At 61.5% G+C, this 56,829-nt stretch carries 56 protein-coding genes (2 of these 56 cut by a window edge); 12 read left to right on the top strand and 44 right to left on the bottom strand.

Translation table 11 applies throughout. The annotated features are described in order from the left end of the window. A protein-coding gene (locus tag J7302_RS19265; RefSeq protein ID WP_251702153.1) for a transporter substrate-binding domain-containing protein crosses the window boundary here: on the top strand, positions 1–2,433 show its 3' portion. 1,227 nt of this gene lie to the left of the window's left edge; only the last 2,433 of its 3,660 coding nucleotides appear in the window; its start codon lies beyond the left edge, outside the window; it ends in the stop codon at positions 2,431–2,433. A gap of 49 nt (positions 2,434–2,482) precedes the next feature. Here the strand turns inward: J7302_RS19265 and rplS are convergent, their stop codons facing one another. From rplS to ffh, 5 genes are all read right to left on the bottom strand, one after another. Continuing rightward, on the bottom strand, positions 2,483–2,833 hold the full coding sequence (gene rplS, locus J7302_RS19260) for a 50S ribosomal protein L19 (RefSeq protein WP_215378378.1): 351 nt from the start codon (positions 2,831–2,833) through the stop codon (positions 2,483–2,485). Between the two features lie 42 nt (positions 2,834–2,875). Continuing rightward, positions 2,876–3,619, bottom strand: a complete 744-nt coding sequence (gene trmD, locus J7302_RS19255; protein WP_215378440.1) for a tRNA (guanosine(37)-N1)-methyltransferase TrmD — start codon at positions 3,617–3,619, stop codon at positions 2,876–2,878. 18 nt (positions 3,620–3,637) lie between these two features. Then, positions 3,638–4,174, bottom strand: a complete 537-nt coding sequence (gene rimM, locus J7302_RS19250) for a ribosome maturation factor RimM (protein ID WP_215378376.1) — start codon at positions 4,172–4,174, stop codon at positions 3,638–3,640. A gap of 8 nt (positions 4,175–4,182) precedes the next feature. Beyond that, positions 4,183–4,434, bottom strand: a complete 252-nt coding sequence (gene rpsP / locus J7302_RS19245; protein ID WP_215378374.1) for a 30S ribosomal protein S16 — start codon at positions 4,432–4,434, stop codon at positions 4,183–4,185. Between the two features lie 136 nt (positions 4,435–4,570). Continuing rightward, positions 4,571–5,944: a signal recognition particle protein gene (gene ffh, locus J7302_RS19240; RefSeq protein WP_215378372.1), complete on the bottom strand. Its 1,374-nt coding sequence runs from the start codon at positions 5,942–5,944 to the stop codon at positions 4,571–4,573. 156 nt (positions 5,945–6,100) lie between these two features. Here ffh and J7302_RS19235 point away from each other — a divergent pair, with 156 nt between their 5' ends. Together J7302_RS19235 and J7302_RS19230 are read left to right on the top strand one after the other, a co-directional pair. Next, positions 6,101–6,901: a cytochrome C assembly family protein gene (locus tag J7302_RS19235; RefSeq protein WP_215378370.1), complete on the top strand. Its 801-nt coding sequence runs from the start codon at positions 6,101–6,103 to the stop codon at positions 6,899–6,901. A gap of 9 nt (positions 6,902–6,910) precedes the next feature. Beyond that, positions 6,911–7,735, top strand: coding sequence for a transporter associated domain-containing protein (locus J7302_RS19230; RefSeq protein WP_215378368.1), 825 nt, complete (start codon positions 6,911–6,913; stop codon positions 7,733–7,735). Here the strand turns inward: J7302_RS19230 and J7302_RS19225 are convergent. The 5 genes from J7302_RS19225 to J7302_RS19205 are packed head-to-tail and all read right to left on the bottom strand — an operon-like array spanning position 7,725 to position 11,069. After that, positions 7,725–8,516, bottom strand: a complete 792-nt coding sequence (locus J7302_RS19225; protein WP_215378364.1) for an SGNH/GDSL hydrolase family protein — start codon at positions 8,514–8,516, stop codon at positions 7,725–7,727. The genes J7302_RS19230 and J7302_RS19225 overlap by 11 nt on opposite strands. Next, complete coding sequence (purT, locus tag J7302_RS19220) at positions 8,513–9,694, bottom strand: formate-dependent phosphoribosylglycinamide formyltransferase (protein ID WP_215378362.1); 1,182 nt, start codon at positions 9,692–9,694, stop codon at positions 8,513–8,515. The genes J7302_RS19225 and purT overlap by 4 nt, the downstream gene beginning before the upstream one ends. A 17-nt stretch (positions 9,695–9,711) precedes the next feature. Further along, positions 9,712–9,921: a DUF1289 domain-containing protein gene (locus J7302_RS19215; protein WP_215378360.1), complete on the bottom strand. Its 210-nt coding sequence runs from the start codon at positions 9,919–9,921 to the stop codon at positions 9,712–9,714. Continuing rightward, positions 9,921–10,445 carry a gamma carbonic anhydrase family protein gene (locus J7302_RS19210; protein ID WP_215378358.1) on the bottom strand — a complete coding sequence of 175 codons (525 nt, stop codon included), beginning with the start codon at positions 10,443–10,445 and terminating at the stop codon, positions 9,921–9,923. The genes J7302_RS19215 and J7302_RS19210 overlap by 1 nt, the downstream gene beginning before the upstream one ends. Positions 10,446–10,466: 21 nt before the next feature. Beyond that, positions 10,467–11,069 carry a CoA pyrophosphatase gene (locus J7302_RS19205; protein ID WP_215378438.1) on the bottom strand — a complete coding sequence of 201 codons (603 nt, stop codon included), beginning with the start codon at positions 11,067–11,069 and terminating at the stop codon, positions 10,467–10,469. Positions 11,070–11,238: 169 nt separating this feature from the next. On the opposite strand from J7302_RS19205, the gene J7302_RS19200 reads away from it, so the two are divergent. Next, entirely contained in the window at positions 11,239–11,793 is a 555-nt protein-coding gene (locus tag J7302_RS19200; RefSeq protein ID WP_215378355.1) for an NUDIX hydrolase, read from the top strand. Between the two features lie 43 nt (positions 11,794–11,836). After that, entirely contained in the window at positions 11,837–12,340 is a 504-nt protein-coding gene (locus tag J7302_RS19195; protein ID WP_215378353.1) for a L,D-transpeptidase family protein, read from the top strand. 72 nt (positions 12,341–12,412) lie between these two features. On the opposite strand, the gene J7302_RS19190 is transcribed toward J7302_RS19195, so the two are convergent. From J7302_RS19190 to purL, 3 genes are all read right to left on the bottom strand, one after another. Continuing rightward, the gene (locus J7302_RS19190) at positions 12,413–12,730 is read right to left on the bottom strand and encodes a Nif3-like dinuclear metal center hexameric protein (RefSeq protein WP_215378351.1); all 318 of its coding nucleotides are present in this window, start codon (positions 12,728–12,730) and stop codon (positions 12,413–12,415) included. 169 nt (positions 12,731–12,899) lie between these two features. Then, positions 12,900–13,070, bottom strand: a complete 171-nt coding sequence (locus tag J7302_RS19185; protein WP_251702151.1) for a CDGSH iron-sulfur domain-containing protein — start codon at positions 13,068–13,070, stop codon at positions 12,900–12,902. Between the two features lie 187 nt (positions 13,071–13,257). After that, complete coding sequence (purL, locus tag J7302_RS19180) at positions 13,258–17,154, bottom strand: phosphoribosylformylglycinamidine synthase (protein WP_215378349.1); 3,897 nt, start codon at positions 17,152–17,154, stop codon at positions 13,258–13,260. 167 nt (positions 17,155–17,321) lie between these two features. Here purL and mltF point away from each other — a divergent pair, with 167 nt between their 5' ends. Next, positions 17,322–18,782 (top strand): membrane-bound lytic murein transglycosylase MltF, encoded by a 1,461-nt coding sequence (gene mltF / locus J7302_RS19175; RefSeq protein ID WP_215378346.1) that lies wholly within the window; start codon positions 17,322–17,324, stop codon positions 18,780–18,782. Between the two features lie 59 nt (positions 18,783–18,841). Here the strand turns inward: mltF and J7302_RS19170 are convergent, their stop codons facing one another. From J7302_RS19170 to J7302_RS19160, 3 genes are all read right to left on the bottom strand, one after another. Continuing rightward, complete coding sequence (locus J7302_RS19170) at positions 18,842–20,098, bottom strand: aromatic amino acid transport family protein (protein WP_215378343.1); 1,257 nt, start codon at positions 20,096–20,098, stop codon at positions 18,842–18,844. A gap of 286 nt (positions 20,099–20,384) precedes the next feature. Further along, a complete protein-coding gene (tadA, locus tag J7302_RS19165; protein ID WP_215378341.1) occupies positions 20,385–20,876 on the bottom strand; it encodes a tRNA adenosine(34) deaminase TadA in 492 nt (163 codons plus the stop codon). A gap of 7 nt (positions 20,877–20,883) precedes the next feature. After that, complete coding sequence (locus J7302_RS19160; RefSeq protein ID WP_215378339.1) at positions 20,884–22,254, bottom strand: multicopper oxidase family protein; 1,371 nt, start codon at positions 22,252–22,254, stop codon at positions 20,884–20,886. A 268-nt stretch (positions 22,255–22,522) separates the two neighbouring features. Between J7302_RS19160 and J7302_RS19155 the strand changes: the two genes are divergently transcribed. After that, positions 22,523–23,212, top strand: a complete 690-nt coding sequence (locus J7302_RS19155; RefSeq protein ID WP_215378337.1) for an intradiol ring-cleavage dioxygenase — start codon at positions 22,523–22,525, stop codon at positions 23,210–23,212. 159 nt (positions 23,213–23,371) lie between these two features. Here the strand turns inward: J7302_RS19155 and guaA are convergent, their stop codons facing one another. From guaA to J7302_RS19140, 3 genes are all read right to left on the bottom strand, one after another. Next, a complete protein-coding gene (gene guaA, locus J7302_RS19150; RefSeq protein WP_215378334.1) occupies positions 23,372–24,952 on the bottom strand; it encodes a glutamine-hydrolyzing GMP synthase in 1,581 nt (526 codons plus the stop codon). Between the two features lie 114 nt (positions 24,953–25,066). Further along, a complete protein-coding gene (gene guaB, locus J7302_RS19145; RefSeq protein ID WP_215378332.1) occupies positions 25,067–26,536 on the bottom strand; it encodes an IMP dehydrogenase in 1,470 nt (489 codons plus the stop codon). A gap of 199 nt (positions 26,537–26,735) precedes the next feature. Further along, positions 26,736–27,287, bottom strand: a complete 552-nt coding sequence (locus J7302_RS19140; protein ID WP_215378329.1) for a sugar ABC transporter ATPase — start codon at positions 27,285–27,287, stop codon at positions 26,736–26,738. A gap of 102 nt (positions 27,288–27,389) precedes the next feature. Between J7302_RS19140 and xseA the strand changes: the two genes are divergently transcribed. The 4 genes from xseA (at position 27,390) to leuA (ending at position 32,995) form a co-directional block, all read left to right on the top strand. Continuing rightward, entirely contained in the window at positions 27,390–28,769 is a 1,380-nt protein-coding gene (gene xseA / locus J7302_RS19135) for an exodeoxyribonuclease VII large subunit (RefSeq protein WP_215378327.1), read from the top strand. 2 nt (positions 28,770–28,771) lie between these two features. Beyond that, positions 28,772–29,602, top strand: coding sequence for a peptidoglycan DD-metalloendopeptidase family protein (locus tag J7302_RS19130; RefSeq protein WP_215378325.1), 831 nt, complete (start codon positions 28,772–28,774; stop codon positions 29,600–29,602). Between the two features lie 111 nt (positions 29,603–29,713). Further along, the gene (locus J7302_RS19125; RefSeq protein WP_215378323.1) at positions 29,714–30,970 is read left to right on the top strand and encodes a mechanosensitive ion channel family protein; all 1,257 of its coding nucleotides are present in this window, start codon (positions 29,714–29,716) and stop codon (positions 30,968–30,970) included. Between the two features lie 354 nt (positions 30,971–31,324). Beyond that, a complete protein-coding gene (gene leuA, locus J7302_RS19120; RefSeq protein WP_215378321.1) occupies positions 31,325–32,995 on the top strand; it encodes a 2-isopropylmalate synthase in 1,671 nt (556 codons plus the stop codon). Positions 32,996–33,407: 412 nt separating this feature from the next. Here leuA and J7302_RS19115 read toward each other — a convergent pair whose 3' ends face one another. The 22 genes from J7302_RS19115 to trmJ form a co-directional block, all read right to left on the bottom strand. After that, the gene (locus tag J7302_RS19115) at positions 33,408–33,569 is read right to left on the bottom strand and encodes a hypothetical protein (RefSeq protein ID WP_215378319.1); all 162 of its coding nucleotides are present in this window, start codon (positions 33,567–33,569) and stop codon (positions 33,408–33,410) included. Positions 33,570–33,711: 142 nt separating this feature from the next. Beyond that, positions 33,712–34,506, bottom strand: a complete 795-nt coding sequence (locus tag J7302_RS19110; RefSeq protein WP_215378317.1) for an amidohydrolase — start codon at positions 34,504–34,506, stop codon at positions 33,712–33,714. Then, positions 34,494–35,642, bottom strand: a complete 1,149-nt coding sequence (locus J7302_RS19105; protein WP_215378315.1) for a pyridoxal phosphate-dependent aminotransferase — start codon at positions 35,640–35,642, stop codon at positions 34,494–34,496. The genes J7302_RS19110 and J7302_RS19105 overlap by 13 nt, the downstream gene beginning before the upstream one ends. 191 nt (positions 35,643–35,833) lie before the next feature. Continuing rightward, positions 35,834–37,312, bottom strand: a complete 1,479-nt coding sequence (gene der / locus J7302_RS19100) for a ribosome biogenesis GTPase Der (RefSeq protein WP_215378313.1) — start codon at positions 37,310–37,312, stop codon at positions 35,834–35,836. A 78-nt stretch (positions 37,313–37,390) separates the two neighbouring features. Next, positions 37,391–38,530 carry an outer membrane protein assembly factor BamB gene (bamB, locus tag J7302_RS19095; protein WP_215378311.1) on the bottom strand — a complete coding sequence of 380 codons (1,140 nt, stop codon included), beginning with the start codon at positions 38,528–38,530 and terminating at the stop codon, positions 37,391–37,393. Between the two features lie 4 nt (positions 38,531–38,534). After that, the gene (locus tag J7302_RS19090) at positions 38,535–39,173 is read right to left on the bottom strand and encodes a YfgM family protein (protein ID WP_251702150.1); all 639 of its coding nucleotides are present in this window, start codon (positions 39,171–39,173) and stop codon (positions 38,535–38,537) included. Between the two features lie 30 nt (positions 39,174–39,203). Next, a complete protein-coding gene (gene hisS / locus J7302_RS19085; protein ID WP_215378308.1) occupies positions 39,204–40,493 on the bottom strand; it encodes a histidine--tRNA ligase in 1,290 nt (429 codons plus the stop codon). 15 nt (positions 40,494–40,508) lie between these two features. Beyond that, a complete protein-coding gene (gene ispG / locus J7302_RS19080; RefSeq protein ID WP_215378306.1) occupies positions 40,509–41,621 on the bottom strand; it encodes a flavodoxin-dependent (E)-4-hydroxy-3-methylbut-2-enyl-diphosphate synthase in 1,113 nt (370 codons plus the stop codon). A 3-nt stretch (positions 41,622–41,624) separates the two neighbouring features. Further along, positions 41,625–42,698 (bottom strand): RodZ domain-containing protein, encoded by a 1,074-nt coding sequence (locus J7302_RS19075; RefSeq protein WP_215378304.1) that lies wholly within the window; start codon positions 42,696–42,698, stop codon positions 41,625–41,627. Continuing rightward, complete coding sequence (gene pilW / locus J7302_RS19070; protein ID WP_215378302.1) at positions 42,698–43,453, bottom strand: type IV pilus biogenesis/stability protein PilW; 756 nt, start codon at positions 43,451–43,453, stop codon at positions 42,698–42,700. Before pilW ends, J7302_RS19075 begins: the two co-directional genes overlap by 1 nt. A gap of 13 nt (positions 43,454–43,466) precedes the next feature. Then, on the bottom strand, positions 43,467–44,615 hold the full coding sequence (rlmN, locus tag J7302_RS19065; RefSeq protein WP_215378299.1) for a 23S rRNA (adenine(2503)-C(2))-methyltransferase RlmN: 1,149 nt from the start codon (positions 44,613–44,615) through the stop codon (positions 43,467–43,469). Between the two features lie 24 nt (positions 44,616–44,639). Beyond that, on the bottom strand, positions 44,640–45,071 hold the full coding sequence (gene ndk, locus J7302_RS19060) for a nucleoside-diphosphate kinase (protein ID WP_215378295.1): 432 nt from the start codon (positions 45,069–45,071) through the stop codon (positions 44,640–44,642). 92 nt (positions 45,072–45,163) lie between these two features. Next, a complete protein-coding gene (gene iscX / locus J7302_RS19055) occupies positions 45,164–45,364 on the bottom strand; it encodes a Fe-S cluster assembly protein IscX (RefSeq protein ID WP_215378292.1) in 201 nt (66 codons plus the stop codon). Positions 45,365–45,374: 10 nt separating this feature from the next. Then, positions 45,375–45,713, bottom strand: a complete 339-nt coding sequence (gene fdx / locus J7302_RS19050) for an ISC system 2Fe-2S type ferredoxin (protein ID WP_215378289.1) — start codon at positions 45,711–45,713, stop codon at positions 45,375–45,377. 7 nt (positions 45,714–45,720) lie between these two features. After that, positions 45,721–47,580: a Fe-S protein assembly chaperone HscA gene (gene hscA / locus J7302_RS19045; RefSeq protein WP_215378286.1), complete on the bottom strand. Its 1,860-nt coding sequence runs from the start codon at positions 47,578–47,580 to the stop codon at positions 45,721–45,723. A 47-nt stretch (positions 47,581–47,627) separates the two neighbouring features. Continuing rightward, positions 47,628–48,149 carry a co-chaperone HscB gene (gene hscB, locus J7302_RS19040; protein ID WP_215378434.1) on the bottom strand — a complete coding sequence of 174 codons (522 nt, stop codon included), beginning with the start codon at positions 48,147–48,149 and terminating at the stop codon, positions 47,628–47,630. Between the two features lie 7 nt (positions 48,150–48,156). After that, positions 48,157–48,480, bottom strand: coding sequence for an iron-sulfur cluster assembly protein IscA (gene iscA / locus J7302_RS19035; RefSeq protein ID WP_215378282.1), 324 nt, complete (start codon positions 48,478–48,480; stop codon positions 48,157–48,159). A 25-nt stretch (positions 48,481–48,505) separates the two neighbouring features. Next, positions 48,506–48,892 carry a Fe-S cluster assembly scaffold IscU gene (gene iscU, locus J7302_RS19030; RefSeq protein ID WP_215378279.1) on the bottom strand — a complete coding sequence of 129 codons (387 nt, stop codon included), beginning with the start codon at positions 48,890–48,892 and terminating at the stop codon, positions 48,506–48,508. Between the two features lie 30 nt (positions 48,893–48,922). Further along, a complete protein-coding gene (locus tag J7302_RS19025; protein WP_215378276.1) occupies positions 48,923–50,137 on the bottom strand; it encodes an IscS subfamily cysteine desulfurase in 1,215 nt (404 codons plus the stop codon). A gap of 47 nt (positions 50,138–50,184) precedes the next feature. Continuing rightward, positions 50,185–50,682, bottom strand: a complete 498-nt coding sequence (gene iscR / locus J7302_RS19020; RefSeq protein WP_215378273.1) for a Fe-S cluster assembly transcriptional regulator IscR — start codon at positions 50,680–50,682, stop codon at positions 50,185–50,187. A gap of 141 nt (positions 50,683–50,823) precedes the next feature. After that, a complete protein-coding gene (gene cysE / locus J7302_RS19015; protein WP_215378270.1) occupies positions 50,824–51,600 on the bottom strand; it encodes a serine O-acetyltransferase in 777 nt (258 codons plus the stop codon). Beyond that, complete coding sequence (trmJ, locus tag J7302_RS19010) at positions 51,600–52,373, bottom strand: tRNA (cytosine(32)/uridine(32)-2'-O)-methyltransferase TrmJ (RefSeq protein ID WP_215378266.1); 774 nt, start codon at positions 52,371–52,373, stop codon at positions 51,600–51,602. Before trmJ ends, cysE begins: the two co-directional genes overlap by 1 nt. 149 nt (positions 52,374–52,522) lie before the next feature. Between trmJ and suhB the strand changes: the two genes are divergently transcribed. Continuing rightward, positions 52,523–53,338 (top strand): type III secretion system regulator SuhB, encoded by an 816-nt coding sequence (gene suhB / locus J7302_RS19005; protein WP_215378263.1) that lies wholly within the window; start codon positions 52,523–52,525, stop codon positions 53,336–53,338. Positions 53,339–53,398: 60 nt separating this feature from the next. Here the strand turns inward: suhB and J7302_RS19000 are convergent, their stop codons facing one another. The 3 genes from J7302_RS19000 to secD all read right to left on the bottom strand — a co-directional run. Continuing rightward, positions 53,399–53,956, bottom strand: a complete 558-nt coding sequence (locus tag J7302_RS19000) for a glycine zipper 2TM domain-containing protein (RefSeq protein WP_215378260.1) — start codon at positions 53,954–53,956, stop codon at positions 53,399–53,401. A 199-nt stretch (positions 53,957–54,155) separates the two neighbouring features. Then, positions 54,156–55,067, bottom strand: a complete 912-nt coding sequence (secF, locus tag J7302_RS18995) for a protein translocase subunit SecF (RefSeq protein ID WP_215378432.1) — start codon at positions 55,065–55,067, stop codon at positions 54,156–54,158. Between the two features lie 12 nt (positions 55,068–55,079). Beyond that, positions 55,080–56,829, bottom strand: partial view of a protein translocase subunit SecD gene (gene secD, locus J7302_RS18990; protein ID WP_215378257.1) — the 3' portion only. The gene runs 113 nt beyond the window's last position; 1,750 of the gene's 1,863 nt are visible here — the last part of the coding sequence; its start codon lies off the right edge, out of view — the gene reads right to left on this strand; its stop codon occupies positions 55,080–55,082.

Raw genomic sequence — 56,829 nt, 5'->3', positions numbered from 1 at the left:
CGACAGCCGGAAGCAGCCGCCAGACTGGAGGCTCTGGCAGGCAAGCGCGTGGCCGTTACGCGCGGCTACATCCTGCTCGACTTCCTGCGTCGCACCTATCCGCAGGTGCAATTGGTCGAAGTCGACTCACTGCTCGACGCCCTCGCCCTCACCGCACGAGGTGGGGCGGATGGCGCCGTCATGTCTGGAAATGTCGCCGAGTACTACGTCCACCGAATGTTTTCGGACAAGCTCCGCATTTCGGAACTCATCGATGTGCCGGAGGAGTTCATCGGCTTTGCGGTGCGGCGGGAGAACCACGAGCTGGTCTCGATTCTGGACAAGGCGCTGGTCGGCATTCCGCCTGACGAACTGGCAGTCCTGGTCAACCAGCGTTGGCGCTCCAACGTTGAAGTCAGCGGTCAGTCATGGCGGGACTACCTGCAGATCATCTACCAAGTAGTCATGATCTCCAGTCTGTTGCTGCTCGTATCTCTCTTGTGGAACGCCTACCTTCGCCGTCAGATCAAGCTTCGGATACAGGCCCAGCACGCTCTCAATGATCAGTTGCAGTTCATGGAGGCATTGATCAACGGCACGCCGCATCCTATTTACGTAAGGGATCTGAAGGGCAACCTCCTTCTCTGCAATGAAAACTATCTGCAAACCCTGGGCCTCGAACGGCAGCCTCTGATCGGACAGGCCCTTCCTGAACAGATCCTGGACAACCCGGCGGACGCCGAACAGCTGCGCAAGGACTATCGCCAGGTAATCGAAGAAGGTCTCTCGTTACAGAACGATCGGCAACTCAACGTCCGCGGCCAGCAGCTGACCCTCTACCATTGGCTGCTGCCCTACAGGGACTTCCGCGGCAAAGTTAAGGGCGTCATCGGTGGCTGGATCGATATCAGCGAACGCCGCAGGCTGGTCGACGCGCTGCAAGAGGCGAAGGAACGGGCCGACGAGGCAAGCAGGGCCAAAAGTACCTTCCTCACCACCATGAGCCATGAAATCCGTACGCCAATGAATGCGGTGATCGGCATGTTGGAGCTCGCCCTCAAGCGCGCGGAGCAGGGCCAGTTAGACACCCCTGCGATCCAGTTGGCCTATGGCTCGGCAAAGAATCTTTTGGAGCTGATCGGAGACATCCTGGACATTGCGCGGATCGAGTCCGGCCGCTTGAGCCTGACTCCGGTCCAGGCCAACCTGCGCGATCTGGTGGAATCGGTGGTGCGCGTGTTCGACGGCGTCGCACACCAGAAGGGCCTGGAACTTCTACTGGCATTCGACGACCGGATCGACTGCGACGTCCAGATCGACCCAATGCGTTTCAAGCAGATCCTCTCCAATCTGGTGAGCAATGCCATCAAGTTCACAGAATCAGGAAGCGTGAGCATTCGGGTAACGGGATCATCAGGCCAGGAGCGACGCCTTGCGCTGAGGCTGGAGGTAGAGGACAGCGGCATAGGCATTGGCGAGGCCGACCTGCAACGACTCTTTCAGCCCTTCGTACAAGCCAGCAACAACGATCCGAACATCAACCGGGGCGCCGGCCTGGGTCTGGTGATCAGCCGCACCCTTTGCGAAATGATGGGGGGTACCCTGAGCATGCACAGCAAGCTTGGCCATGGGACTCAAGTGACGCTGACCCTGGACCTCGTGCAGTTGGATGAAGGCCTGCCCATTGCGCCTCCAACGCCTGGAATTACCAGACTACGCCAACGCCCCTTGGACGTGCTGGTCGTAGACGATCACGCGGCCAATCGCGAACTTCTCAGGCAGCAACTGAGCTTCTTGGGACATCGGATCACCAGTGCTCAGCACGGCGCCGAAGGCCTGGAAATCTGGAGGAGAGAACGCTTCGACGTGGTCATCAGCGACTGTCACATGCCAGTGATGGGCGGTTACGCACTGACGCGCCGCATCCGCGAACAGGAACAAGCCGAGGGACGCCACCGCTGTCGGGTGCTCGGGTACACCGCAAACGCGCAAAGCGAAGAGTTCCAACGGTGCCTTGAAGCAGGGATGGATGCCTGCCTGTTCAAACCTGCCAGCCTCAAGGCGCTGGAAGTACAGCTGGCAGAGGCTACAGGATTGCCCCCTGCTGAACCTGGGTTGCTTAGGTGCGACCTGGGAGAATTGGACCTGCTTACTGGAGGGAATCCAGTTCTCAATTCACGCTTGATCAATGAGATTTTGCAAGCAAACCGAGAGGATCTCGACCAATTGCGCGCACTCACTGGACAGCAGGACTGGCAAGGCATCGCAGGGCTGGCGCACAAGATCAAGGGCGCCGCCAAAATCATCAAGGCGAGGCACCTGATCGACAGTTGTCAGCGCCTCGAGTCGCTGTGCCAAACACCTGCCCCGCTGGCCTCATTGCGCGAAGGTGTGGAACGCGTCGAAGACGCGTTCGAACAACTCGAGCAAACCTTGAGACCCAACCAGGCATGAAAAAACCCGCCGAGGCGAACCAGGGCGGGTTTTCTTCGAAACCGGTCGGTTAGACCAGCTTTTCCTTGATGCGAGCAGCCTTGCCGGACAGGTCGCGGAGGTAGTACAGCTTGGCCTTGCGCACGTCACCGCGGCGCTTGACGGACAGGCTGTCAACCAGCGGGGAGTAGGTCTGGAAAGTACGCTCTACGCCCACGCCGTTGGAAATCTTGCGCACGGTGAACGCGCTGTTCAGGCCGCGGTTGCGCTTGGCGATGACCACACCTTCGAAAGCCTGCAGACGCTGACGGTCGCCTTCCTTTACTTTAACTTGAACGATTACGGTGTCGCCCGGGGCGAAAGCCGGAATCTCTTTGCTCATTTGCTCGGCTTCGAGCTGCTGAATAATCTTGTTGGTCATCGCTATGCTCCTAAGACAGGTTTCTGGCCTGCCATCGATACGTTAACTATCGTCCCGCTGGCGGATGTATTCCTCCAGCAGCTTTTTCTCTTCTCCAGAAAGCGAGCGGCAATCCAGAAGATCAGCCCGACGTTCCCAGGTGCGCCCTAAGGCCTGCTGCAAACGCCATCGCCGGATGTGTTCGTGGTTGCCGCTGAGCAGCACCTCAGGAACACGCTTGTCTGCGTACACCTCGGGTCGAGTGTAGTGCGGACAATCGAGCAGGCCGTCCGTAAAGGAGTCCTCCTCGGCGGAGTCCGCGTGGCCCAGCGCGCCAGGCAACAACCGCGTCACCGCATCGATCAGCACCATGGCCGGCAGCTCACCGCCGGACAGGACGTAGTCGCCAATCGACCATTCCTCATCGACGTGCTCCTCAATGAAGCGCTCGTCGATGCCTTCGTAGCGACCAGCAATGAGGATCAAAGCATCCTCGTTCGCCAGCTCGCGCACGGCCGCCTGTTTCAATTGGCGTCCTTGCGGCGAAAGGTAAATCACCTTCGCTCGCTCCCCTGCCGCTGCCTTGGCTGCTGCCAGGGCCCGTTCCAGGGGCTGGATCTTCATGACCATGCCTGGGCCACCACCGAAGGGGCGATCGTCCACCGTCTGGTGACGATCTTCGGTGAAACTCCGCGGATTCCAGCAGTTCAGCTTCAAGAGCCCCTGCTTCACCGCACGGCTGGTAATGCCGTATTCACTGATGGCGGCGAACATCTCGGGAAAGATGCTGATGACTTCGACCTGCATGCTTTTCAAGTCAGGCCCTTAGAAATCGGCGTCCCAATCCACCCGCATTTCACCGGCATCCAGATCGACCGATTGCACACACTGCTCCGTATAGGGCAGAAGGCGTTCACGGTCATCCAGGCTGCCAGCGCAGGGCTTGACCACCATCACGTCGTTGGCACCGGTCTCGAGCAGATGATCGATACGGCCGAGCAATTGCCCGTCCTGGTTGATCACATTGAGACCTTCCAACTGGTACCAGTAGAACTCGTCATCGCTGAGTTCGGGCAGCTCACTGCGAGGCACGCAAATTTCAAAACCTGCGTAAGTGCGGGCGACATCACGGTCGTCCAACCCTTTCAGCTTTGCCACCAGGACCTTGCCATGCACACGTCCACTGATGACCTCGACCTGCTTTACCTCGTTGTCACGCTTAAGCGTCCAACGGCGGTAATCGAGCACGTTATCCAGCGGATCGGTGAAGGAATAGACCTTCACCTCGCCACGTACGCCATGCACCGAGAATATCTTGCCGAGAACGATCAGATCCTCGGCGGGGGCCGGCGTCGTGCTCATAAAGATGCTTAGGCAGCAGCCTTGGCAGCTTCCTTCAGCAGCTGAGCAACACGCTCAGACGGCTGGGCGCCCTGGCTCAGCCAGTAGCTGGCACGCTCCTGGTTCACGGAGAGCTTCACTTCTGCACCCTGAGCAACCGGGTTGAAGAAGCCGATGCGCTCAACGAAGCGACCATCGCGCGCATTGCGGCTGTTGGTCACGGTCAGGTGGTAGAAGGGGCGCTTCTTGGAGCCGCCACGGGCAAGACGGATGGTTACCATTGAACTTCGTTCCTGTAGTCGGTGCTTTTCAAGCTGTATGCACACATGGGCCATGGGCCCGAAAGGCCGCATATTCTAAAGATTATCCGGCCGATTGCAAATCTCTTTTTACTGGCCACCGGTCGGCGACCAGATCTCACACCTTCGGCATCCCGCCAGGGAACATCCCACCCATGCCACGCATCATCCTGGCCATGCCACCCTTGGCAGTGACCTTCTTCATCATTTTCTGCATCTGCTTGTGCTGCTTGATCAGACGCCCGACATCCTGCACCTGGGTGCCGGAGCCCAGGGCAATGCGGCGCTTGCGCGAACCACTGATCACGTCTGGGTCGCGGCGTTCGGCCGGCGTCATGGAGTTGATGATTGCCTCCATCTGCTTGAACTGCTTCTCCGCCGCGTTCTGGGCATTGCCCATCTGGGACAGGTTCACGCCTCCCAGCATCGGCAGTTTGTCCATCAGGCTGCCGAGACCGCCCATGCTCTTCATCTGCTGCAACTGGTCACGGAAGTCTTCGAGGTCGAAGCCCTTGCCCTTCTTGATCTTTTTCGCGAGTTTCTCGGCCTTCTCGCGATCCATGCTCTGCTCAGCCTGCTCGATCAGGCTGAGGACGTCACCCATGCCGAGGATGCGCGAGGCGATACGATCCGGGTGGAACGGGTCGAGGGCTTCGCTCTTCTCGCCCATGCCGAGGAACTTGATCGGCTTGCCGGTGATGGCACGCACTGACAGGGCGGCACCACCGCGGGCGTCACCGTCCACCTTGGTCAGCACCACGCCGGTGAGCGGCAGGGCATCATTGAAGGCCTTGGCGGTATTGGCAGCGTCCTGACCGGTCATCGCATCGACCACGAACAACGTCTCTACCGGCTTGATCGCGGCATGGACCTGCTGGATTTCGCTCATCATTTCCGCGTCGACGTGCAGTCGGCCGGCGGTGTCAACGATGACCACATCGATGAACTTGAGCTTGGCCTCACGGATCGCCGCCTGGGCGATATCCACCGGCTTCTGGCTGGTGTCCGACGGGAAGAACGTCACGTCGAGATCGTTGGCCAGGGTTTCCAGCTGCTTGATCGCCGCCGGACGGTAGACGTCCGCCGACACGACCAGTACCGACTTCTTCTTGCGCTCCTTGAGGAAGCGCGCCAGTTTGCCAACGGTGGTGGTCTTGCCCGCGCCCTGCAGGCCGGCCATGAGGATGACCGCCGGTGGCGCAGCATTGAGCGACAGATCTTCATTGGCGGCGCCCATCAGCTCCACCAGCTCGGCCTGGACGATCTTCACGAAAGCCTGGCCCGGCGTCAGGCTCTTCGACACCTCGGTACCGACTGCGCGTTCCTTGATCTTGCCCACGAAGTCCTTGACCACTGGCAAGGCAACGTCGGCCTCGAGCAGGGCCATGCGCACTTCACGCAGGGTGTCCTTGATGTTGTCCTCGGTCAGCTTGGCCTTGCCGGTGACATGGCGCAGCGTCTGCGAGAGGCGATCGGTTAGGTTTTCAAACATGCGCGTTCCTTTCGGGCTCTCAGGAGCCCCGGCTGAGCTAGCGGCAGGCGGCGGATTATAGCGAAGTGTCGGCGGCACCGACACCGCCAGCGGTCTTTCACCCGCCGGCCTTGTATGCCACACTCACGGCCTTTCGGGCTTGCCTTACAAGGACTTATGCACCCTCTGCTGCCCAGCCTCCTGGCTGCTTTCCTCTATGCGGGCGCCTCTGGCTATCAAGGCCTGCGCCTGAGCCAGCGCGCAACACCGAACAAGCGGCTGCTGATCCTCTGCGGCGCGGCGGCCCTGCTCGCCCATGGCGTCAGCCTGTTCTTCCAGCTGGTCACCCCGGCAGGACTGAACCTGGATTTCTTCAATGCGGCCAGCCTCATCGCCGCTGCGGTGATCCTGCTGATTCTGGTGGCCTGCGCTCGAATTCCAGTCGAGAACCTGCTGATGCTCCTGCTGCCACTGGGTGCACTGACCGTGTTGCTGGCGGCGTTCATGCCCGGCGGCACGGCGCAGCCAATCGACGAGCACATAGGCATCCTCGCGCACATCCTCCTGTCCATCCTGGCCTACGGCCTACTGACAATCGCCGTGTTCCAGGCGCTGCTGCTGCTCTTGCAGGACTACCAACTCAAGCACAAGCACCCATCCGGGCTGATCAAGAACTTCCCCGCGCTACAGACCATGGAGAGCCTGCTGTTCGGCTTCCTGTGGGCTGGCTGGAGCCTGCTGTCTCTGTCGCTACTGTCGGGCTGGCTGTTCGTCGACAACCTGTTCGCCCAGCACCTGGCGCACAAGACCATCCTGTCCTGCATCGCCTGGATCGTGTTTGGCGTGCTGCTGTGGGGTCGCCACCAGCTGGGCTGGCGTGGACATAAAGCCGTACGCTGGACCCTGGCAGGCTTCTGCCTGCTGATGCTGGCCTACTTCGGCAGCAAGCTCGTCCGCGAATTCATCCTGCACATCTGACTACAGGCCATGCACGGACTACTCGTCGGTTTCCTGCTTGGCCTGACCCTCGCCCTACTGGCAGCCGCGCTAGTAGCCTGGATCCTATCTCGGCGCCGACGAGGCGTTAAGATCCAGCCGCAATCCCGCCTCCCGGTTGCAATGATCGGCGTGCTGCAGAAGGTGACCGTCAGCGCCATCATGATTCCACGGAGCGAGATCCAAGGCATCGACCTGGCCACACCGCCAGAGACGCTGCAGGAGCAATTGCGCAACGCTACCCATACCCGCCTCCCGCTATTCCGTGAAGATATCAACCAGATAGAGGGAATCCTGCACCTGCGCCAAGTGCCGCGCCTGTTGGCAGAAGGCCTGCCCAGCGCCGAAACGCTGCTCACCGCCAGCCGAGAGACCTATTTCATTCCGGAAAGCACGCCACTGCTTACGCAGCTGGTGAACTTCCAGAAGAACCAGCGGCGCCTGGGGATTGTGGTCGACGAGTACGGCGACGTGGTGGGACTGGTCAGCCTGGAAGATATCTTCCAGGAGCTGGTAGGCGAGTTCGGCAGCCTGGAGGACTTCAGCCCAAACCCTGGCATCAAGCCCCTGGAGAATGGCCGCTACGAACTCGATGGCGCTCTTCATCTGCGCGAGCTGAACCGGGTATTGGGCTGGCACTTGCCCTGCGATGGCCCCAAGACCCTCAATGGGCTGGTCACCGAGGCCCTGGAGCAGATTCCAGATTGCAGCGTGTGCCTGAAGGTCGGACCTTATCGACTGGAAATCCTGCAGTCCGGGGAAAACCGCGTGCAGCGCGTTCTGGCCTGGCGCGCGGACCTTTCAGTCAGGCCATAGCCTTCACGTTGCCATCAGCCGAGCCACTCAGCGACTGGGCCGGGGACAGCTCCGACGCCGATGCAATAAACCAGTCTGCCATCGCCTCCGCCCAGACCTCATAACCTCGCTGCGACGGATGATAGCCATCAAGCGCCAGGTACTCGGCGCGCATCTCCAGCGTGGTCGCGCAATAGCCCAGTCCCTCGCGCGCAGCCAACTCCCTGAGCCGTCGATCAAGCAGTCGAGCACGCCATCCCAGCAATAGCCGGAGCAGCCAGGGCAACGCTGAGAAGTACTGAAGGGGCGGCACGCCGGCCAGGACAACGCGAGAGCCGCGTTCCGAGAAGGGACGGGCCAACGCCTGGAGTGATTCACCCCAGGTGCGAGCTGAACTGAAATGAGTAGTGTCGTTGACTCCGAAAACCAGTATCAGCAGGTCGACTGCCTCGCCCTGAACATGCGGCAGCAGCCTCTCGACAGCGCCTGCTGCCGTAATGCCGTTTTCGCCGCAAGCCCGCCAGGCCACCTGACGCTCCAGCCTCTTGGCCAACGCACTGGCCAGCCGCCCGATTAGCGCGTGATCAAGGCAGGACGCCCCGACACCCACGACAGTCGACTCACCAATCAGCAACAACCGCAGCGGTTCGCCGGGGTATGCATCGCCCACCAATCCCTGTTGCGGCCCGGCAGCAGGCGCCAGACGCAAAGCGGATCGACGGGTAAGTACCGCCATTGGCAGGACCAGTGGCAGTAACGGCATTGCCGTCGCCCACCACAAGAACCCCGCCAGGCGACTCACAGCTCGACTTGGACGGCCTGGGCCGAACGGGTGGCCTTCTGCCTCGCGGCTTCGACCGACTCATCCCGAGCCAAGGCCACCCCCATGCGGCGCTGGCCATCCACTTCCGGCTTGCCGAACAGGCGCAACGCCGTATCCGGCTCACTCAATGCCGCGCCCAGATTGCCGAAGCTGACTTGGCTGGAGCGCCCCTCCGCCAGGATTACCGCCGAGGCCGAAGGCCCTTGCTGGCGAATGACCGGAATCGGCAGACCAAGGATGGCCCGGGCATGCAGGGCAAACTCGGAGAGCTCCTGGGAGATCAGGGTGACCAGGCCGGTGTCGTGGGGGCGCGGTGAAACCTCACTGAACCACACCTGGTCGCCCTTGACGAACAGTTCGACGCCAAACAGGCCGCGGCCGCCGAGGGCCTCGGTGACCGCTCTGGCAATTCGCTCGGATTCGGCCAGTGCATCAGGGCTCATCGCCTGGGGCTGCCAGGATTCATGGTAGTCGCCCTTTACCTGACGGTGACCAATGGGGGCGCAGAAGCTGGTGCCACCGACATGACGGACAGTGAGCAGGGTGATTTCGTAGTCGAAGTCGATGAAGCCTTCAACGATGACCCGCCCCTTGCCCGCACGACCACCCTCTTGGGCATAGTCCCAGGCTGCCTGCAGGTCAGCGTCGCTCTTGAGGACTGACTGCCCCTTGCCGGACGAGCTCATGATCGGCTTCACCACGCAGGGATAGCCGACACTGGCGACGGCTGCGCGGTAGTCCTCGAAGGAGTCAGCAAAATGATAAGGGGAGGTAGGCAGGCCCAACTCCTCGGCAGCCAGGCGGCGAATACCTTCGCGGTTCATGGTCAGCTGCGCAGCTCGCGCAGTCGGGACCACGGTATAGCCTTCGGCCTCCAATTCCACCAGTGTCGATGTGGCAATGGCCTCGATCTCGGGAACGATGTAATGCGGATGCTCTGCTTCGATTACAGCCCTGAGCGCGGCACCGTCGAGCATGCTGATCACATGACTGCGATGGGCGACCTGCATGGCAGGGGCGTTGGCATAACGATCCACGGCGATCACTTCGCAGCCCAGGCGCTGCAGTTCGATCACCACCTCCTTGCCGAGCTCGCCAGAGCCACACAGCAGTACGCGGGTCGCACAGGGCGACAAGGGGGTTCCAATACGGGGCATGTCACTTCCTCGGAGGGTCAAGATACGTGGCTGGGAGGCGTCAGGTAAAAACCGCCAGCGCGGGCGCGCTTTACGCAGCGCGCCAGCACCTCGCGGCGCTCGGCATTATCCATGCGCCCCCAGCGGGTGATTTCATCAGCGCTGCGCTGGCAGCCGCTGCAGATGTCGTAATCGTCGAGCACACAAATCTGGACACAGGGCGAGCGGACCGGGCGTTCGTTTTCCATCAGTCGCCCTGCTCAACCAGGTCGCGCGCATAGCGCTGCGCGTTGTGTACGTAATGGGCGGCACTCGCCTCGAGCATTTTCTTCTGCTGCTCGGTCAATTCCCGCACCACCTTGCCAGGCGAGCCCATGACCAGTGAGCCATCGGGGATTTCCTTGCCCTCGGGAATCAGCGCATTGGCGCCAATGATGCAGTACTTGCCGATCTTCGCTCCGTTGAGCACGACCGCGTTGATGCCGATCAGGCTGAAGTCACCGACGGAGCAACCATGCAGCATGACGTTGTGACCGATGGTGACCGACTTGCCAATACTAAGTGGATAGCCCATGTCGGTGTGCATGACGGTGCCGTCCTGGACGTTGCTGTTTTCACCGATGTGGATCAGCTCATTGTCACCGCGCAGCACGGCACCGAACCAGACACTTGCGCCCGGCTCCAGTCGGACATTGCCGATGACCGTCGCGTTGGGCGCGATCCAACTGTCTGGGTGGGCATCGACTCGGGCATTGCCCAGACGGTATTTCATCAGGCACTCCTCAACAGGGGCTTATTTGAGATTGATAAAGGTCGCTGGCGGATTGCGCATCTCGATTTTGGCATCGAACACCAGGTTGACCAGCTCCACCACCATGATCGCGGTAAGGCCCCAAATCTTGTAGGGGCCGTACTGATAGCAGGGCACATACCAGCTCCTGCCGAGGTAGTCGATGCGGTGGGTCATTTCCCGCGGATCATCGCGGAAGAATGCCAAGGGCACGCTGAACACCGATTCGATCTCACCATGGTTGGCCTTGTACTCCACAAAATCGGGAACCATTCCAACGAAAGGCGTGACCTTGATGCCATGCCGGGACACCAGCGTACTCAGTGGGCCAATCACCTCCACAAGGCCTGGCGGGAGCCCGACCTCCTCCTCCGCCTCACGCAGCGCCGTGCGGACGAGGTCAGAATCTTCCGGGTCTCGCCGCCCTCCAGGGAATGCCACTTCACCACCATGGGTGGACAAGCCGCTGGCACGCAACGTCAGCACCAACTCAGGCTCATCACTGCGGGTGATCGGCACCAGCACCGCTGCTTCAGGGAAGTCGCGATCCGTCTCAAGGGTTCGTGGGGAGTAGCTCTGCACGCGTCGGAGCAGGTCATCCAGCATGGACATTCTCATTCTCTACTTCTGTTCGGCATGATGGCATGAACCAAAGGGCCACCCAAGCCCCGGACCGACAGGACGCATCATTCATCACCTTTGGTTTGCCCTGCTGAACGCTTGCCGTGCGACACTGCGCCGCGCCAAGATGAAGGCCTGCACCCGAGGAACGACGATGAAATTCTGCAGCCAGTGCGGCGGCTCCCTGGTCCAGCGCATTCCCGATGGCGACAATCGGCTGCGCCATGTCTGCACCAGTTGCCACGCCATCCATTACCAGAATCCACGCATAGTCGCCGGATGCCTCCCGACTTGGGGTGAACAGGTGCTGCTCTGCCGCCGAGCCATCCATCCACGCCGAGGCTATTGGACCCTCCCCGCCGGCTTCATGGAGAACGGCGAAACCATGGAACAGGCGGCCAGTCGGGAGACCCTGGAAGAAGCCTGCGCTCGCGTCCGCGATCTCCGCCTCTATACGCTTTTCGACCTACCCCACATCAGCCAGGTCTACACCTTCTTCCTCGCCGAACTGGTCGACCTGGATTTTTCCGCGGGCGATGAGAGCCTGGAAGTCCGACTGTTCCACGAACAGGAGATCCCATGGGCGGAGCTGGCTTTCCCGACAGTAGGCCGTACCTTAGAATGTTACTTTGCCGACCGCGTCGGGCAGGTCTTCCCGGTGCGCAACGAGCCGATTGCGCCGTTGCTGGCCCACTACAAGAAAACCTGACCGCCTGACTGCTTACCGAGAATAGTGTGGGGAAGTTGTGCCAATGCGCTGGTTGCTAGTTGTTCTGTCATTGAGCCTTGCGGCTCTCGCCCAAGCCAGCACTGCGCCGACGCTGGCCGGGAAGCCTATCGACAAGGTATTGGTGGTGAAATCCGAGCGAAAATTGCTGCTGCTCAATCGCGGGGACATCCTCAAGTCCTACCGCATCTCCTTGGGCAAGCAACCCAGCGGTCCCAAGCTGCGCGAAGGCGACCAGCGCACTCCAGAAGGTTTTTATTGGATCGACTGGCGCAAGACCAGCGACAAATTCAATCTCGCCCTGCACATTTCCTACCCCAACGCCCGTGATTCGGCACGTGCGCGGGAAAAGGGTTTCCCTCCCGGCGGGATGATCATGATCCACGGCACCCCGCTGGATGAGGAATACCCCGAGTGGTACTTCCATTCGCTCGACTGGACCGAAGGTTGCATCGCGATGAAGAATGCCGACATGCGCGAAATCTGGAGCCTCGTGAAAGATGGCACCCTGATCGAAATCAGGCCATGACCCCACTCAAAAATACTGGAAAGGCGCCTTCAGGCGCCTTTTCCGCACCCCATTGAGCTACCGCTCACCATCTCAGAACACCAGATCAGAAAGCCGCCATACCTCGAAGGCCGGAGTCTCGTACGGGTGAGCCTGTTTCAAGGCTTTGACTGCGGCATGGATCAGCTCATCGGCTACCACCATCTCCACCTTCCATTCAGCCACCTGCTCCAGTGTCCCCGCCTGCCCCAGATAGGGATGACTGCCCTCCAGTGGCCGGAACTGGCCTTGGCCCAGCGCCTGCCAGCAACAACTGTCATAAGCGCCGATCCGGCCACCCCCCACAGCGAAAACGGCTTTTTTCACAGGCTCCAGATGGCTCTCTGGAACGTAGAAGCACAGCTTGTACATCAAGGTCTCCACGTGGTCGGCTAGACGGAGTTGAGAATGGAATGATGGCACTTGGCCTTCAATCATGCCGCGGCATTGTTCACATACAGGGAGTTCGACCGCTCAAGCGGGCAAGGGTTCTTTCCCGAACAGCAACAAGTGCATCTCAGAGCCCCCTCCAGAATCGCCGCTAGCGCTGGCCGAGTGAGGACGTCGGCAGGTTGTGACTGCCGTCGCAGCAAGGCAAACGAGCCGAATGACCACAGCAACAGAGCAACAGGAACTGCTCACGGTCAGGGGCAGTGGGAAGGGCAATCAGGTCGCCCGGAGGAACGGTCGCAGCGACAGAGCCGACAAACATTGCCGGGTTGCGGGCGGCAGACTTCGGGAAGAATGGGGAGATTGCTGTTCGACACGGGGGACTCTGCGGACGAAAGCAGATGAGCAGAAAGAGGCGAGGTCGGAGCGTGCAAACAGCCGCCCTCCCCACCCTTCAAGCACCCTCTCCCATTCGGGAGAGGGCCATCAGAGCCTGCTCTGGCCGGTTTTTAATCGACCCAAACGCGTGCGTTACGGAACATGCGCATCCAGCCTGCATCTTCCTGCCACTCGTCCGGGCGCCAGGAGTTCTGCACGGCACGGAACACACGTTCCGGGTGCGGCATCATGATCGTGACACGGCCGTCACGGCTGGTCAGGCCCGTGATGCCACGCGGAGAGCCGTTGGGGTTGGCCGGGTAGCTCTCGGTGACCTTGCCGTGGTTATCGACGAAACGCATGGAGACGCAGCCGGACAGATCCGCTTCCAGCAGGGCTTCTTCGCTTTCGAACTCCGCATGACCTTCGCCGTGAGCGATGGCGATCGGCAAACGCGAGCCAGCCATGCCACGCAGGAAGATCGAAGCCGAATCCTGCACCTGGACCATGGCCACGCGGGCTTCGAACTGCTCAGAGCGGTTACGCACGAAGTGCGGCCAGAACTCGGTACCGGGGATCAGCTCGTGCAGGTTGGACATCATCTGGCAACCGTTGCACACGCCCAGGGCGAAGCTGTCCTTACGCTCGAAGAAGGCCTGGAAGCCGTCACGGGCACGGGCGTTGAACAGGATGGACTTGGCCCAACCCTCTCCGGCACCGAGCACGTCGCCGTAGGAGAAACCGCCGCAGGCCACCAAGCCCTTGAAGTCATCGAGGCTGACGCGTCCACCCAGGATGTCGCTCATGTGCACGTCAATGGCGGCAAAGCCAGCGCGATCGAAGGCCGCAGCCATCTCGACCTGACCGTTGACGCCCTGCTCACGCAGGATCGCCACTTGTGGGCGCACGCCCTTCTTGATGTAAGGAGCAGCGATGTCCTGGTTGACGTCGTAGCTCAGCTTCACCGAGAGACCTGGGTTGTCTTCGTCCAGCAGGCCGTCGAATTCCTGATCGGCGCAATAGGCGTTATCGCGCAGGCGCTGGATCTGGTAGCTGGTTTCCGACCAATGGCGCTGCAGCATGCGGCGCTCACCGTGGAAAACGGATTCGCCATTGAAGCTGATGGCAACGTCGGCGCCATTGACCGGCTGACCGATGACCGCCACGCAATCGCCGAGGCCGGCAGCGCTGAACTGCGCCAGCACTTCCGGAGTGGCTTCCTGGCGCACCTGGATAACCGCACCCAGCTCTTCGTTGAACAGCACTCCTGCCAGGCCTTCACGGCCATCTGCCAAGGCATCGAGATAAAGGTTCAGGCCGCAGTGGCCAGCGAAGGCCATTTCCAGCGTGGTCGCCAGCAGGCCACCGTCCGAGCGATCGTGGTAGGCCAGCAGGTGGCCATCGTCATTCAATCCCTGGATGACGGCAAAGAAGGCCTTCAGGTCTTCGGCGTCGTCGACATCCGGAACGCTCTGGCCGAGCTTGCTGTAGACCTGGGTGAGAATTGAACCACCCAGGCGGTTCTGGCCACGGCCGAGGTCGATCAGGATCAAGTCGGTCTCGCCCTTGTCCAGGCGCAGCTGCGGCGTCAGGGTCTTGCGGATGTCACTGACGGGGGCGAAACCGGTGACGATCAGCGACAGCGGCGAGGTGACGGACTTATCCACACCCTCATCCTGCCAACGGGTCTTCATGGACATGGAGTCCTTGCCCACCGGAATGGTGATGCCCAGCGCCGGGCACAGTTCCATGCCCACCGCCTTCACAGCCTCATACAGGCGTGCATCTTCGCCCGGGTGGCCAGCGGCGGCCATCCAGTTGGCGGACAGCTTGATATCACCCAGCTTTTCGATCTTGGCCGCAGACAGGTTGGTGATGGTTTCACCAATGGCCATGCGCCCCGATGCAGCGGCGTTCAGCAGGGCCAGCGGGGTACGCTCGCCCATGGCCATGGCTTCGCCGGTGTAGACGTCGAAACTGGCCGCGGTGACGGCGCAGTCGGCTACCGGAACCTGCCAGGGGCCAACCATCTGGTCACGAGCCACCAGGCCAGTGATGGTGCGGTCGCCAATGGTGATCAGGAAGTTCTTGCTGGCGACCGCTGGGTGACGCAGTACGCGATCAACAGCCTCGCCGACATCCAGTTCTGCTGCGGCGAAATCATCGCCCAGCTCAGCCTCACGGCTCACCGAACGGTGCATGCGCGGCGGCTTGCCGAGCAGCACGTTCAGCGGCATATCCACCGGTTTGTTGCCGAAGTGGCTGTCAGCCACGGTCAGGTGCGGCTCTTCAATGGCCTCACCGACGACCGCAAACGGGCAGCGCTCTCGCTCGCAAATGGCCTTGAAGCGCTCGAAGTCAGCAGCATCCACGGAGAGCACATAACGCTCCTGGGATTCGTTGCACCAGATTTCCAGGGGGCTCATGCCCGGCTCGTCGTTGGGCACCGCGCGCAACTCGAAGCGACCGCCGCGGCCGCCGTCGTTGATCAGCTCAGGCAGGGCGTTGGAGATGCCACCGGCGCCGACGTCATGGATGAACTTGATCGGGTTGTCCGCCCCCAGCTGCCAGCAGCGGTCGATGACTTCCTGGCAACGGCGTTCCATTTCCGGGTTATCCCGCTGTACCGAGGCGAAGTCCAGGTCAGCTGAGCTGGTGCCGGTGGCCATGGAGGAGGCTGCACCGCCCCCCAGGCCGATGAGCATGGCCGGTCCGCCGAGCACGATCAGCTTGGCGCCAACGGAAATCTCGCCCTTCTGCACGTGCTCTGCACGGATGTTGCCCATGCCGCCAGCGAGCATGATCGGCTTGTGATAACCGCGCACTTCTTCACCGCGCGGCGTGTTCACCGCCTGCTCGAACGTACGGAAATAGCCGGTCAGGGCCGGACGGCCGAATTCGTTGTTGAATGCAGCACCGCCCAACGGCCCCTCGATCATGATATCCAGGGCTGTAACGATGCGATCGGGCTTGCCGTAGGGCTTTTCCCAAGGCTGTTCGAAGCCGGGGATCTGCAGGTTGGAGACGGTGAAACCCGTAAGGCCGGCCTTCGGCTTGGCGCCGCGACCGGTTGCACCTTCGTCGCGGATCTCGCCGCCGGAGCCCGTGGAGGCCCCCGGGAATGGAGCGATGGCGGTCGGGTGGTTGTGGGTTTCTACCTTCATCAGGATGTGCACGGGCTCCTGAGTCGCACCGTACTGACGGCTCTGCGGATCGGGGAAGAAACGCCCGGCCGTGGAGCCTTCGATCACCGAGGCGTTGTCCTTGTAGGCGGACAGCACACCTTCACGGTGCATCTCGTAGGTGTTCTTGATCATGCCGAACAGGCTCTTCTCCTGGGCCTGGCCGTCGATATCCCAACTGGCGTTGAAGATCTTGTGACGGCAATGTTCGGAGTTGGCCTGGGCGAACATCATCAGCTCGACGTCGTGGGGGTTACGCCCCATTTCGTTGAAGCTCTTCACCAGGTAGTCGATCTCGTCCTCGGCAAGCGCCAAACCCAGTTCCAGGTTGGCTTTTTCCAGGGCAGCGCGACCGCCGCCCAGCACATCGACGACGGTCAGCGGCTTCGGCTGAGCACGACTGAACAGGCCGGCGGCCTGCTCCAGGCCATCCAGCACCAACTGGGTCATGCGGTCATGAAGGACACTGGCGACCAGTTGAACCTCGGCGTCGGAGAGCTCCCCGGCGACGTAGTAGGCAATGCCTCGCTCGATGCGCTCGATCTTCGCCAGGCCGCAGTTATGGGCGATATCGGTGGCCTTGCTCGACCAGGGCGAGATGGTGCCGAAGCGCGGCACCACCAGCAACAGGCGACCACTGGGCTCTTGCACCGGCACGCTGGGGCCGTACTTGAGCAGGCGCGCCAGAACCTGTTCCTCGTCACCGCTGAGAGCGCCAGTCACTTCGGCAAAATGGGCGAACTCGGCGTAGAGTCCGCTTACGGCGGGGACCTTCTGGGTCAGTTGCTCGAGCAATTTGCCGTGGCGAAAAGCGGAAAGGGCGGGAGCACCGCGCAGGATCAACATCTTCGGGACAGCCTCTGGGGAAGGGGTGTGCTTGGAGGCCGTGCATTCTAGCGCAAAGCACCGCTTTCCGGCACCTATGCCGAAGCCCTCGCGTCGCCCGACTGCTAGCAGAGAACCTATACGCTGTCGAGATATGGCACCCGCCAGCCTTTGCGTATACTGCGTAGATGCTCATCCAACATACGTTCCGCAAGCACCGCACCTTCTGGCTGCTGGCGACCGGATTCCTTCTGATGCTCGGCGGCTGCAAGCAGCCCTCCATGCTCGAGCGCATTCAGGAGGAAGGCGTGCTACGCGTGATTACCCGCAACAGCCCCGCTACGTACTTCCAGGACCGCAACGGCGAGACGGGCTTCGAATACGAACTGGCCAAGCGCTTTGCCAAGGACCTTGGCGTGGACCTGGAGATCGAGACCGCGGACAAGGTCGACGACCTGTTCTCGCGCCTGGGCCAAGCCGAAGGCCCAGTCATCGCCATGGCCGGCCTGGTGGCCAGCGAAAGCCGCAAATCCGAAGTGCGCTTCTCCCATCCGTATCTGGATGTGACACCCCAAGTCATCTACCGCAACGGTGACCGCCGCCCTACCCGCCCCAACGATCTTGTCGGTCGGCGCATTCTGGTATTGAAGGGCAGCAGCCACGCCGAACAACTGGCCGCCCTGAAGGCTTCGATGCCAGGCCTCAAATACGAAGAGTCCGACGAAGTCGAGGTGGTCGACCTACTGCGCATGGTGGACGAAGGGGAGATCGACCTGACGCTGGTGGACTCCAACGAATTGGCGATGAACCAGGTCTATTTCCCCAACGTCCGCGTGGCCTTCGACCTGGGCGATGCCACCAGCCTGGCCTGGGCCATGGCGCCAGGCGAAGACAACAGCCTGCTCGACGAAGTGAACGCCTTCCTCGACAAATCCCGCAAGGATGGCACTCTGCAACGGCTGAAGGACCGTTATTACGGCCACGTCGACGTATTGGGTTACGTCGGGGCCTATACATTCGCCAAGCACCTGCAGCAGCGCCTGCCGCGCTATGAGCCGCACTTTCGCAAGGCTTCGCAGAAAAGCGAAGTCGACTGGCGACTGTTGGCGGCCATCGGCTATCAGGAGTCGCTCTGGCAACCTACAGCCACCTCCAAGACCGGCGTCCGTGGCCTGATGATGCTCACCGAAGGCACCGCCCAGGCCATGGGCGTTTCCAACCGCCTCGACCCCAAGCAAAGCATCCATGGCGGCGGAAAATACTTTGCGATGATCAAGGACGGTCTTTCGGATGACCTGAAAGACCCGGACCGCACCTGGTTTGCCCTGGCCGCCTACAACATCGGCATTGCCCACCTGGGCGACGCGCGCAAGCTGGCCAAGGCAGAAGGGCTCGACCCGAACAAGTGGCTGGACGTGAAAAAGATGCTTCCGCGGCTGTCGCAGAAACAGTGGTACCGCAAGACGCGCTATGGTTATGCCCGTGGGGGCGAGGCGGTGCATTTCGTGCAGAACATTCGCCGCTACTACGACATCCTCACCTGGGTCACGCAGCCGCAAATGGAAGGCAGCCAATTGGCCGAGAACACCACCCACCTGCCAGGCGTGAACAAGACACGCCCAACCAAAGAGCAGGACGAAAGACTCTGACCCGACTCGCTACCAGTCACCCACAAAAAGCCCGCAATGCGGGCTTTTTCATTTCTGCATCACCAGCCGGATGGCAGCAGGTTCAAGGCACTGCAAATCGCATAGGCCGCGCTGGCCAAGTAGATCATCACGATCACTACCTGAATCAGCGGATTGGCAATCCAGCCGCATTGCCAGGCAGGCTGCAGATCACCATTACGGCGAGCGGAGCGCAGCATGAGGATCGGCATGATGGACAGGATCACGCCGCTGAAGGCGCCAGCAAAATAGAGGGCGCTCACGAAGCCGACCATGCCGCTGTATGCCAGTGCGAACGGCGGCACGCAGACCAGGCCAAGCACCACCAGGCGGGTCTTCGGCTGGGACTCCGCGCCAAGGGAGCGGAACTTGTCGAAGATATTGGTCAGGAAGCTGCCACCCAGCCCCCAGTAGGAAGTCAACATTGCGCATAAAGCGAAGGTGTTGGCGGTGTAGAACGCCCACTGTCCCAACGCCTGGCCCCAGGCGAGAGTAGCCACTTCGGTCTGGTTCTCCAGGCCGGTCAGGGAGATCACCGACATCGGCACGATGGCCAGCAGAACGAACGTCAGTAGCATGCCGGTGATAACCGCCTTGGGCAGCCTTTCCGGGGCATGGCTGAAGCCGCGCGCCATCTCCGGCACGATGTATTGGGCCGAAAAGCAGAAGACCGCGATATTGAACACCGGCACCATGTAGACCCAGTCACCCTCGAGCAGGTGTGCCACATCGGTGTTCTGATTGACCAGGGTAGCGATGACCAGCACCAGGATCATGCTGACCATGCCAATGCTGATGAACTTCTCGCCCTTGCCGATCGCACCGAGGCCGAGATAAAGCACCAGCGCCGCCGGAATGAAGAATAACAGGCTGCCAACCGCCGGACTGATCCCCAGGAAAGCGCTGAGGATCTTGCCGCTGCCGCTCATGTAGGCAATCAGTGCGCCGATACTGTTGACCGCTACAGAGACAAAGATGGCCCAGGAGCCGAACGAACCCACATAGCGCTGGGCAAGGCCACTGAGCTGGTTGTGGGTGCGGGTACGCAGTGCCGTTTCCGACACGTAGAGCATGGAGATGGTGGTAAACACCCCTGCGACTGCCAGCCATATCAGCAGCGGCATGAAACCGGCCTTGCGGCTGGCGTATGCCATGGACAGGACGCCTGCGCCTATGTTGGTCCCCACGATCATCGCCACAGCCTCGAGGAAGCTCAGACGCTTGACCTCCAGCCCCGACGAGTCGACCGACTCCGCCCCAACCTGATCCTGATACGACTGGACCCGGGTATCACTCATAACAGCTCCCTCACATCGGCATTCAACAAAACAAAAAGGAGGGCCCGGACCTTGAGCTGCCATGGCCTTTGCGTTTGAGAATGAACGAGGGCACTTCGGGACAACGGGGTGACGGGCGCCTCCTGGCGAGCGCCCCTACTTCAGGACGCCTCCAGATGAGGTACGCAACCGTACCGCTCTGGACCGCCACTTTCGGCGGGCGCGCAAAATATCACACGACCTGTTGTTTCAAACGAAACATGCCTACGACTTTGGTCGTAAGCGCCGCCAAACGGTCGCACGGGCTTCAACTGTCCTTGCGCGCAGCCCGGCGGGCCTGGAAGAAGCCGGAGAGCAACTGACTGCACTCCTGAGCCAACACGCCCCCCTCAACCAGCACACGATGGTTGAGGAATTCCTGGCTAAAAAACTGCCCCCGGCTGACGACGACACCCGCCTTGGGCTCGGTGGCACCGTAGACGACGCGGCTGACACGCGAGTGGACGATCAGCCCTGCACACATGCTGCAGGGCTCCAGAGTGACGTAGAGCGTGCTGCCCACCAGCCGGTAGTTTTCCACCGCCTGCGCCGCGTCGCGGACAGCGACCATTTCAGCATGGGCGCTGGGGTCGTGACGGGTGATCGGGCAATTGAATCCACGACCGATGATCTGCCCATCCTGCACCAGCACGGCGCCCACTGGCACTTCACCCAATGCGGCACCCTCGGCAGCGAGGGCAAGGGCCTTACGCATGAAATGCTCATCCTGGCTACGGTCGATGATCCGGGGTTGGCGCATAGGTCACTCAGGCAACTTCGATAGCGGCCATCAGGCCGGTTTCCATATGGTCGATGACGTGGCAATGGAACATCCAGATCCCCGGGTTATCCGCCACCAGGGCGATCCGGGCGGTCTCGTTCTTGCCCAGCAGATAGGTATCGGTAAAGTAAGGCACGATGTCACGCCGATCGGAACTCAGCACCTTGAATGCCATGCCATGCAAATGGATGGGGTGGAGGTACTGAGCCATGTTGCGCAATTCGAAGATGTAGTGCCCATCCTTCTGCAGCCTTGCGATGGGGCGGTCGGCGCAGGTCTTGTCGTCGATGTCCCAAGCCTTGCCGTTGATCTGCCAGTAATGGCTGCGACGCCCCGGGGCGCTGCTATCCACCAAGGTCGCCGCCCATTCGAAGTTGAAGCGCAGCACCTGGGCCTTGTCCAGATCAGGCTCAGCCACCGGATTGGCAGGAAGCGCTGCAGGCCACTCACCCGGCGCCTCGTTGCTCGGCACACTCTTGAGCGTCGCCAGACGCAGGGGGCCATTGCGCAGCGGCAGTTCCTGGCCTGCTGCCGGCACCTTCAGAGCCAGCTCGATGCGCATGCCGGGACCGAGCCAGTATTCCTTGCCCAGCGGGCGCGGTTCGACCGGATGACCATCCAGGGCATAAACGCGGACATCGGCACCCGGCAGATTCAGGCGGTAGGTCACCGTGTTGTCGAGGTTCAGGATGCGCAAGCGCACCACTTGCCCGGCGGGCAGGTCGAGGGTCGGCAGGGAAACCCCATTGACGCTGGAGAGACGCCCGCGGGTACCCTCCCGCGCGGCCTCGCGTGGCACGCTGAAAGCCGTGAAAGCGCCTTGCTGGTCAACATGCCAGGTCTTGAGGTTGAGCACCCGCTCATGCCTGAAACCGCTGGGCTCGCGCTCTTCGACGATCAAGGGGCCAACCAGACCACGTCCCAGTTGATGCGCGCTCGAAACATGCGGGTGGTACCAGAAACTGCCGGCATCCTCGGTCTTGAAGCGGTAATCGAAATATTCGCCAGGCAAGACCGGCAGTTGGGAAACATACGGGACGCCATCCATCTCCAGCGGCAGACGAATGCCGTGCCAATGGATAGTGGTAGGCTCATCCAGCTTGTTGATGAAGCGTACGCGCAGCCAGTCGCCCTGCCGCGAGCGGAGTTCGACGCCAGGCGCCTGGCCGCCATAGCCCCAGGCAGGCGTGGTGTAGCCGGAGACCAGTTCGAGGTCAAGCGGTGCGGCGATCAGCTCGTAATCGTGAGTCCTGGCGTCCAGGGTGCGACCGAGCCAATAGCGGGCTCCACCAACGCCAAGGCCGACCACGCCGAGTCCGGCCAGGCCTCCGAGAATTTGTCTGCGAGTGAACGACATGGGTTCAGGCTCCTCGATGGAAAACGGGGCTGCCCCATCGGCTAATCGCGCCGACCTCTGGCGGGTCGGCGATTACGGGCCGCACAAGATACACCCTGCCTACGGCAAAGATAAGGGTAAGTAGACGCATTTGCGCAGCTGTCAGCCAGGCAGTGCCTCGCTTGCGGCGCAAAATTGCGACCAAACGGCGCAGCGGGTCGGCGAGCGCCCCCCCCTTGAGGATCGGCGTAGGATAAGGAACCAGCCCCCTCTGCAGAGGAGCCTCCCCATGGACCCCACCCGTCGCCAGTTCGTGCAACTCGGTGTCGGTAGCCTGTTCCTGCTGCAGTGGCCGCGCCTGGCCTGGGCCAGCACTGCGCCATCCTGCCGGCTCAGCCCCGAACAGACCGCCGGCCCCTTCTACTTGGATGACACGCTTCTGCGCCAGGACATTACCGACGGCAAGCCCGGCATACCGCTCCTCCTGCAGTTCGAAGCTCTGGACGCCGAAGGTTGTCGGCCACTGAGCGGTGCCGCCCTGGATATCTGGCATTGCGATGCCCAAGGGGCCTATTCGGGTGTCGGCGCCAATGAAGGGAGCCGCTTCCTGCGCGGTATGCAGATCACCGATGGCGCGGGCCGGGTGGAGTTCCGCAGCATCCTCCCTGGCTACTACCCGGGCCGCACCAACCACGTCCACCTCAAGCTGCACCTTGGCGGTCATATTCGTGAAGGGCACTACCTCAGTGGGTGGGATCTCCATACCGGCCAACTGTATTTCCCCGAGCCGATCGTGCGCGAGGCCATGACCTTGCCAACCTACCGCCATCCCGGCGAGGAGTGGACGCCCCAGGCACGGGACTACATCTTCCGCCGGCAACAGGGTGAGGACTCTATTGCGACCCTCAGCCAAGCCCCCACAGGCAATGGCCTGGTGGCCCGACTGACACTGGTGGTCACTACGCGAGCTCCCGCGTAGATTGGCTCAGCGAGCGCAGCAAAGCCCAACGGGGGCGGTGGCGGGGATCATCGGGCCTCGCTCCGCTCGGCACCAACCTTCCAAAACGAAACTGGCCAGGCTTTTCAGGGCCTGGCCAGTTCTGGACGCCGTTAGCGGACTAGAAGCCCGAAGTAGGCGTCATTCCCACTCGATGGTCGCCGGCGGCTTGCTCGATACGTCGTAGGTAACGCGGGAGATGCCTTCGATCTCGTTGATGATGCGGTTGCTGACCTTCTCCAGCAACTCGTAGGGCAGGTGCGCCCACCGTGCGGTCATGAAGTCGATCGTTTCAACCGCGCGCAGCGCGACGACCCAGGCGTAACGACGGCCATCGCCGACCACGCCCACCGATTTCACCGGCTGGAAGACCACGAAGGCTTGGCTGGTCTTGTGGTACCAATCGAAGTTGCGCAGCTCTTCGATGAAGATGTGGTCGGCACGACGTAGAAGATCGGCGTACTCCTTCTTCACCTCGCCGAGGATGCGCACACCCAGGCCCGGGCCCGGGAACGGGTGACGGTAAACCATGTCGTAAGGCAGGCCCAGTTCCAGGCCGATCTTGCGCACTTCGTCCTTGAACAGCTCACGCAGCGGCTCGACCAGTTCGAATTGCATGTCTTCCGGCAGGCCACCGACATTGTGGTGCGACTTGATCACGTGGGCCTTGCCAGTCTTGGCGCCGGCCGATTCGATCACGTCCGGGTAGATGGTGCCTTGGGCGAGGAACTTGATTCCCTGTAGGCGGGTGGCCTCTTCATCGAAGACTTCGATGAAGGTGCGACCGATGATCTTGCGCTTCTCTTCCGGATCGCTGACGCCTGCCAGACCGCTCAGGAAACGCTCTTCGGAGTTGGAACGGATCACTTTGACGCCCATATTCTCGGCGAACATGGCCATCACCTGGTCACCTTCGTGCAGACGCAGCAGGCCGTTGTCGACGAACACGCAGGTCAGCTGATCGCCGATCGCCTTGTGCAGCAGGGCTGCCACCACCGAGGAGTCGACGCCGCCGGACAGCCCCAGCAACACCTTGGACGAACCCACCTGGGCGCGCACGGTAGCGATGGCGTCGTCAACGATATTGGACGGGGTCCACAACGCGGCGCAGCCGCAGATATCGAGGACGAAGCGCGACAGGATGCGCAGCCCCTGCTTGGTGTGGGTCACTTCCGGGTGGAACTGCACGCCGTAGTAGCCGCGGCCGTCATCGGCCATGGCCGCGATCGGGCAGCTAGGGGTGCTGGCCAAGATATGGAAGCCGGCAGGCATGTCGGTAACCTTGTCGCCGTGGCTCATCCATACATCCAGGCCCAGCACGCCGTCGTCGTCCACATGGTCTTCGATGCCATCGAGCAGACGGGCCTTACCGACTACATCAACGCGGGCATAGCCGAACTCGCGCAGGTCCGAGCCCTGCACCTTACCGCCGAGCTGTTCCGCCATGGTCTGCATGCCATAGCAGATTCCGAACAGCGGCACGTTGAGGTCGAAAACTGCGTGCGGTGCGCGCGGGCTATCGGCTTCGTGCACCGACTCGGGACCGCCGGCGAGGATGATGCCTTTAGGAGCGAAGGCGCGGATCGCCTCATTGTCCATGTCGAACGGGTGGATTTCGCAGTACACACCGATCTCGCGCACGCGGCGGGCGATCAGCTGGGTGTACTGGGAGCCGAAGTCGAGGATCAGGATGCGGTGGGCGTGGATATCTTGATGGGCCATGCGCGGGCTCTCGATAAATGAGTTGAGCGACAAGCTGCAGGTCTCAAGCTGCCAGGGCGGGCAGCTTGGTTCCTACCTGCAGCCTGTCGCCTGCAGCTGTTGGTTGAGCTGCGCTCAACCAACCCGATAGTTCGGGGCTTCTTTGGTGATCTGTACGTCATGCACGTGGGATTCGGCCATGCCCGCTCCGGTGATGCGTACGAATTGCGGCTTGGTGCGCATGTCTTCAATGGTCGCGCAACCGGTGTAGCCCATCGAGGCACGCAGCCCCCCCATCAGCTGGTGGACGATGACGCTCAGGGAACCCTTGTACGGCACGCGGCCTTCGATACCTTCCGGCACCAGCTTCTCGGCCCCCGCGGAGGAGTCCTGGAAGTAACGGTCACTGGAGCCCTGGGATTGGGACATCGCGCCCAAGGAGCCCATGCCGCGGTAGGCTTTGTAGGTACGGCCCTGGAACAGTTCGACTTCGCCCGGAGCCTCTTCGGTACCGGCAAACATCGACCCCATCATGACGCAGGAAGCGCCAGCGACGATCGCCTTGGACAAGTCACCGGAGAAGCGGATGCCGCCGTCGGCGATCAACGGTATGCCCGAGCCAGCCAGGGCGGCCGCAACGTTGGCGATGGCGGAGATCTGCGGGACGCCGACACCCGCGACGATACGTGTGGTGCAGATGGAACCCGGGCCGATGCCGACCTTGACCGCATCGGCGCCAGCCTCGGCCAGGGCCTTGGCGGCTTCGCCCGTAGCGATGTTGCCACCGATCACCTGGACATGCGGGTAGTTGTCCTTGACCCAGCGAACGCGATCGATCACACCCTTGGAGTGGCCGTGCGCGGTATCGACCACGACCACATCAACACCTGCCGCTACCAGTGCCGCAACACGCTCACCGGTATCAGCGCCGGTCCCCACTGCAGCACCAACGCGCAGGCGACCCTGCTCGTCCTTCGACGCCAGCGGGTAGGTCTTGGCTTTTTCGATATCGCGGAAGGTGACCAGGCCGCGCAGATAGAAGTTCTCGTCGACGACCAGCATCTTCTCGATGCGATTCTCGTAGAGCTTGGCCTTCATATCCTCCAGCGGCGTGCCTTCACGGGCGGTAACCAGCTGCTCCTTCGGAGTCATGATCGCCGCGACGGTATCACCGACGTTTGGTTTGAAGCGCAGGTCGCGGCCGGTCACGATGCCGACCAATTCGCCCTCTTCCACCACCGGGAAGCCGGAGAAGCCGTACTCACGGGCGATCTGCAGCAGTTCGATGATCTTGGTCGACGGGGTCACGGTCACCGGGTCGCGGACGATCGCGGTTTCGTGACGCTTGACCTTGCGCACCTCGGCAGCCTGCTGCTCGATGGTCATGTTCTTGTGGATGATGCCGATGCCGCCTTCCTGGGCCATGGCAATGGCCAGGCGCGCTTCGGTCACGGTATCCATCGCAGCGGACACCAGCGGGATATTCAGTTCGATGCCGCGGGTCAGGCGGGTCTTGAGGCTGACATCCTTCGGCAGAACCTCGGAATAACCCGGGATCAGGAGAACGTCGTCGAAGGTCAGGGCTTCTTGGCTGATGCGCAGCATGGCGGGGAGGCTCCCAGGCGGGAAAATTGGAAGCGCGCCATTATAACGAGGCCCGGGCCTACACTCAACGCGGCCGATGGGTTACAGCGCCATTCCCCAGCAAAAAACGTTCCCCGGTCGCCCACCGAGCTCAAACCGATGCGCAATTGCCCTTGCGCCAAGCTGTTCTGGCCAAGCGACCAGCGGTAGCCAGGCCCAATCAGTCATCAACGCGAATCACACGCACAGCGAACCCCAGCCGCTCGGCAAAGGCATCGAGAAAGGCTTGGGTGAACGCCGCCTCCCCCCAGCCGTTGAAGATGAATCCCAGGTTGGAGAATCCGCAGGGCTGGAGGAACAGAAAACCATTGATATCGTCTTCATGGCCGCATTCCGGACAGGTGAAATTATCCGTGTAGCCCGGAGCCCAGTCGTCGAGGCTCTCGAACAGCGGCTCGCCGATCTCCTGACGGCACTCGGGGCAACCGGCCTCACCAAGGAATTCTCGGCTGGGGATATAGATGCAGCGCTTGTCCACCACCTCCAGACCGTTGATCGGCTGGCCGAAGGGCAGTCGCTCCGGATGCTTCACCACTTGCCGGGCGCCTGGGGCGATCGCATAGGCCATGTGGTTGCCGCGCCGGCCGCAAGTGCTGGGCAGCGCGTCGACCACCTTGCGCTTGGCCAACCAGTTCAGCATGCGCGCCGCCAGGGCCTGATGTCCCGGGACGCTGGATACCTGAGGCACGATTATCGCTTGGTTCTTCTCCATATAAGGCTCCTGCTCGGTAAGAAGGGCGCGCAGGTTAACTTCACGCCTGCCCCCGTCAACCGAGTATGGCGCAGCCAGGCAAAGCCTTTATCATGCTGCCCCATGATCAAGGACCCCTTCCAACGGCTCGGCCTCGACCGCGAGGTGCTAACCGTCAGCCAGCTCAACCAACGCGCCCGTCATCTGTTGGAAGACGTCTTCCCGCAAGTATGGGTCGAAGGCGAGATCTCCAACCTCGCCCGGCCCGCGTCAGGCCATCTTTATTTCACCCTCAAGGATGCCCAGGCCCAGGTTCGCTGCGCGCTGTTTCGCCAGAACGCCCAGCGCGTACGCCAGTCACTGCGCGATGGGCTGGCCGTGCGGGTGCGAGGCAAAGTCTCGCTGTTCGAGGGCCGCGGCGACTACCAACTGATAGCCGATGCGGTGGAACCTGCCGGTGACGGCGCCCTGCGCCTGGCTTTCGAAGCCCTGAAGGAAAAGCTCGCCGCCGAGGGACTGTTCGCCACCGAGCGCAAGCGACCACTCCCGGCCCATCCTCGCCGCATCGGCATCGTCAGCTCACCCACCGGCGCGGTAATCCGCGACATCATTAGCGTGTTCCGCCGCCGTGCGCCGCAGGTTCAGCTCACGCTGATCCCGACCGCCGTTCAGGGGCGTGAGGCCACCGCGCAGATCGTCCGCGCCCTGGCGCTGGCCGATGCCCAAGGCTTCGATGCGCTGATCCTCGCCCGTGGCGGCGGTTCGCTGGAAGACCTCTGGTGTTTCAACGAAGAGGCCGTCGCCCGCGCAGTAGCAGCTTGCCGCACGCCCATTGTCAGCGCTGTTGGCCACGAGACCGACGTATCCATCAGCGATTTCGTCGCCGATATGCGCGCCCCAACGCCTTCCGCTGCCGCCGAGCTGCTGGCGCCGGATGTCGGCGATCTGCAACAGCGCCTGGACAGCCTGCATCGGCGCCTGGTCCTGCGCCTGCGTGACCAGCTGACCCGCGAGCGCCTGCGCCTGGATGGCCTGTTCCGGCGACTGCGCCACCCTGGCGAACGCCTGCGCCAGCAGTCCCAGCGCCTGGACGAGCTCGACATGCGTCTTCGCCGTGCGTTCGAGCGCAACCTTCAGGTGCGCCACGAGCGCCTGACCCGCCTTGACACCCGCCTGGCAGCGCAGCACCCCGGCCGCGTGCTGACCCTGCTCAGGCAGAAGCTCGACAGCCTGTCCGCCCGCCTACCGCGCGCAGCCCGCGAGACCCTGAAGGATCGGCGCCAGCGCCTCGACTCCCTGGCACAAACGCTGCACGTCGTCAGCCCACTGGCCACCCTCGGGCGGGGCTACAGCATCCTGCTCGACGACAAGGGACAGGCGGTTCGCGCTGCCAGCCAGACCCGCCCCGGCCAACGCCTCAAGGCCCGACTGGCCGAAGGCGAGCTGGACGTACGGGTGGAAGATAACCACCTCACACCCATGAACCTCTCCTTGCTGGACTGATCATGCGTTTTGTAGCCGCCCTGCTCCTCTGCCTTACTCTGCCGGCCCATGCCGAAGGTTTTATCAGTCGCCTGTTGAACAAGCCGGTTCCAGGTGGCGTCGCCGTAGTCCAGCTAGGCCCGGCCAGCCAGGCGCCAACTGCCAGCTATCAAGGTAAACCGGTGCTGATCGTGCATGAGGAAGGCCGCGACTGGATCGCCATTGTCGGTATCCCCCTGACCACCAAGCCCGGCCGGCAGCAGGTCCAGGTCCAAGACGCTGACGGCAGCCGCGCCCTGGCTTTCGAGGTCCGCAGCCGGGATTACAAGGAACAGCGCATCACCCTGAAAGACACGCGAAAGGTGAACCCGCTACCCGAGGACCTCAAACGCATCGATCGCGAACTGGCGGAGCAGACCAAGGCGTATCAGCGTTTCAGCCCTGGAACACCAAGCAACCTGCTATTCGACAAACCCGTCGACGGCCCGCTCTCCAGCCCTTTCGGCCTGCGCCGCTTCTTCAATGGCGAGGAGCGCAACCCGCACTCCGGCCTGGATTTCGCCGTCGGTGCCGGCACGCCCATCAAGGCTCCTGCGGCAGGCAAGGTGATCCTGATCGGCGATTACTTCTTCAATGGCCGCACAGTGTTCCTCGACCACGGGCAAGGCCTGATCAGCATGTTCTGTCACATGTCCAAAGTGGACGTGAAGCTCGGCCAGCTGGTGCCGCGTGGCGTAGCGGTCGGGCAGGTAGGCGCTACTGGACGGGCGACCGGCCCGCACATGCACTGGAACGTCAGCCTCAATGATGTGCGGGTCGACCCGGCCATTTTCATCGGTGCATTCAGGCCCTGATCCTACACCTGCGGTTAAAAGCCTGCCGTGGGCGTGCGGCGATGGATTTGCTTAGGTCCCCCGGTTTACGGGGCTAGACCCCGCCCAGCGGATAGTCACAGGGAGCCGCCCATGCAGAGCGCATTCATCCACTGGCTGGAGTGGCTGCGGCAGCACGACGAGTTGCACACCATTGTCGCCTCCACCGTCCTCATCCTGCTCGCCTGGCTGTCCAACTGGCTGGTCAGGCGCATCCTGGTCCGCGGACTGTTCCACGCTGCCGGCGCCATTGTCCACGGCCGCGCTGCGCCGGTCCAGGACCACGGCCTGATCAAGCGCCTGGCCAATGTGGTGCCGGCGCTGGTGCTGGCCGGCGGGGTGAAGGTCGTCCCCAACCTGCCAGGCAGCCTGGTGGAAGTGGTGACCAACGTCTGCGCCGCCTTCATCATCCTTACCATCGCCCTGGCCCTGAGCGCCGTGCTGGATATCTTCAACACCCTCTACCAGCGCCGCAAGGACGCCCACCTGCGGCCGATCAAAGGCTACTTGCAGGTGCTGAAGATCGCGATCTTCGCCATCGCCACGATCCTGATGATCGCCAGCCTGATCGACCGCTCGCCGCTGATCCTGCTCTCGGGCCTCGGCGCCATGGCCGCAGTGCTGATGCTGATCTTCCAGGACACCCTGCTGTCCCTGGTGGCGAGCGTGCAGATCACCTCCAATGACATCATCCGCGTCGGCGACTGGGTGGAGATGCCTCAGTTGAACGCCGACGGCGATGTAGTCGACATCGCCCTGCATACGGTGAAGGTGCAGAACTGGGACAAGACCATCACCACTATCCCCACCAAGCGCTTCATCACCGACTCGTTCAAGAACTGGCGCGGGATGCAGGAATCCGGCGGGCGGCGGATCAAGCGCTGCCTCTACCTGGATCAGAACAGCGTGCATTTCCTCAGCGACGAGGACATCGTCCAACTGCACCGCTTCCGTCTGCTGGACAGCTATCTCAAGACCAAGGAAAGCGAGCTCCTCAGCTGGAACAGCCAACTGGACGAGTCCAGCCGCCTACCAATCAACAGTCGCCAGTTGACCAACCTCGGCACGTTCCGCGCCTACGTGGAGAATTACCTGCGGGAAAACAGCGACATCCGCAAGGACATGACGCTGCTGGTGCGCCAACTTGCGGCAACCGCAGACGGCTTGCCCCTGGAGCTTTACTGCTTCACTGCCACCACTGTCTGGTCGCGCTACGAGGCCATCCAGTCCGACATCTTCGACCACCTGCTAGCGATCCTTCCGGAGTTCGGCCTGCGAGTCTTCCAGCACCCCAGCGGGGCCGACATGCGCGAGCTGCGGCTACCCGCTGCACCGAAAGCCCCTTCCTGAAGTAGCGGTCGCGCCTGATCCTGACTCGCGAATGAGTGATGGCGCCATTCGCGAGCTGCCTCGCCTCATGCAAGAGCAACCCAATCAAGTCAGAGGCATAGTCAGCGCAATAAAATCTCATCCTTGAAGCTTCAGCGATGTAATCCACCAATTTTTCACCAAGACTTGCCATGTTCGCTCACGCCGCATAGGGTTATCCCCATGAAAACCGCACACACCCTCATTCTTCTGCGTCAACACGCCTGCCTGCGACTGGTCAGCCCGCGACTGCGTAGCTGAACCCGCTTCTGCCGCTGCTACCCATTTCGACTTGTCCGGGCTGCCCTCCAGGCCCGCAGAAAAAGGATTTGCCCCATGTCCATGCTCAAAGACCCGTCCCGCAAGTACCGTGCGTTTCCGGCTATCAACCTGCCTGACCGCACCTGGCCGTCCAAAACCATCACCGAAGTACCGATCTGGTGCAGCTCCGACCTGCGCGACGGCAACCAGTCGCTGATCGAGCCGATGGATGCGCCGAAAAAGCTGCGGTTCTTCGAGACACTGGTGAAAGTAGGCCTGAAAGAGATCGAGGTAGCGTTTCCTTCAGCCTCGCAGACGGATTTCGACTTCGTGCGCGATCTGATCGAGAACAACCGCATTCCGGACGATGTCACCATCCAGGTGCTGACCCAGGCTCGCGAAGATCTGATCACTCGCACCTTCGAGTCGCTTCGCGGAGCGAAGAAGGCCATCGTCCACGTCTATAACGCCACTGCGCCATCCTTCCGCCGCATCGTATTCAACCAGGACAAGCAAGGCGTGATCGACATCGCGGTAAACGCCGCCACGCTGATCAAGAAGCTGGCCGCCGAACAGCCGGAAACCCAGTGGACCTTCCAGTATTCGCCGGAAATCTTCAGCTCCACCGAGTTGGACTTCGCCGTAGAGGTCTGCGACGCCGTGATCAACGTGTGGCAACCGACACCGCAGAACAAAATCATCCTCAACCTGCCGGCCACCGTGGAATGTGCCACGCCGAACATCTACGCCGACCAGATCGAGTGGTTCGGCCGCCATGTCAGCCGTCGCGACTCGGTGATCATCAGCCTGCACACGCACAACGACCGCGGCACTGGCGTCGCCGCCACCGAACTGGGCCTGATGGCCGGCGCTGACCGTGTAGAAGGCTGCCTGTTCGGCAATGGCGAACGCACCGGCAACGTCGACCTGGTGACCGTCGCACTGAACATGTACACGCAGGGCTTGCACCCGCAGCTGGACTTCTCAGACATCGATGCCGTGCGCAAGGTGGTCGAAGAGTGCAACCAGTTGCCGGTACACCCGCGCCATCCCTACGTCGGCGACCTGGTGCATACCGCGTTTTCCGGTTCCCACCAGGACGCCATCCGCAAGGGCTTCGCCCAGCAGCAGGATGACGCGCTGTGGGAAGTGCCCTATCTGCCGATCGACCCGGCCGACATCGGCCGCAGCTACGAGGCGGTTATCCGTGTCAACAGCCAGTCCGGCAAGGGCGGTATCACCTTCCTGCTGGAGCAGGAGTACGGCATCAGCCTGCCGCGCCGCATGCAGATCGAATTCAGCCAGGTGGTGCAGAAGGAGACCGACCGCCTGGGCCTGGAAATGACTGCGCAGCAGATCTATCGCCTGCTCGAAAGCGAGTACCTGCAGGCCACTTCCCCGTACACCCTCAAAGGTCATCGCCTGCAGGAAGAGAACGGCACCAGCGCGGTGGATATCGAGGTTGCCGTCAAGGGTGAAACCCAGCACCTGCGCGGCATGGGCAAGGGACCGTTGGAAGCCCTGGTCGCCAGCCTGCCGGTCAAGGTGGAGATCATGGACTACTCCGAGCACGCTATCGGCTCCGGCACCAACGCCAAGGCTGCAGCCTACATCGAGCTGCGCGTCAATGACGGCCGCGCCCTGCATGGCATCGGCATCGACGAGAACCTGACCACGGCGAGCTTCCGCGCGCTGTTCAGCGCCCTCAACCGTGCGCTGAGCCAAGCTCAGGCCGAAGCGGCCTGAGGTTACTGCCGAGCGGAAAAAAACCGCTTATAGCGTAATGCTGTTCACATAAGAAAAAACGCCGCTTTTCCTTCAGCAGGAGGGCGGCGTTTTTGGTTTTACATCACGAAGTTGTTTCTGTTGGGCAGGTATCTCTCGTAGGAGCGAGCTCTGCTCGCGAACCCGCCTCCTTCGCGAGCAGAGCTCGCTCCTACGGGGCCTTCAGCTTGGTAGCCCGGATGAAATCCGGGAAAAGTCCAACCGCTGCCCCCGGATTCATCCGGGCTACGAGGCGGCAGACTGCTCCGAAGGCCGATCACGCCCCTCCTCCTATGCGCTGCCGCCAATGCCTAAGTGAACAGCATTACGCTTATAGCGGGGTTTTCTTTGCTCACGCCCTGCGCAAGTCCAAGGGCAACGCCCTGGGCCGCAATCAGTGGCAGGCGCCCTCGTCACGCCAGACCTTGCCGCTGCCGTCCAGCCCGATGAAGGCCGGATTGCCCGGCTCGTTGCCACGGGTCCACCAGCGGGCGAGGTACTCACGCCCCTTCCACTGCACATTGTCAGCGTCTGGTACTCGGCGTTCGCTTTCCACTCGGGTTTGCAGGTGGCAGAGGTCGCCACCAGGCGGAGATAGCGGGCCGCCGCGGTATGGAGGGGTATTTCGGACGCGTCCTAAGAGCGAGCGATCGACAGGCACCTCGGCACCGGGGTGGTGCCGAGGCGGAATGAGGTGGTCAGGGCTGGATGCTGAAGCTATCCGCATCCAGGTACGCGGGGAAGCGCTCGCGATAGGACGCCAGATGGGCCGCCGAAAGCGTAGCGAGGAACACGCCATCGCCGCCACCGGTATCCAGCATGGTTTCGCCTTGGAAATCGAGCACCTGGCTGTCGCCACTGTAGGCGTGGCCCTTGCCGTCCTCGCCGACGCGGTTCACTGCCGCGACGTAACAGAGGTTCTCCACCGCTCGGGCCGGCAGCAGTCGATTCCAGTGATGGCGGCGCGCTGCCGGCCAGTTCGCTGTGTACAGCAGCAGGTCGGTGCCGTGTGGATCACGGCTCCAGACCGGGAAGCGAAGGTCGTAACAGATAAGCGGGCGTATCCGCCAACCCTTCAGCTCGAACAGGGCCTGGGTTTCCCCCGGCGTGTAATGCTTGTGTTCGCCGGCCATGCGAAACAGGTGGCGTTTGTCGTAGTGCAGCACCTCGCCATCCGGGCGTGCCCAGAGCAGGCGGTTACGGTGGCTGCCATCGGCTGCCCGGATGATCAGGCTGCCGGTGATCACGGCGTCAAGGCGTCGTGCCTGCGCTTGCAGCCAGGCATAAGTCGGGCCCTGCTCGGGCTCGGCCAATGCCTCGGACTCCATCGAGAAACCCGTGGTGAACATTTCCGGCAGGACGATGAGATGGGCACCACGCGCCGATTCGAGGAAGTCTTCGAAATGCGCGAGGTTGGCCGCGCGGTCATGCCAGGACAGGGTGGTTTGCACCAACGCCAGCCTGAGGTCTGGAAGTGCGGTCAGATCGCGCATAGCTTTTCCGCTGCCTGACGCAGCGTCTCCTCACGTTTGGCGAAGCAGAAGCGCACCAGGCGCAGGTCCTTCGGTGGACTCTGGTAGAAGACCGATACAGGAATTGCCGCAACGCCATGCTCGCGGGTCAACCATTCGGACATGGCCACATCGTCAAGCTCGGGACGGATGGCGCTGTAATCCACCAACTGGAAGTAGGTACCCGGCGCCCGGGTGAAGCTGAAGCGCGAAACCGCCAGGAGGTCGCAGAATAGATCGCGTTTGCCCTGGTAGAAGCCTGGCAGCTCGGCCAGGTGCTCGGGGTGCTCGGCCATGAAGTCGGCCAGCGCCCATTGCAGCGGGGTTACGCCACAGAAGTTGACGTATTGGTGCACTTTGCGCAGCTCAGCCGACAGTGCTGGCGGCGCTACGACGTAACCCGTCTTCCAACCCGTGACGTGGTAGCTCTTGCCAAACGAGCTGATGACGAAGGCACGCGCATACAACTCATCGTGCTGCAGGACACTCACATGCTGGGCGCCATCGAACACCAGGTGTTCGTAGACCTCGTCCGAAATCAGGTAGATATCGCGGTCGCGGATCAGCTCCGCGAGCTGGTCCAGTTCGGCGCGGGAAATCAGTGCCCCACTGGGGTTGTGCGGGCTGTTGATGATGATCAGCCGCGTCCGCGAACTGAGCGCATCGTGCATGCGCTGCCAGTCGATGGAGAAGCCGGGCAGGGCCAGAGGCACATGGACGCAGCGACCGCCGGCCAACTCAACCGAGGGCTCGTAGCTGTCGTATGACGGGTCGAGGACGATCACTTCATCGCCGGCCTGCACCACGGCCTGGATCGCACAGAAGATCGCTTCGGTGGCGCCGGGGGTGATGGTCACCTCGCTATCGGAACTGACCTGGCGGCGGTAGAAGGTCGCTACCTTCGCCGCGACCTGCTCACGCAACGCCGGCAAGCCGGTCATGGGCGCGTATTGGTTATGCCCGGCAGTGATGTGCCGACCGACCGCCTCGCAGAGAGCAGCCGGCGCGGCGAAATCAGGGAAGCCCTGGGACAGGTTGAGCGCGCCGGTTTCCGCGGCGAGCTGGGACATGCGGGTGAAAATCGTGGTGCCGACGTTGGGCAACTTGCTGTGGATCATTTCATCAGGCCGCTGGCGACTGGGGAGTGCGCATAGCTTAAAGCCTGAGTGTGGTGGTCACCAACCTGAGCATGTCCTTGGCGGGGCACCGAGGCGTTTCGTGAATGAATTCGCCCCCTCAAGGGATGCCAGCCCCCCACGAGTCGTGAAAAAGGGCGCCACCTGGGCGCCCTCTTCCGATTCAGCGAGCATCAACGCTTCTTGTCGCGGCGTTTCTTCTCTGCCTTCTTGTGGTGCGACATGAGCCGGCGCTTCTTGTTCACCTGGCGCTCTGTCAGGGTATTCTTCTTGCCTTCGTACGGGTTTTCGCCACCCTTGTACTCGATACGGATCGGCGTACCGACCAGGCGCAACACCCTTCTGTAGGTGTTTTCCAGGTAGCGGGTGTAGGAGCGCGGTACCGCATCCACCTGGTTGCCGTGGATAACGATCAGCGGCGGGTTGGCACCGCCCAAGTGGGCATAACGCAGCTTGATGCGACGGCCGTTGACCATCGGCGGCTGGTGCTCCTGCACAGCATCCTCGAGGATCTGGGTAAGGCGGCTGGTGGGCCAGCGGGTAATGGCCGAGCGGAAGGACTCCTGCACCGACTTGTACAGATGCCCAACTCCGGTGCCATGCAAAGCCGAGATGAAGTGGATGTCGGCGAAATCGACGAAGAAAAGCCGGCGCTCGAGCTCGGTCTTCACATAATCACGCTCGCCCGGCTCCATGCCATCCCACTTGTTCAGCGCGATGACCAGCGCACGGCCGGTCTCCAGCACAAACCCGAGCAGGTTCAGGTCGTGCTCGACCACCCCTTCGCGGGCATCCATGACGAAGATCACCACGTTGGCGTCCTGGATCGCCTGCAGCGTCTTGACTACCGAGAACTTTTCCACCGCCTCGAATATCTTGCCGCGACGGCGCACGCCGGCGGTGTCGATCAGGGTGTACTTCTCTTCGTTGCGCTCGAATGGAATGTAGATGCTGTCGCGCGTCGTACCGGCCTGGTCGTACACGATCACCCGCTCTTCACCTAGCATGCGGTTGACCAGGGTCGACTTGCCAACGTTGGGACGGCCGATGATGGCGATCTTGATGCCATCCTTCTCACTCGGCCCGGGCACGCGGCTCGGTTCGGCGCCTTCGGCAACCTCCTCAGCCTCGGAGGCTTCGAGTTCGTCGGCATCCTGATCGCGGGGGAAAATACCCAGCGCTTCCTGCAGCATGTGGTTGATGCCGCGGCCGTGGGCAGCTGCAATCGGCAGGGCGTCACCCAGACCCAGCGGGCTGAACTCTGCTCGAGCCAGGTCAGGGTCAACGGTGTCGACCTTGTTCGCCACCAGGAAGCAGCGTTTATTCCGCTTGCGCAGGTGCTCGGCGATCATCTGGTCGGCAGCGGTCATCCCGGCGCGGGAATCCACCATGAACAGCACGGCGTCTGCTTCTTCGATGGCCTGCAGGGACTGCGCGGCCATTTTCGCATCGATACCATCCTCGTCGCCGGAGATTCCCCCTGTGTCAACGACGATGTAGGTACGCCCCTGCCACTTCGCCTCGCCATACTGGCGGTCACGGGTCAGACCGGCGTACTCCGCAACGATCGCGTTGCGGGTCTTGGTCAGGCGGTTGAACAAGGTGGACTTGCCCACGTTGGGCCGCCCCACCAGGGCGATTACGGGAACCATAAGGCTCTCCACTGTTTAATTCTGAAAACACAAAGGCCGCTACCGTCGAACGGCAGCGGCCGGACATCGTGGTTTAGCTTAGCGGATGGTCAGGGCGACCAGCTTGCCACCGTTGCCATAGGCATACATCCACTCGCCAACCACCAGCGGCCGGGCACGCAGGCCGTCACCGTCAACCTTCGTACGGCCGACGAAATGACCGTCCACCTGGCTCAACAGGTGCACATAACCTTCGTAATCACCTACCGCCACATAGCTGGAAAACACTTCAGGAGCCGACAGCTGGCGACGTGCCAGCGAGTCGTTGGTCCACAGGGCAGAGGCAGAGCGCTCGTCGATTCCTTCGACGCTGCCATTGGCCAGGCTTACGTAAACGTTGCCGAAACCCTGCGCAACGCCAGCATAGCTGGAAGCTTCGCGCTGCCAGAGCACGCGACCGCTCTCCAAGTCGAGCGCAGCGACGCGACCCTGATACGTCGCGACATACAGCGTGTCGGCCGACAGCAGCAGCCCGCCGTCGATGTCTACCACGCGATCCAGTTCGGAACGCCCCTGGGGAACGGCAACACGCTGCTCCCACACCGGAATGCCACGCTGGACGTCCAGGGCGATTACCTTGCCGCTGGACAGGCCGGCAACAGCCAGACGGTTGGTCACTACCGGGCCACCGGTTCCACGCAGGGTCAGCACGGCGGGCGTGTTCTCGAACATCCAGCGCTGGTTGCCGGTCGATGCATCGAAGGCGAACAGGGTGTCGTTCTGGGTCTGTACCACGACCACGTCACCGTTGCTGGCTGGCGGCGCGAGCACTTCGCCATTGACGCGGGAACGCCATTTTTCTTCGCCCGTGCTGGCGTCCAGCGCCACCACTTCACCTTTCAAGGTACCAAGCATGACAAGGCCGGAACCCACACCAACGGCGCCGGAAACCGGGAGTTCGAGATCCTGCTTCCAGATCACATCGCCGTCGAAGCGGTTGATCGCCATGACCACGCCTTCGACATCGGCGGCGTAGATCACGTCGCCATCGACAGCTGGAACCAGCAGGTTATAGGTTTCACCCTGGCCTTCGCCGATCGACCGGCTCCAGCCCTTCTCCAGCGATACTTCCTCGGTAATCTCAGGCAGCTCGGCAGGAGGCAGTTCCTTCTTGCTATTGCTGCTGCAACCGACAGCCAGGACGGCGAGGGCGAGCAGTGCGGCATTCTTCCAACGCATCACGTCAGGCGTCCCCTTTTGCCAGGTCGTCGATTTTCATCTGCAGGCCACCCACGGCAGCATCTTCTGGCAATGCGGCCTTGGCCTTCTGGTAGGCGGCATGAGCCTCGTCGGCACGCCCCAGTTGCACCAGGAAGTCACCCTTGAGCTCTTCACGGCTGGCAGCGAACGCCTTGTCAGCATCCCCCTCCAGCAGCTTCAGCGCATCCTCGGCTTTCCCTTGAGCGGCCAAGACCCGTGCCAGGCGCTGGCGAGCCAACTCGGCCAAGGTGTCATCGGCGGGCTTGTCGAGTACAGTCTTGAGCTCGGCAGCGGCATCGTCGAGTTTACCGGCTTCGACCGCGACCTTGGCCACGAACAGACTGCCGTACTGGGCGTAATGACTACCGGCAAATTCGCTCTTCAGCTTGCCAGCGAGTTCTGCCACCTTGGCTGCATCGGGAGTGCCGCTCGGGGTAAGTGTCGTTTCCAGCAGCTGTTGGTACAGGATCGAAGCACCCTGAGCCTGGTTGGCCTGGTACTTCTGCCAGGCCTGCCATCCGAAGACCACGGCCAGCGCCAATACGCCGCCAGTGAGCAAGGGCTTGCCGTTGCGTTGCCACCAGTCCTTGAGCTCCGCAATCTGTTCTTCTTCGGTTTGCATGCTGATCCCTTACTCCTAATCGCTGAATGCTCAAGCCTGCGCCAGGCAGGCGGCCAGGTGCTCGGCAAGAGCGTCCCAGGCAATGCTTTGTTGTTCGCTGTCATCACGCAGCGGCTTGAAACCTACCACGCGCTTGGCAAGTTCGTCGTCCCCCAGGATCAGGGCGTAGCGCGCCCCGCTCTTGTCGGCTTTCTTGAACTGACTCTTGAAACTTCCGGCCCCGGCATTGACCAGCAAGCGCACGCCCGGCAATGCATCGCGCAGCCGCTCGGCCAGGCCCAGGGCTGCCAGTTCGGCCGGCTCGCCGAAGGCGCAGAGATAGACATCCGCCGGCCTGCTCAGCTCTTCCGGCACCAGGCCGAGAGTTTCCAGCAGCAGCACAAGGCGTTCGACGCCCATCGCGTAACCAACACCCGGAGTCGGCTTGCCACCGAACTGGCTGACCAGTCCGTCGTAGCGGCCGCCGGCACAAACGGTGCCCTGGGCACCAAGCTTGTCGGTCACCCACTCGAAAACGGTCCGGCCGTAATAGTCGAGGCCGCGGACCAGCTTCTGGTTGATCTCGTAGCGGATGCCGACGGCATCCAGGCGCGCCTTGAGCCCCTCGAAGTGGGCGATAGATTCTTCGTCCAGGTAGTCGTGCAAGGTCGGGGCGTCGACCAGGAGTGCCTGGGTGCCACCATTCTTGCTGTCGAGGATGCGCAGAGGGTTGGTCGTCAGGCGGCGCTGGCTGTCTTCGTCCAGCAGGTCATAACGCTCCTGCAGGTAAGCCACCAGGGCATCCCGGTAACGCGCACGCGCCTCGCTGGAGCCCAGGCTATTGAGCTGCAGGGTCACTGCGTCGGCGAGGCCGAGCTTTTTCCAAAGGCGCCAGGTCAGGACGATGAGCTCAGCGTCGATATCCGGCCCGGGTAGGTTGAAGACCTCGACACCCATCTGGTGGAACTGGCGATAACGGCCTTTCTGAGGCTTTTCGTAGCGGAACATCGGGCCGGTGTACCAGAGTTTCTGGACCTGGCCGCCGCCAGTGAGACCATGCTCCAGCATCGCCCGCACGCAGCCGGCAGTACCTTCTGGCCGCAAGGTCAGGGACTCTTCGTTGCGGTCGAGGAAGGTGTACATCTCCTTGTCGACCACGTCGGTGCCTTCGCCGATGCCACGCGCAAACAGCTCGGTGAACTCGAGGATCGGCAGGCGGATTTCCTTGTAACCATAGCCATCCAGCAATTCCGCCAGGGTATTTTCCAGGTAGCGCCAGGTGGGCGTCTGTTCCGGCAGGATGTCATTCATGCCACGGATAGCTTGCAGGGTCTTGCTCACGAGGATTCCTTAAATTCAGCTACGGGCGATGACCGCCGCATCAGCCTCGGCCTTTTCAGCCGCTTTCTGGCGGATCAGGCGCTCCAGCTCATCGACCAGGTTGTCATTGGTCAGTTTCTGAGCGGGCTTGCCGTCGATATAGACGAGGTTGTTCGGTGTGCCACCGGTCAGACCTACATGGGCCTCCTTGGCTTCACCGGGGCCGTTGACCACACAACCGATTACGGCGACATCCAGCGGGACCAGCAGGTCCTCAAGACGACCCTCCAGCTCGTTCATGGTCTTGACCACATCGAAGTTCTGCCGCGAGCAGCTCGGGCAGGCGATGAAGTTGATGCCGCGCGAGCGCAGGTGGAGCGACTTGAGGATGTCGAAGCCGACCTTGACCTCTTCGACCGGATCGGCGGCTAGCGAGATACGGATAGTATCGCCAATACCTTCAGCCAGCAGCATGCCCAGGCCGACTGCGGACTTCACCGTTCCAGAACGCAGCCCACCCGCCTCGGTGATACCGAGGTGCAGCGGTTGTACGATCTGCTTGGCCAGCAGGCGATAAGCTTCGACGGCCATAAAGACATCGGAGGCCTTGACGCTGACCTTGAAATCTTGGAAATCGAGCTTGTCGAGGTGTTCGACGTGGCGCATTGCAGACTCGACCAGTGCTTGCGGGGTCGGCTCGCCGTACTTTTTTTGCAGGTCCTTCTCCAGTGAACCAGCGTTGACCCCGATGCGGATTGGAATGCCACGGTCGCGAGCTGCATCTACCACTGCCCTGACACGGTCCTCTCGGCCGATATTGCCGGGGTTGATGCGCAGGCAATCGACACCCAATTCAGCGACGCGCAAGGCAATCTTGTAGTCAAAGTGGATATCGGCAACCAGAGGTACCTGGACCAGCTGTTTGATCTTGCCGAAGGCTTCGGCTGCGTCCATGTCCGGCACGGATACGCGAACGATATCGACGCCTGCGTCAACCAGTCGCTGGATCTGGCCAACGGTAGCGGCGACATCGCAGGTGTCTGTGTTGGTCATGCTCTGCACCGCAATGGGCGCATCGCCGCCCACGGGAACAGAACCTACCCAGATTTTCCGGGAGTGACGGCGTTTGATCGGAGATTCGCAATGCATGGGTTACTGCCCCAACTTCAGACGTGCGGTTTCGCCACGGACGAAGGGTGCGACGTCCACGGATTGGCCGTTGAAGCTAAGCTGCGCGCCGCGGGCGAAACCCAGGCGGACTTCGAAGGGAACCTTGCCGGCCAACTCCAGGCTATCGCCGGTTCGCTTCAGAGCGCTGACCAGTACCTTGCCATCGGCGTCGGTAACCTGGGTCCAGCAGTTAGCAGTGAATTTGATACGTACGACCCCCTGCCCGGCGGCAACGGCCGGCGGCTGAGGTGCCGCAGCGGAAGCAGGAGCAGAGGCAACTGCGGCAACGCTCGCTGCCGGCACTGCCGGTATTGCGGGCGCCGGAGCTGGAACTGCCGGCGCAGGTGTCGGTGCGGCTGGATTGGCGGGCGTTGGTATGGGGTCCTCAGGGGAGCCCGGGGGTGCCGGAGCCTCACTTGCCGGAGCAGCAGGCGCGGCCGGAGTCGCGTCGGGTGACTGGGCCTGATCAGGTTGGGCCGCCAGTTCAGGCGAAACCTGGACGGGCACGGGAGCCTCCCCCTCCCGGGCTTGTGCAGCGGCCTGGTCTTCGGGTTCATCCAGCGGGTGGATCTGCGTTGTGCCATCGGCACTCTCGACTTCCACATGTTCAAGACTGGCGCCGGCAGGCTCTTCCTTGCCACGCTGCGACTGGTCCTGCCACCAGAGGAAGCCGATACCACCAAGGGCCACCAGGATGACAAAGCTGACAATTCGCAGAACACTCTGCGACAGGCGCACAGGTTCTTCGATACGACCGAGGCTGTGCACACTGCTGCCCTTGGCATCGGTACCGGTGTACTGGTCGAATTCGTTCACCAGGCTGGCCTGGTCCATGCCCAACAACTTTGCGTAGGCGCGCACGTAGCCTCGGGCGAAGGTATGCCCCGGCAGCTGGTCGAACGCTCCAGCTTCGAGCTGGCGCAGGGCCTGCTCGGTCAGGTTGAGATGACGAGCGACCTCGTCGATCGTCCAGTCTTTGCCCTCGCGGGCGTGACGCAGGGTCTCGCCTGGGTTCGCGCGAGTCGCCGCTACAGCTTCGGGATGCGACGCTTTCATCATTGCTCCGAAAGGTATTGCTGATATTCCGGCGTACCGGGATAGAGTCGTTTGAGTTGCAGGCCCAGGGTGGCAGCCTGATCACGGTCTTCAAAAATCCGTGCCAGGCGCGAGCCGAGCAGCAGGCTCCGCGCATTCTGTGGGGCTATGCCGCTGAAACGCTTGTAATAATCACGTGCCGGGACGTACTGCTTTTCGTTGAACGAGAGCTGAGCCATCTCCAACAGCGCCAATGGCTGCTGACGATTGAGGCGCAGGGACTTCTCGAAATGCTGCTTGGCCAACGGCACCTGCTGCATCTTCAACGCGGTCATGCCGAGGTTCTCGAAGACACGTGAGCGCTCTGGATAGAGGTTATCAGCAGCCGCTTCCTCGAAGCGCTCATAAGCGTCCTTGTAACGCCCCTGCTCGAAGAGGAAGCTGCCGTAGTTGTTCAGGATACGAGCATCCTTACGCGCCGATAGCGCCTTGCGGTAGTGCTCATCAGCCAGTTCAGGCTCGATCTCGCTCTGGAACACCAAGGCCAGTGCCGCATGTGCGTCGGCGTTCGAAGGATCCAGTTCCAGGGCTTTCTTCAGCGGTACCTTGGCCCGCTCCGAATCGCCCTGCTGCAGGTAACCGATGCCCAACTGGATATAGGCGTCACGCGCGGCATCACGCCCCTGGTCAGTCGTCATCGGATCGACGTGACCAGTCGACACGCAGGCAGCCAGCAGGCTAGCGAAAACAAGCAGCAGCATGGCGCGCAGGGTCATGGGTGTTCGTCCTTCAGTTCCGGTTCGCAGTATCGCGTGCAGTCTCAGCGTCAGCATTCAGCTGACGCACAGCGATATAGCGCTCGCTGCGGCGGGTGCGATCCATCACCTGGCCGACCAGCTGTCCACAGGCTGCGTCGATGTCTTCGCCACGGGTGGTGCGGACGGTGACATTGTGTCCGGCCTTGTGCAACAAGTCCTGGAAGCGGCGGATCGAGTTGTTGCTCGGCCGCTCATACCCCGAGTGCGGGAACGGGTTGAAGGGGATCAAGTTGATCTTGCAAGGGAAGTCCTTGAGCAACTCGATCATCTGCGCCGCGTGCGCGGGCTGGTCGTTGACGTCCTTGAGCAGGGTGTACTCGATCGTCAGCACGCGCTTTTCGCCAAGACGGGAGATATAGCGGCGGCAGGCGTCCAGTACCACAGCCAGCGGATACTTCTTGTTGATCGGTACCAACTCATTGCGCAGCGGGTCGTTTGGTGCGTGCAGCGACAACGCCAGCGATACATCGATCACTTCGCCAAGCTTGTCGATCATCGGGGCCACGCCCGAGGTGGACAGCGTAACTTTGCGCTTGGAGATACCGTAGCCGAGGTCGTCCATCATGATGTTCATGGCGGCGACCACGTTATCGAAATTCAGCAGCGGTTCGCCCATGCCCATCATCACCACGTTGGTGATGGCACGGTCGATCTTCGCCGGGATGGTGCCGAACGATTTGTTGGCGATCCAGACCTGGCCGATCACTTCAGCCGAGGTCAGGTCACTGTTGAAACCCTGCTTGCCGGTGGAGCAGAAGCTGCAATCCAGCGCACAGCCGGCCTGGGACGAAACGCAGAGCGTGCCGCGCCCTCCCTGGGGAATGTAAACAGTTTCAACGCAGCTACCGGAGGCCACGCGCACCACCCATTTGCGGGTGCCGTCGCTGGAAATATCCTGACTGACCACTTCCGGGCCGCGAATCTCGGCAGAGGCCTTGAGCTTTTCGCGCAAGGCCTTGCCGATATTGCTCATGGCGTCGAAATCATCGACGCCAAAGTGGTGAATCCACTTCATCACCTGGCCGGCGCGGAAGCGCTTCTCCCCGATGGACTCGAAGAAGCTTTCCAGTTGCGGCTGGGTCAGGCCCAGCAGGTTCACTTTACCGGTTGATTCAGTCATGGCTTCACCCTCGCGCGTTCGCCATTAGCGAATGCGAGCGCACACCTCGGTGGCGGCGAAGAAGTAAGCGATTTCGCGAGCAGCGGAAGCCTCGGAGTCGGAACCGTGAACGGCGTTTTCGTCGATGGAAACGGCGAAATCGGCGCGAATGGTGCCAGCGTCAGCTTTCTTCGGATCGGTAGCGCCCATCAGCTCACGGTTCTTGGCAATGGCGTTCTCGCCTTCCAGTACCTGAACGACAACCGGACCGGAGGTCATGAAGGAAACGAGGTCCTTGAAGAAGCCGCGCTCCTTGTGCTCGGCATAGAAGCCGCCGGCTTCGCGCTCGGACAGCTGGACCATTTTGGCCGCAACGACGCGCAGGCCAGCCTTTTCGAAGCGGGTGACGATCTCACCAACGACGTTCTTGGCAACGGCATCCGGCTTGATGATGGAGAGGGTACGTTCGACAGCCATGGAAAAACTCCAGAAACAAGGATTAAAGCGAAAAATTAAACCCGCGAATTATACGCGGGTTAAGGTTAAATGCGTAGGGCCGTAGCCCGAGGTCAATCTGCTTCTTCGATCCAGGCCGCCTGAATCGCCTCAAGGACCTTCTCGCCGCCGCGCTGCGGATCGTCAGAGAAGTCAGGCAAGGCCAAGACCCAGGTGTGCAGGTCGACGAAGTTGACAAAGCGCGGATCGACATCCGGCTTGGTTTCGGCGAGCTGGATGGCAATTTCCAGCACATCGATCCATTTAAGGCTCATGGCAAACTCCTCAGTGCCCTTCCGATACCTGGTTGATGGTGTACTTGGGTATCTCCACCACCAAGTCTTCGTCCGCCACCATTGCCTGGCAGGACAAGCGCGAATTAGGCTCCAGCCCCCAGGCCTTGTCGAGCATGTCGTCCTCCAGTTCGTCGGAAGGCTCCATGGAGTCGAATCCCTCCCGCACCACGACGTGGCAGGTGGTGCAGGCACAGGACATCTCGCATGCATGCTCGATATCGATACCATTGCGCAGTGCAGCTTTCAGAATGCTCTCGCCCGGCTGTGCTTCGACCACAGCCCCCTCTGGGCAATGCTCGGCATGGGGCAGGAATATGATCTGCGGCATCTCTGGGTCATTCCTCGATTTCATTGAGCCGGCGGCCGGACAATGCCGCTTTGACAGCGGCGTCCATGCGACGCGCGGCGAATGCGTCGGTCACCTGCGACAAACGCTTGATCTGCATCTCGATGGCGACGACATCAGTGCCACCGGCCAGTTCACGCAGGGTTTGCATGCTATCTAGAATGGCAGCGCGCTCAGTCTCATCGAGCAGGCGCTCGCCATCAGCATCCACTGCCGCCTGGACCGCTTCGAGCAAACGCTCAGCCTCGACCTGTTGCTCGCGCAGCGCACGGGCGTTCTTGTCTTCGCCAGCATGCTGGAAGGAGTCCTTCAGCATGCGCGAGATCTCACCATCGGTCAGGCCGTAGGAGGGCTTGACCTGGATGCTTGCCTCGACGCCGGAGGCCAGCTCACGAGCCGTCACCCCGAGCAGTCCATCGGCATCCACCTGGAAGGTCACACGGATCTTCGCCGCACCCGCCACCATCGGCGGAATACCGCGCAAGTCGAAACGCGCCAGGGACCGACAATCCTTGATCAGCTCGCGCTCACCCTGAAGCACGTGGATCATCATGGCCGTCTGGCCATCCTTATAGGTCGTGAAGTCCTGCGCCCTGGCCACCGGAATGGTGGTATTGCGAGGAATCACCTTTTCCATCAGCCCACCCATGGTTTCCAGACCAAGGGAAAGCGGAATCACATCAAGTAGCAGTAGCTCCTCGCCACGCTTGTTGCCCGCCAGGGTATCCGCCTGAACCGCAGCACCGATGGCAACGACCTGATCCGGATCGATATCGGTCAGCGGCTCCCTGCCGAACATTTCAGCTACCGCTGAGCGCACACGCGGCACACGAGTCGAGCCACCGACCATGACCACTGCCTCGACATCGTCGACCTCTATGCTCGCATCGCGGACAGCGCGACGGCACGCTTTCAGGCTACGAGCCACCATGGGCTCGATCAGGGCGTCGAACTGCTCGCGGGTCAGCGTTCCGCGCCAATCGCCATAGGCCAGCTCAACGCAATCAACGTGAGTGAGGGCTTCTTTCGCCTCGCAGGCTGCACGCAGCAGGCTACGCTGGGCGCCCGGATCAAGATCCGCCGACAACCCCGCCTGCTGAACCATCCAGCCCGCAATGGCATGATCAAAGTCATCACCGCCCAGCGCGCTATCGCCGCCAGTAGCCATCACTTCGAATACCCCGCGTGTCAGGCGCAGGATGGAAATATCGAAAGTACCGCCACCCAGGTCATAGATGGCAACGACGCCCTCAGCCTGCTTGTCCAGACCATAAGCAACTGCTGCAGCCGTAGGCTCATTGAGCAGGCGCAGGACATTGAGTCCCGCAAGACGCGCAGCATCCTTGGTAGCCTGGCGCTGGGCTTCGTCGAAATAAGCAGGAACCGTAATCACCGCACCGACCAGGTCGCCGCCCAGGCTTTCCTCGGCACGCTGACGCAGGACCTTGAGGATGTCTGCCGACACTTCAACAGGGCTCTTGGCGCCCTGGACAGTGTCGATGAACGGCATCTGCGACTCGCCACCGATGAAGCGGTAAGGCAGCTGATCGCCCAGGAGCTTCACATCCTCCAGGCCACGCCCCATGAAGCGCTTTACCGATAGGATGGTGTTCAAGGGATCACTGGCAGCGGCCTGCTTGGCAGAGCGCCCCACTTCGACGCGATCGGCGTGGTAACGCACTGCCGACGGGAGGATCACCTGCCCCTCGGCATCCGGCAGCGGCTCGGAAACGCCGCTACGCACTGCGGCGACCAGAGAATTGGTGGTACCCAGGTCAATACCCACCGCCAGACGGCGCTGGTGCGGCTGGGGGCTTTGCCCGGGTTCAGCGATCTGCAGTAAGGCCATGCTTGTCTATTTGTCAGGCGTACCGACAACCGAGGCGGTAACGCGGGTTAATCGTCGAGGCGCTCTTCCAGTTGGCGCACTTCGTGGGTCAGCTTGTCGAGAAATTGCATGCGCCGCATAAGCCGCTCAGCCTCCTCACGGCGCTCAGGATCGTCCCAGCATTCCGCAAAATCGCTATCCAGCTCGCCCTGCGCAACCTTGAGTCTCCGCTTGAAGGCGGCGACACCTGCAAGATCGGCACTCTCCTGCAACTCCTCCAACTCTTCACGCCACTGCATCTGCTGCAAAAGGAAGTGCGGATCCTGCACCGTCGCTTCAAGGGGTAACTGCTGCCCTTTCAAGGCCAACAGGTACAAGGCCCTGCGCGGCGGACTCTTAAGCGTCTGGTACGCATCGTTGAGTTGCGCCGCATGCTCCAACGCCAGCCGCTGTTCGCGCTCGGAAGCATCAGCGAAACGATCTGGATGGACACTGCGCGCCAACTCGCGATAACGAGCAGCAAGCTGCTCGAGATCAATACGAAAATCCGGCTTTAGGTCGAACAGCGCGAAATGGCAAGGAGTTCCCACACTGGCCTCAGACGTTGAAGCTCTCGCCGCAGCCACATTCGCCGCGAACGTTCGGATTGTTGAACTTGAAGCCCTCGTTGAGCCCCTCACGGACGAAGTCCAGCTCGGTGCCATCGAGATAAGTCAGGCTTTTGGGATCGATGATCACCTTCACACCATGACTCTCGAAGACCAGGTCGTCAGAGGTCACTTCGTCGACAAACTCGAGCACGTAAGCGAGGCCGGAGCAGCCGGTCGTACGCACCCCAAGACGGATACCCTCGCCCTTGCCGCGCCCTTCGATCGAGCGACGCACGTGGCTGGCGGCGGATTCGGTCATGCTGATGGCCATTGCAACTCCTTACTCGTTCGAGCGCTTAGAGCAGACCCTTTTTCTGCTTGTAGTCGTGGACAGCCGCTTTGATGGCGTCCTCGGCCAGTACCGAGCAGTGAATCTTCACCGGCGGCAGAGCGAGCTCTTCGGCGATGGTAGTGTTCTTGATCGAGGCCGCCTCATCCAGAGTCTTACCCTTCATCCACTCAGTAGCGAGCGAGCTGGAAGCAATCGCGGAACCGCAGCCATAGGTCTTGAACTTAGCGTCTTCGATGACGCCCTCTTCATTGACCTTGATCTGCAGACGCATCACGTCGCCACATGCCGGAGCGCCGACCATGCCGGTGCCCACGTTCGGGTCCTGCGCGTCGAGCTTGCCGACGTTGCGCGGGTTTTCGTAATGGTCGATGACCTTTTCGCTGTATGACATGGTAGTTATTCCTCGCTCATCAGGGGGGCGTCAGTGCGCCTGCCATTCGACCTGGGAGAGGTCGACGCCCTCTTTGTACATATCCCACAGTGGGGACAATTCACGGAGCTTGCGCACTGCCTCACGAACCTTGGCAGCCGCGTAGTCAACCTCTTCTTCGGTCGTGAAACGACCAAAGGTGAAACGAATGGAACTGTGCGCCAACTCATCGTTGCGACCCAGAGCACGCAGCACATAGGACGGTTCAAGGGAGGCCGAAGTACAGGCCGAGCCGGAGGACACCGCAAGGTCCTTCAGCGCCATGATCAGGGATTCGCCCTCAACGTAGTTGAAGCTGACATTGAGGTTATGCGGCACGCGAGAAGTAGCGCTTCCGTTCAGGTAGACCTCCTCCATGCCATCGATTTGCGCCCAGAAACGATCAGCAAGCGCCTTGATACGCTTGGTCTCGCTGGCCATCTCCTGCTTGGCGATATGAAACGCCTCGCCCATGCCGACGATCTGGTGGGTCGCCAGCGTGCCGGAACGCATGCCACGCTCGTGACCACCGCCATGCATCATGGCTTCCAGACGCACGCGTGGTTTACGACGCACATAAAGAGCGCCAATGCCTTTCGGGCCGTAGGTCTTGTGGGCGGAGAAGGACATCAGGTCGACCTTGAGCTTCTCGAGATCGATCTCGACCTTGCCGGTGGACTGGGCAGCATCGACATGGAACAACACGCCGCGGGAGCGGGTCAGCTCGCCAATGGCCGCGATGTCATTGATGGTGCCGATCTCGTTGTTCACGTGCATGACCGAGACCAGGATGGTGTCATCGCGGAGCGCGGCCTCGACCATCGCCGGCGTAATCAGACCGTCTTCACCCGGTTCCAGGTAGGTGACCTCGAAGCCTTCACGCTCGAGCTGGCGAGTGGTGTCCAACACCGCCTTGTGCTCGATCTTCGAAGTGATGATGTGCTTGCCCTTGCTGCTGTAGAAGTGTGCCACGCCCTTGATCGCAAGGTTATCGGACTCGGTGGCACCGGAGGTCCAGACGATCTCGCGCGGATCGGCATTCACCAGCTCGGCCACCTGACGACGGGCATTTTCCACCGCCTCTTCAGCCTTCCAGCCGAACACGTGGGAACGCGAGGCCGGGTTACCGAAATTGCCATCGACCAGCAGGCATTCGCTCATTTTCTGGGCAACCCGCGGATCCACTGGCGTGGTAGCGGAGTAGTCGAGGTAAATCGGCAATTTCATCTGGGCTCTCCTATCAGGTATCGAGGCCAATCCGGCCAGCGCCCCGCTCAATCGATGGCGGACGCTTCAATCTTATCGAGGTGTGACGCCCTGTCGCTGCTTCCACAACGGCGCTGATCCTGTCGCTGAGCGACTTCCTGGACCTCGCGACGGTTGACGAGGTCAGCCAGACTGATGCCGCTGAGGAACTCATGGATCTGCAGACTCAGGTCGCACCACAGGTGGTGGGTCAGGCAGGTATCGCCGGAGTGGCAGTCGCCCAACCCCTGGCAACGGGTGGCATCCACAGACTCATTGACCGCATCGATCACCTGAGCCACGTGAATCCCGTGCATATCACGGGACAGCTGGTACCCGCCGCCCGGGCCACGCACACTGCTAACCAGGTTGCCACGACGCAACTTGGCAAAAAGCTGTTCGAGATAAGACAGAGATATGCCCTGCCGCTCGGAGATATCGGCCAGAGAAACCGGCCCATGCTGCGCATGCAGCGCCAAGTCAAGCATGGCGGTGACGGCGTAACGGCCTTTGGTGGTCAATCGCATGGTGGATACCACGGAATCGCTGAAGTGCAGCGAGTATGCAATTCCCGACTGTTTAAGTCAACTATAAGACCTATCAAAACAGTCGGGATTATATCTTGCAGGGGCGCGCATCATAGCAGAAACCGCCCCTTTGGTGGGGTATCAGGAAACCGGTTTGCTTTCCTCGTCCTTGACCCCCGCAAAATCTTCCTCGCGAAGCTCCGGCAGGGCCTTGGCGCAGTAGTCACTGCCCAGGGCGGTAAGCGCCTTGCACATGCCATCAAGCCGCTCATCCACGGCCTGCACATGATCCAACAAGTGACCGATCGCACGCGCCACAGGGTCGGGCATATCCTGGCCGACACCGTAAGCATCGAACCCGAATCGCTCGGCAATCGCCTGGCGCTTGGCCTCCTGCTCCGGATCGGCCTTGACGATGATCCGCCCCGGAATGCCAACTGCGGTCGCACCAGCCGGAACAGCTTTGGTCACCACGGCATTGGAGCCGATCTTGGCCCCTGCACCCACAGTGAACGGCCCAAGCACCTTGGCACCCGCCCCCACCACGACACCATCCTCAAGCGTCGGGTGGCGCTTGCCCTTGTTCCAACTGGTGCCACCCAGGGTCACACCCTGGTAGAGCGTGACATCATCACCGATCTCGGCCGTCTCGCCGATGACGATACCCATCCCATGATCGATGAAGAATCGGCGACCGATCTTCGCCCCAGGATGAATCTCGATCCCGGTGAGCCAGCGACCAAAATTCGACACCAGGCGCGCAAGCCACTTCCAGCCAGCCACCCAAAGGGCATGGGCGATACGATGCAGCCAGATTGCGTGCAACCCTGGATAACACGTGAGCACCTCGAAGGCATTGCGCGCCGCCGGATCTCGGTGGAAAACGCTTTGAATGTCTTCTCGCATGCGCTCTAACATCAGGAGTCTCTCCGCTTCTGTATTTCCCCACGCGCAGCCTTCTGGGTCTCAGTAAGGATGCCACGCAGGATGTTCATCTCAAGCTTGCTGATTCCACTGCGCCCGTAAAGTCGACGCAGACGCGACATCAGGTGACGCGGCTTTTCTGGATCAAGGAAACCGATCTCCACCAGCGTGCTCTGGAGGTGCCCATAGAAAAGCTCCAACTCGTCCATGGTCACTGGCATCGCATTGAGCATCGCGGTGGTTTCCAGCTTCTCCGTCTTGGTGGGCTTGCCCTCCGCCGCCAGCCAGGCCATGCGCACCTCATAGGTCAATACCTGGACAGCAGCCGCGAGATTGAGGGAAGAGAAATCCGGATCGGAAGGGATATGCACATGGAACTGGCAACGCTGCAGCTCCTCATTGGTCAGGCCGGCGTACTCGCGACCGAACACCAGCGCGACTTCACCACCCTGCTGGACCTGCTCAACCGCAGCGCGCCCGCACTCACGCGGATCGAGCAACGGCCACGGAATGCGCCGGTCGCGGGCGCTGGTACCAAGCACCAGACTGCAACCCACCAGCGCCTCTTCCAGGGTATTGACCACCTGGGCATTGGCCAACAGGTCGTCAGCCCCGGAAGCGCGGGCGAGCGCCTCCACGCTGGGAAAATCCTCGGGATCGACCAGCACCAGGCGCGACAGGCCCATGTTCTTCATGGCGCGCGCGGCACCACCGATATTGCCGGGATGACTGGTATTGACCAGCACCACACGAATGTTATGCAGCAACGCCTTGCCTCTCACCAGAACGCCAGGGGGGAGCGGAATATTACCGGAGCCCCCGCCCCGACGCCACGAAACATGGCACCTCCCCTGCCTGCACAGGACATTTTCTGATACCATGTGCGGCTTTCTTTAACGACCCAGGTGACCTCCCCATGCAGCCTATGCTGAATATCGCCCTGCGCGCCGCCCGCAGCGCCGGTGAATTGATTTTCCGCTCGATCGAACGCCTGGACGTTATTTCGATCAACGAGAAGGATGCCAAGGACTATGTCACCGAGGTCGATCGCGCAGCCGAGCTGACCATCGTCCAGGCATTGCGCAAGGCGTACCCGAACCACGGCATCCTCGGCGAAGAAGGTGGCGTACTTGAAGGCAGCGGTGAAGGCGCGGACTACCAGTGGATCATCGATCCGCTGGACGGCACCACGAACTTCATCCGCGGAGTCCCCCATTACGCCGTGAGCATCGCTTGCAAGTACAAAGGTCGCCTGGAACATGCAGTAGTCCTCGACCCGGTCCGCCAGGAAGAATTCACCGCCAGCCGCGGCCGCGGCGCAGCCCTGAACGGTCGCCGCCTGCGCGTCAGTCCGCGCAAGAGCCTGGAAGGCGCACTCCTGGGGACCGGCTTCCCGTTCCGCGACAGCCAAATGGATCACCTCGACAACTATTTCGGCATGTTCCGCAGCCTGGTTGGCCAGACCGCCGGCATCCGCCGCGCCGGCTCCGCCAGCCTGGACCTTGCCTATGTCGCAGCTGGCCGCTTCGATGCCTATTGGGAATTCGGCCTCTCCGAGTGGGATATGGCCGCGGGCGCCCTACTGGTCCAAGAAGCAGGCGGCCTGGTCAGCGACTTCAACGGCGGCCACGAATTCCTCGAAAAGGGCCATGTGGTAGCAGGCAACACCAAGTGCTTCAAGGCCGTATTGACGGCTATCCAGCCGCACCTGCCCCACTCACTGAAGCGCTGATTCAGCACTCACACGAAAAACCCGGCCTAGGCCGGGTTTTTTTATGGCTCGATCCTGCTTTTACTGCTGAATACCTGCCGACTGCTGCTGGGTCAGAACCAATTGCCCTTCTTCAGTCAGCGGGATACGGCTACCCGGATCATGATCCATCCGCACCTGACTGACCTTGCCGTCAATCTGGTACTTCACGTCGTAACCCACCAGCCTCTCGCTGGTATCGGTCACCGTCTTGCATCGAGTCTCGGTGGTCGTGTAGGTGTCACTGGCCTGCATGTGCTCCTGCACTTTGTTGCCGGCATAACCACCACCTACAGCTCCCGCCACGGTAGCGATCTTCTTGCCCGTACCACCACCAACCTGGTTGCCCAACAGGCCGCCAGCCACGGCACCAATCACGGTACCCGCGATCTGGTGTTGATCCTTCACCGGGCGCTGTCGTGTGACCGCCACGTCATTACAAACCTCCCGTGGGGTCTGGATTGTTTCATTGACCGGCTGGACAGCGAGCACTTCGGCATATTCCGGCCCGCTGCCAACCAGTTTATAGGTTGCAACGGCGCCGCCGGCAGTCACGCCGACCGCACCCAAAATGGCACCGACGAGCATCGACTTGTTCACATGAACCTCCTGATTCTCTTCCCTACCGGGCAATCATGCCCACTCCTTGCCTTGGATGAGCAGCCAATACGCAAGTTCCCAGCCACACCAGAATAATCAGACAAATCGGACGGCAGTCGCTGACTATCCGACGGCATCACCAGAAACGACAAGGCCCGACTATGCCGGGCCTTGTGTGCAGACTTCGATCAACGCTCCCTCAGGGACGATCATCCGCCTCGGCAGTCGCCGCTGGCGGGATCAGATCCTCTGAGGTCAGCTTCAGCCAGATCAGCACCGGCGCACTGATATAGATGGAGGAGTAGGTACCCACCACCACACCCACCAGCAACGACAAGGCAAAGCCGTGCAAGCTGTCACCACCGAAGATCAGCAGAGCGAACAATGCCAGCGCCGTAGAGACGGAAGTAGCAATGGTCCGCAGCAGAGTCTGGGTGCAGGACACGTCGATGTTCTCGATCAAGTCGGCACGGCGCAGCACCCGGAAGTTCTCGCGGATACGGTCAAAGATGATGATGGTGTCGTTCAACGAGTAACCAATCATCGCCAGCACGGCTGCCAGCACGGTGAGATCGAAGGGGATCTGGAAGAACGCCAGGATGCCCAGGGTCACGATCACGTCATGCACCAGCGAGGCAATCGCCCCTACACCGAACTTCCACTGGAAGCGGAAGGCCAGGTAGAGAAGGACGCCCCCAAGCGCCAGCAGCATTGCGAGACCACCCTGGTCGCGCAGCTCTTCGCCCACCTGCGGACCAACGAACTCGACGCGCTTGAGCACAAATTTGCTCTCGGCATCGACCTTTCGCAGCGCCTCGGCAACCTGGTTACCCAGTTGCGGGTCATCGCCAGCAAGCCGCACCAGAACGTCGGTTGAGGCACCGAAGCTCTGCACCACGGCATCCTCATAACCCACCTGCCCCAGCTCGGTCTTGATCCGGTCGAGATTGGCGGGTTGCTCGTAGGCCAGCTCGATCAGCGTACCGCCCGTGAAGTCCAGGCCGAAGTTAAGACCCTTGACGAACAGACTGCCAATGCCGATGAGGCTGATGATTAGGGTAATGGAGAACGCAAGATTGCGTATCGCCATGAAACGAATGGTTGACTTGATCATGGCAAGACCTCAAATCCACAGTTTCTTGAAGTTGCGGCCACCGAAGATCAGGTTGACCATGCCACGGGTGAACATGATGGCGGTGAACATCGAAGTGATGATCCCCAGCGACATGGTCACAGCGAAGCCTTTGATCGGACCTGTCCCCAACGCGAACAGGATGCCGCCGACCAGCAGCGTGGTCAGGTTACTGTCGACGATCGCGGTGTAGGCGCGATCAAAGCCCTCATGGATTGCCCGCTGCACCGACAGGCCATTGGCCAGCTCCTCGCGTATACGGGAGTAGATCAGCACGTTGGCGTCCACCGCCATACCCAGGGTCAGTACGATACCGGCAATACCTGGCAGGGTCAGTGTCGCCCCGATCACCGACATCAGCCCCACCAGCAGCACCAGGTTGAATGCCAGTGCAATGGTCGCCAGGAAGCCGAAGAAGCGGTAAATGGCGATGATGAACAAGGAGACGAAGACCATCGCCCACTCGGTGGACTCGATGCCCTTGATGATGTTTTCCGCCCCCAGGCTCGGGCCAATGGTCCGCTCCTCGGCGAAATACATTGGCGCGGCCAAACCACCCGCACGCAACAGCAGTGCCAGTTCGGAGGACTCGCCCTGGCCATCCAGGCCCGTGATGCGGAATTGACTGCCCAGCGGCGACTGAATGGTCGCCAGGCTGATGATCTTCTTCTCCTCCTTGAAGCTCTGTACTGCCACTTCCTGCTCGACGCCGTCGACCATTTGCTTCACATAGCGGGTCATCGGACGCTGCTCGATGAAGATCACCGCCATGCTGCGGCCCACATTATTGCGGGTAGCGCGACTCATCAGCTCGCCGCCATGGCCGTCGAGACGAATGTTCACCTGCGGGCGACCGTTCTCGTCGTAGCTGGCCTGGGCATCAGTGACCTGGTCGCCGGTGATGATCAGGCTGCGCTCCAGCGGCACCGGCGGACGACCCGGCTCACGGAATTCGAACGATTCTGTGGATGCCTTGCTGGCAGTCGGCTCGGCCGCCAGGCGGAACTCCAGGTTGGCAGTCTTGCCAAGAATACGCTTCGCTTCAGCAGTGTCCTGCACGCCCGGCAGCTCGACCACAATGCGGTTGGCGCCCTGGCGCTGCACGATCGGTTCCGCCACGCCCAATTCGTTGACGCGGTTACGGACGGTGGTGAGGTTCTGCTTGATGGAATACTCGCGGATCTCCGCCAGCTTGGCCTGTTTCAAGGCGAGCTGCAGGACCTGCTGGCCGCCACGCTCAGTGGTGGTCAGGTCGAAGTCGGTGAAGCTCTTGCGAATCAGCGACTGGGCCTTGTCGAGGGAATCCTGGTCAGTAAAGCCGAGTTGGAAGCCATTGTCCTGGGCCGGCAGGCTGCGGTACCGGACACGCTCCTTGCGCAGTAGGGCACGGACTTCACCTTCGTATATCTTCACACGAGCCGATACCGCCTTTTCCATGTCGACTTCCAGCAGGAAGTGCACGCCACCGGAAAGGTCGAGGCCCAGCTTCATCGGCGTGGCGCCCAGATTGCGCAGCCAATCCGGAGTGGTCGGTGCCAGGTTCAAGGCCACCACGTAATCGTCACCCAGGACCTTGCGCACCACATCCTTGGCCGGCAGCTGATCAGCCAGCTTGGTCAGACGCAGCAAACCACCGCGCTCACTCAGGGAGGCGGCCTTGACCTCGATGCCCGCGCCCTTGAGGGCTTCGATGGTCCGGTCCAGATCAGCCTGCTGGATCTTCAGCGCCGTGCTGGCACCG

It is taken from the genome of Metapseudomonas boanensis, from assembly GCF_018704125.1.
Classification (GTDB): Bacteria; Pseudomonadota; Gammaproteobacteria; order Pseudomonadales; family Pseudomonadaceae; genus Metapseudomonas; species Metapseudomonas boanensis.
This window is presented reverse-complemented; position numbering and strand designations above follow the sequence as displayed.

Bases quoted from the DNA above. Each gene is read 5' to 3' on its own strand.
- J7302_RS19105 (WP_215378315.1), bottom strand. From the start codon at position 35,642: ATGATCCACAGCAAGTTGCCCAACGTCGGCACCACGATTTTCACCCGC.
- J7302_RS19130 (WP_215378325.1), top strand. From the start codon at position 28,772: ATGCGTTTTGTAGCCGCCCTGCTCCTCTGCCTTACTCTGCCGGCCCAT.
- J7302_RS19160 (WP_215378339.1), bottom strand. From the start codon at position 22,254: ATGTCGTTCACTCGCAGACAAATTCTCGGAGGCCTGGCCGGACTCGGC.
- iscX (WP_215378292.1), bottom strand. From the start codon at position 45,364: ATGAGCCTTAAATGGATCGATGTGCTGGAAATTGCCATCCAGCTCGCC.
- leuA (WP_215378321.1), top strand. From the start codon at position 31,325: ATGTCCATGCTCAAAGACCCGTCCCGCAAGTACCGTGCGTTTCCGGCT.
- J7302_RS19185 (WP_251702151.1), bottom strand. From the start codon at position 13,070: ATGTTTGTCGGCTCTGTCGCTGCGACCGTTCCTCCGGGCGACCTGATT.
- rplS (WP_215378378.1), bottom strand. From the start codon at position 2,833: ATGACCAACAAGATTATTCAGCAGCTCGAAGCCGAGCAAATGAGCAAA.
- J7302_RS19170 (WP_215378343.1), bottom strand. From the start codon at position 20,098: ATGAGTGATACCCGGGTCCAGTCGTATCAGGATCAGGTTGGGGCGGAG.
- J7302_RS19155 (WP_215378337.1), top strand. From the start codon at position 22,523: ATGGACCCCACCCGTCGCCAGTTCGTGCAACTCGGTGTCGGTAGCCTG.
- J7302_RS19140 (WP_215378329.1), bottom strand. From the start codon at position 27,287: ATGGAGAAGAACCAAGCGATAATCGTGCCTCAGGTATCCAGCGTCCCG.
- J7302_RS19210 (WP_215378358.1), bottom strand. From the start codon at position 10,445: ATGAAATACCGTCTGGGCAATGCCCGAGTCGATGCCCACCCAGACAGT.
- J7302_RS19190 (WP_215378351.1), bottom strand. From the start codon at position 12,730: ATGTACAAGCTGTGCTTCTACGTTCCAGAGAGCCATCTGGAGCCTGTG.
- ffh (WP_215378372.1), bottom strand. From the start codon at position 5,944: ATGTTTGAAAACCTAACCGATCGCCTCTCGCAGACGCTGCGCCATGTC.
- pilW (WP_215378302.1), bottom strand. From the start codon at position 43,453: ATGACCCTGCGCGCCATGCTGCTGCTTGTTTTCGCTAGCCTGCTGGCT.
- fdx (WP_215378289.1), bottom strand. From the start codon at position 45,713: ATGCCGCAGATCATATTCCTGCCCCATGCCGAGCATTGCCCAGAGGGG.
- bamB (WP_215378311.1), bottom strand. From the start codon at position 38,530: ATGCGTTGGAAGAATGCCGCACTGCTCGCCCTCGCCGTCCTGGCTGTC.
- xseA (WP_215378327.1), top strand. From the start codon at position 27,390: ATGATCAAGGACCCCTTCCAACGGCTCGGCCTCGACCGCGAGGTGCTA.
- J7302_RS19200 (WP_215378355.1), top strand. From the start codon at position 11,239: ATGAAATTCTGCAGCCAGTGCGGCGGCTCCCTGGTCCAGCGCATTCCC.
- J7302_RS19125 (WP_215378323.1), top strand. From the start codon at position 29,714: ATGCAGAGCGCATTCATCCACTGGCTGGAGTGGCTGCGGCAGCACGAC.
- tadA (WP_215378341.1), bottom strand. From the start codon at position 20,876: ATGCGCCAACCCCGGATCATCGACCGTAGCCAGGATGAGCATTTCATG.
- J7302_RS19235 (WP_215378370.1), top strand. From the start codon at position 6,101: ATGCACCCTCTGCTGCCCAGCCTCCTGGCTGCTTTCCTCTATGCGGGC.
- iscU (WP_215378279.1), bottom strand. From the start codon at position 48,892: ATGTCATACAGCGAAAAGGTCATCGACCATTACGAAAACCCGCGCAAC.
- J7302_RS19215 (WP_215378360.1), bottom strand. From the start codon at position 9,921: ATGGAAAACGAACGCCCGGTCCGCTCGCCCTGTGTCCAGATTTGTGTG.
- guaA (WP_215378334.1), bottom strand. From the start codon at position 24,952: ATGGCCCATCAAGATATCCACGCCCACCGCATCCTGATCCTCGACTTC.
- J7302_RS19025 (WP_215378276.1), bottom strand. From the start codon at position 50,137: ATGAAATTGCCGATTTACCTCGACTACTCCGCTACCACGCCAGTGGAT.
- purL (WP_215378349.1), bottom strand. From the start codon at position 17,154: ATGTTGATCCTGCGCGGTGCTCCCGCCCTTTCCGCTTTTCGCCACGGC.
- ispG (WP_215378306.1), bottom strand. From the start codon at position 41,621: ATGCATTGCGAATCTCCGATCAAACGCCGTCACTCCCGGAAAATCTGG.
- suhB (WP_215378263.1), top strand. From the start codon at position 52,523: ATGCAGCCTATGCTGAATATCGCCCTGCGCGCCGCCCGCAGCGCCGGT.
- J7302_RS19195 (WP_215378353.1), top strand. From the start codon at position 11,837: ATGCGCTGGTTGCTAGTTGTTCTGTCATTGAGCCTTGCGGCTCTCGCC.
- guaB (WP_215378332.1), bottom strand. From the start codon at position 26,536: ATGCTGCGCATCAGCCAAGAAGCCCTGACCTTCGACGACGTTCTCCTG.
- J7302_RS19205 (WP_215378438.1), bottom strand. From the start codon at position 11,069: ATGCTGGATGACCTGCTCCGACGCGTGCAGAGCTACTCCCCACGAACC.
- J7302_RS19230 (WP_215378368.1), top strand. From the start codon at position 6,911: ATGCACGGACTACTCGTCGGTTTCCTGCTTGGCCTGACCCTCGCCCTA.
- rpsP (WP_215378374.1), bottom strand. From the start codon at position 4,434: ATGGTAACCATCCGTCTTGCCCGTGGCGGCTCCAAGAAGCGCCCCTTC.
- rlmN (WP_215378299.1), bottom strand. From the start codon at position 44,615: ATGACTGAATCAACCGGTAAAGTGAACCTGCTGGGCCTGACCCAGCCG.
- ndk (WP_215378295.1), bottom strand. From the start codon at position 45,071: ATGGCTGTCGAACGTACCCTCTCCATCATCAAGCCGGATGCCGTTGCC.
- purT (WP_215378362.1), bottom strand. From the start codon at position 9,694: ATGCCCCGTATTGGAACCCCCTTGTCGCCCTGTGCGACCCGCGTACTG.
- J7302_RS19075 (WP_215378304.1), bottom strand. From the start codon at position 42,698: ATGAAAGCGTCGCATCCCGAAGCTGTAGCGGCGACTCGCGCGAACCCA.
- J7302_RS19090 (WP_251702150.1), bottom strand. From the start codon at position 39,173: ATGCAAACCGAAGAAGAACAGATTGCGGAGCTCAAGGACTGGTGGCAA.
- trmD (WP_215378440.1), bottom strand. From the start codon at position 3,619: ATGCAGGTCGAAGTCATCAGCATCTTTCCCGAGATGTTCGCCGCCATC.
- der (WP_215378313.1), bottom strand. From the start codon at position 37,312: ATGGTTCCCGTAATCGCCCTGGTGGGGCGGCCCAACGTGGGCAAGTCC.
- cysE (WP_215378270.1), bottom strand. From the start codon at position 51,600: ATGTTAGAGCGCATGCGAGAAGACATTCAAAGCGTTTTCCACCGAGAT.
- J7302_RS19110 (WP_215378317.1), bottom strand. From the start codon at position 34,506: ATGCGCGATCTGACCGCACTTCCAGACCTCAGGCTGGCGTTGGTGCAA.
- iscA (WP_215378282.1), bottom strand. From the start codon at position 48,480: ATGGCCATCAGCATGACCGAATCCGCCGCCAGCCACGTGCGTCGCTCG.
- iscR (WP_215378273.1), bottom strand. From the start codon at position 50,682: ATGCGATTGACCACCAAAGGCCGTTACGCCGTCACCGCCATGCTTGAC.
- hscA (WP_215378286.1), bottom strand. From the start codon at position 47,580: ATGGCCTTACTGCAGATCGCTGAACCCGGGCAAAGCCCCCAGCCGCAC.
- mltF (WP_215378346.1), top strand. From the start codon at position 17,322: ATGCTCATCCAACATACGTTCCGCAAGCACCGCACCTTCTGGCTGCTG.
- rimM (WP_215378376.1), bottom strand. From the start codon at position 4,174: ATGAGCACGACGCCGGCCCCCGCCGAGGATCTGATCGTTCTCGGCAAG.